General features: G+C 46.6%; 57 protein-coding genes, 2 tRNA genes and 1 riboswitch (1 of these 60 only partly in view). Of the genes, 32 read left to right on the forward strand and 27 right to left on the reverse strand.

The window, feature by feature from the left end; genetic code table 11:
• Window positions 1-1,236: the 5' portion of an NFACT family protein gene (locus VNK96_07535; GenBank protein HWP31557.1), read on the reverse strand. It extends 330 nt beyond the left edge of the window; the window shows 1,236 of its 1,566 coding nt (coding positions 1-1,236); its start codon is at window positions 1,234-1,236; the stop codon falls past the left edge of the window.
• Between the two features lie 42 nt (window positions 1,237-1,278).
• Between VNK96_07535 and ilvE the strand changes: the two genes are divergently transcribed.
• Entirely contained in the window at window positions 1,279-2,151 is an 873-nt protein-coding gene (gene ilvE / locus VNK96_07540; GenBank protein ID HWP31558.1) for a branched-chain-amino-acid transaminase, read from the forward strand.
• A 220-nt stretch (window positions 2,152-2,371) separates the two neighbouring features.
• Here the strand turns inward: ilvE and VNK96_07545 are convergent, their stop codons facing one another.
• From VNK96_07545 to guaA, 6 genes are all read right to left on the reverse strand, one after another.
• Window positions 2,372-2,701 (reverse strand): hypothetical protein, encoded by a 330-nt coding sequence (locus VNK96_07545; protein HWP31559.1) that lies wholly within the window; start codon window positions 2,699-2,701, stop codon window positions 2,372-2,374.
• Window positions 2,691-3,104, reverse strand: coding sequence for a response regulator (locus VNK96_07550; GenBank protein ID HWP31560.1), 414 nt, complete (start codon window positions 3,102-3,104; stop codon window positions 2,691-2,693). The genes VNK96_07545 and VNK96_07550 overlap by 11 nt, the downstream gene beginning before the upstream one ends.
• An 82-nt stretch (window positions 3,105-3,186) precedes the next feature.
• A complete protein-coding gene (locus VNK96_07555; GenBank protein ID HWP31561.1) occupies window positions 3,187-3,690 on the reverse strand; it encodes a bifunctional nuclease family protein in 504 nt (167 codons plus the stop codon).
• Between the two features lie 55 nt (window positions 3,691-3,745).
• A complete protein-coding gene (gene rho / locus VNK96_07560; protein ID HWP31562.1) occupies window positions 3,746-5,146 on the reverse strand; it encodes a transcription termination factor Rho in 1,401 nt (466 codons plus the stop codon).
• Between the two features lie 172 nt (window positions 5,147-5,318).
• Window positions 5,319-5,873, reverse strand: a complete 555-nt coding sequence (hpt, locus tag VNK96_07565; protein HWP31563.1) for a hypoxanthine phosphoribosyltransferase — start codon at window positions 5,871-5,873, stop codon at window positions 5,319-5,321.
• The gene (gene guaA, locus VNK96_07570) at window positions 5,873-7,420 is read right to left on the reverse strand and encodes a glutamine-hydrolyzing GMP synthase (protein ID HWP31564.1); all 1,548 of its coding nucleotides are present in this window, start codon (window positions 7,418-7,420) and stop codon (window positions 5,873-5,875) included. Before guaA ends, hpt begins: the two co-directional genes overlap by 1 nt.
• Before the next feature lie 31 nt (window positions 7,421-7,451).
• Here guaA and VNK96_07575 point away from each other — a divergent pair, with 31 nt between their 5' ends.
• The 3 genes from VNK96_07575 to VNK96_07585 are packed head-to-tail and all read left to right on the forward strand — an operon-like array spanning window position 7,452 to window position 10,417.
• Complete coding sequence (locus tag VNK96_07575; GenBank protein HWP31565.1) at window positions 7,452-8,093, forward strand: hypothetical protein; 642 nt, start codon at window positions 7,452-7,454, stop codon at window positions 8,091-8,093.
• A 19-nt stretch (window positions 8,094-8,112) separates the two neighbouring features.
• A complete protein-coding gene (locus tag VNK96_07580) occupies window positions 8,113-8,526 on the forward strand; it encodes a hypothetical protein (protein HWP31566.1) in 414 nt (137 codons plus the stop codon).
• Window positions 8,527-8,539: 13 nt separating this feature from the next.
• Window positions 8,540-10,417 (forward strand): hypothetical protein, encoded by a 1,878-nt coding sequence (locus VNK96_07585; protein ID HWP31567.1) that lies wholly within the window; start codon window positions 8,540-8,542, stop codon window positions 10,415-10,417.
• Here VNK96_07585 and VNK96_07590 read toward each other — a convergent pair.
• From VNK96_07590 to VNK96_07600, 3 genes are read right to left on the reverse strand one after another with little or no spacing between them, the layout of a single operon-like run.
• The gene (locus tag VNK96_07590) at window positions 10,414-11,178 is read right to left on the reverse strand and encodes a WecB/TagA/CpsF family glycosyltransferase (GenBank protein HWP31568.1); all 765 of its coding nucleotides are present in this window, start codon (window positions 11,176-11,178) and stop codon (window positions 10,414-10,416) included. The genes VNK96_07585 and VNK96_07590 overlap by 4 nt on opposite strands.
• A 12-nt stretch (window positions 11,179-11,190) precedes the next feature.
• On the reverse strand, window positions 11,191-13,593 hold the full coding sequence (gene lon, locus VNK96_07595; protein ID HWP31569.1) for an endopeptidase La: 2,403 nt from the start codon (window positions 13,591-13,593) through the stop codon (window positions 11,191-11,193).
• Window positions 13,594-13,607: 14 nt separating this feature from the next.
• On the reverse strand, window positions 13,608-14,033 hold the full coding sequence (locus tag VNK96_07600) for an Hsp20/alpha crystallin family protein (GenBank protein ID HWP31570.1): 426 nt from the start codon (window positions 14,031-14,033) through the stop codon (window positions 13,608-13,610).
• A 65-nt stretch (window positions 14,034-14,098) separates the two neighbouring features.
• On the opposite strand from VNK96_07600, the gene secG reads away from it, so the two are divergent.
• The 7 genes from secG to VNK96_07635 all read left to right on the forward strand — a co-directional run bounded on the left by secG (window position 14,099) and on the right by VNK96_07635 (window position 21,081).
• Window positions 14,099-14,338 carry a preprotein translocase subunit SecG gene (secG, locus tag VNK96_07605; GenBank protein HWP31571.1) on the forward strand — a complete coding sequence of 80 codons (240 nt, stop codon included), beginning with the start codon at window positions 14,099-14,101 and terminating at the stop codon, window positions 14,336-14,338.
• A 6-nt stretch (window positions 14,339-14,344) separates the two neighbouring features.
• Entirely contained in the window at window positions 14,345-15,592 is a 1,248-nt protein-coding gene (locus VNK96_07610; GenBank protein ID HWP31572.1) for a hypothetical protein, read from the forward strand.
• 40 nt (window positions 15,593-15,632) lie between these two features.
• Window positions 15,633-16,319 carry a phosphate signaling complex protein PhoU gene (gene phoU, locus VNK96_07615; GenBank protein HWP31573.1) on the forward strand — a complete coding sequence of 229 codons (687 nt, stop codon included), beginning with the start codon at window positions 15,633-15,635 and terminating at the stop codon, window positions 16,317-16,319.
• Complete coding sequence (locus VNK96_07620; GenBank protein ID HWP31574.1) at window positions 16,316-17,002, forward strand: YggS family pyridoxal phosphate-dependent enzyme; 687 nt, start codon at window positions 16,316-16,318, stop codon at window positions 17,000-17,002. The genes phoU and VNK96_07620 overlap by 4 nt, the downstream gene beginning before the upstream one ends.
• A 35-nt stretch (window positions 17,003-17,037) precedes the next feature.
• A complete protein-coding gene (locus tag VNK96_07625; GenBank protein HWP31575.1) occupies window positions 17,038-17,454 on the forward strand; it encodes a cell division protein SepF in 417 nt (138 codons plus the stop codon).
• A 167-nt stretch (window positions 17,455-17,621) separates the two neighbouring features.
• Window positions 17,622-18,764: a PQQ-dependent sugar dehydrogenase gene (locus VNK96_07630; GenBank protein HWP31576.1), complete on the forward strand. Its 1,143-nt coding sequence runs from the start codon at window positions 17,622-17,624 to the stop codon at window positions 18,762-18,764.
• 127 nt (window positions 18,765-18,891) lie between these two features.
• Window positions 18,892-21,081 (forward strand): hypothetical protein, encoded by a 2,190-nt coding sequence (locus VNK96_07635; GenBank protein HWP31577.1) that lies wholly within the window; start codon window positions 18,892-18,894, stop codon window positions 21,079-21,081.
• Between the two features lie 9 nt (window positions 21,082-21,090).
• Here the strand turns inward: VNK96_07635 and VNK96_07640 are convergent, their stop codons facing one another.
• A complete protein-coding gene (locus tag VNK96_07640) occupies window positions 21,091-22,359 on the reverse strand; it encodes a GspE/PulE family protein (GenBank protein HWP31578.1) in 1,269 nt (422 codons plus the stop codon).
• A gap of 20 nt (window positions 22,360-22,379) precedes the next feature.
• Between VNK96_07640 and VNK96_07645 the strand changes: the two genes are divergently transcribed.
• The gene (locus tag VNK96_07645; GenBank protein ID HWP31579.1) at window positions 22,380-23,315 is read left to right on the forward strand and encodes an RluA family pseudouridine synthase; all 936 of its coding nucleotides are present in this window, start codon (window positions 22,380-22,382) and stop codon (window positions 23,313-23,315) included.
• A 55-nt stretch (window positions 23,316-23,370) separates the two neighbouring features.
• On the opposite strand, the gene VNK96_07650 is transcribed toward VNK96_07645, so the two are convergent.
• On the reverse strand, window positions 23,371-24,018 hold the full coding sequence (locus tag VNK96_07650; protein ID HWP31580.1) for a hypothetical protein: 648 nt from the start codon (window positions 24,016-24,018) through the stop codon (window positions 23,371-23,373).
• A 110-nt stretch (window positions 24,019-24,128) separates the two neighbouring features.
• Between VNK96_07650 and VNK96_07655 the strand changes: the two genes are divergently transcribed.
• From VNK96_07655 to VNK96_07675, 5 genes are read left to right on the forward strand one after another with little or no spacing between them, the layout of a single operon-like run.
• The gene (locus VNK96_07655) at window positions 24,129-24,917 is read left to right on the forward strand and encodes an ABC-2 family transporter protein (protein HWP31581.1); all 789 of its coding nucleotides are present in this window, start codon (window positions 24,129-24,131) and stop codon (window positions 24,915-24,917) included.
• Between the two features lie 24 nt (window positions 24,918-24,941).
• A complete protein-coding gene (locus VNK96_07660) occupies window positions 24,942-27,743 on the forward strand; it encodes a UPF0182 family protein (protein ID HWP31582.1) in 2,802 nt (933 codons plus the stop codon).
• 18 nt (window positions 27,744-27,761) lie between these two features.
• On the forward strand, window positions 27,762-28,307 hold the full coding sequence (locus VNK96_07665; GenBank protein HWP31583.1) for a DUF2993 domain-containing protein: 546 nt from the start codon (window positions 27,762-27,764) through the stop codon (window positions 28,305-28,307).
• Window positions 28,308-28,324: 17 nt separating this feature from the next.
• Window positions 28,325-29,161 (forward strand): MqnA/MqnD/SBP family protein, encoded by an 837-nt coding sequence (locus VNK96_07670; GenBank protein HWP31584.1) that lies wholly within the window; start codon window positions 28,325-28,327, stop codon window positions 29,159-29,161.
• Window positions 29,162-29,171: 10 nt separating this feature from the next.
• Window positions 29,172-30,287 carry a hypothetical protein gene (locus tag VNK96_07675; GenBank protein ID HWP31585.1) on the forward strand — a complete coding sequence of 372 codons (1,116 nt, stop codon included), beginning with the start codon at window positions 29,172-29,174 and terminating at the stop codon, window positions 30,285-30,287.
• Window positions 30,288-30,337: 50 nt separating this feature from the next.
• On the opposite strand, the gene folB is transcribed toward VNK96_07675, so the two are convergent.
• The 3 genes from folB to VNK96_07690 are packed head-to-tail and all read right to left on the reverse strand — an operon-like array spanning window position 30,338 to window position 32,600.
• The gene (gene folB / locus VNK96_07680) at window positions 30,338-30,709 is read right to left on the reverse strand and encodes a dihydroneopterin aldolase (GenBank protein ID HWP31586.1); all 372 of its coding nucleotides are present in this window, start codon (window positions 30,707-30,709) and stop codon (window positions 30,338-30,340) included.
• Complete coding sequence (locus VNK96_07685) at window positions 30,710-31,822, reverse strand: glycosyltransferase family 9 protein (protein ID HWP31587.1); 1,113 nt, start codon at window positions 31,820-31,822, stop codon at window positions 30,710-30,712.
• Window positions 31,803-32,600 carry a hypothetical protein gene (locus tag VNK96_07690; protein HWP31588.1) on the reverse strand — a complete coding sequence of 266 codons (798 nt, stop codon included), beginning with the start codon at window positions 32,598-32,600 and terminating at the stop codon, window positions 31,803-31,805. The genes VNK96_07685 and VNK96_07690 overlap by 20 nt, the downstream gene beginning before the upstream one ends.
• Window positions 32,601-32,942: 342 nt before the next feature.
• Here VNK96_07690 and smc point away from each other — a divergent pair, with 342 nt between their 5' ends.
• Window positions 32,943-36,473, forward strand: coding sequence for a chromosome segregation protein SMC (gene smc, locus VNK96_07695; protein HWP31589.1), 3,531 nt, complete (start codon window positions 32,943-32,945; stop codon window positions 36,471-36,473).
• Between the two features lie 12 nt (window positions 36,474-36,485).
• Here the strand turns inward: smc and nth are convergent, their stop codons facing one another.
• A complete protein-coding gene (gene nth, locus VNK96_07700; GenBank protein ID HWP31590.1) occupies window positions 36,486-37,148 on the reverse strand; it encodes an endonuclease III in 663 nt (220 codons plus the stop codon).
• A gap of 60 nt (window positions 37,149-37,208) precedes the next feature.
• Between nth and VNK96_07705 the strand changes: the two genes are divergently transcribed.
• Window positions 37,209-37,655 (forward strand): protease complex subunit PrcB family protein, encoded by a 447-nt coding sequence (locus VNK96_07705; GenBank protein HWP31591.1) that lies wholly within the window; start codon window positions 37,209-37,211, stop codon window positions 37,653-37,655.
• A gap of 48 nt (window positions 37,656-37,703) precedes the next feature.
• Here VNK96_07705 and VNK96_07710 read toward each other — a convergent pair whose 3' ends face one another.
• The 7 genes from VNK96_07710 to VNK96_07740 form a co-directional block, all read right to left on the reverse strand.
• Window positions 37,704-38,132, reverse strand: a complete 429-nt coding sequence (locus tag VNK96_07710; protein ID HWP31592.1) for a metalloregulator ArsR/SmtB family transcription factor — start codon at window positions 38,130-38,132, stop codon at window positions 37,704-37,706.
• A gap of 9 nt (window positions 38,133-38,141) precedes the next feature.
• The gene (locus VNK96_07715; protein ID HWP31593.1) at window positions 38,142-39,635 is read right to left on the reverse strand and encodes an asparagine synthase-related protein; all 1,494 of its coding nucleotides are present in this window, start codon (window positions 39,633-39,635) and stop codon (window positions 38,142-38,144) included.
• On the reverse strand, window positions 39,635-40,285 hold the full coding sequence (locus VNK96_07720) for a 50S ribosomal protein L25 (protein ID HWP31594.1): 651 nt from the start codon (window positions 40,283-40,285) through the stop codon (window positions 39,635-39,637). The genes VNK96_07715 and VNK96_07720 overlap by 1 nt, the downstream gene beginning before the upstream one ends.
• Before the next feature lie 151 nt (window positions 40,286-40,436).
• On the reverse strand, window positions 40,437-41,249 hold the full coding sequence (gene folP / locus VNK96_07725; GenBank protein HWP31595.1) for a dihydropteroate synthase: 813 nt from the start codon (window positions 41,247-41,249) through the stop codon (window positions 40,437-40,439).
• A gap of 192 nt (window positions 41,250-41,441) precedes the next feature.
• Window positions 41,442-42,476, reverse strand: a complete 1,035-nt coding sequence (locus VNK96_07730) for a DUF4097 family beta strand repeat-containing protein (GenBank protein ID HWP31596.1) — start codon at window positions 42,474-42,476, stop codon at window positions 41,442-41,444.
• Window positions 42,473-42,886 (reverse strand): DUF2089 family protein, encoded by a 414-nt coding sequence (locus tag VNK96_07735; GenBank protein HWP31597.1) that lies wholly within the window; start codon window positions 42,884-42,886, stop codon window positions 42,473-42,475. Before VNK96_07735 ends, VNK96_07730 begins: the two co-directional genes overlap by 4 nt.
• A gap of 95 nt (window positions 42,887-42,981) precedes the next feature.
• Entirely contained in the window at window positions 42,982-43,587 is a 606-nt protein-coding gene (locus VNK96_07740) for a flavin prenyltransferase UbiX (GenBank protein HWP31598.1), read from the reverse strand.
• 27 nt (window positions 43,588-43,614) lie between these two features.
• On the opposite strand from VNK96_07740, the gene VNK96_07745 reads away from it, so the two are divergent.
• Window positions 43,615-43,701, forward strand: a tRNA-Leu gene (locus VNK96_07745).
• A gap of 49 nt (window positions 43,702-43,750) precedes the next feature.
• Window positions 43,751-44,971: a cation:proton antiporter gene (locus tag VNK96_07750; protein ID HWP31599.1), complete on the forward strand. Its 1,221-nt coding sequence runs from the start codon at window positions 43,751-43,753 to the stop codon at window positions 44,969-44,971.
• Between the two features lie 43 nt (window positions 44,972-45,014).
• On the opposite strand, the gene surE is transcribed toward VNK96_07750, so the two are convergent.
• Window positions 45,015-45,803, reverse strand: coding sequence for a 5'/3'-nucleotidase SurE (surE, locus tag VNK96_07755; GenBank protein ID HWP31600.1), 789 nt, complete (start codon window positions 45,801-45,803; stop codon window positions 45,015-45,017).
• A 270-nt stretch (window positions 45,804-46,073) separates the two neighbouring features.
• Here surE and fliM point away from each other — a divergent pair, with 270 nt between their 5' ends.
• Genes fliM through VNK96_07795 form a run of 8 tightly spaced genes read left to right on the forward strand, consistent with a single transcriptional unit; the run spans window position 46,074 to window position 52,306 of the window.
• Window positions 46,074-47,087, forward strand: coding sequence for a flagellar motor switch protein FliM (gene fliM, locus VNK96_07760; GenBank protein ID HWP31601.1), 1,014 nt, complete (start codon window positions 46,074-46,076; stop codon window positions 47,085-47,087).
• Window positions 47,088-47,089: 2 nt separating this feature from the next.
• Window positions 47,090-47,860 (forward strand): flagellar motor switch protein FliN, encoded by a 771-nt coding sequence (gene fliN / locus VNK96_07765; GenBank protein ID HWP31602.1) that lies wholly within the window; start codon window positions 47,090-47,092, stop codon window positions 47,858-47,860.
• Window positions 47,857-48,303 (forward strand): flagellar biosynthetic protein FliO, encoded by a 447-nt coding sequence (locus VNK96_07770; GenBank protein ID HWP31603.1) that lies wholly within the window; start codon window positions 47,857-47,859, stop codon window positions 48,301-48,303. Before fliN ends, VNK96_07770 begins: the two co-directional genes overlap by 4 nt.
• A gap of 11 nt (window positions 48,304-48,314) precedes the next feature.
• Window positions 48,315-49,076 (forward strand): flagellar type III secretion system pore protein FliP, encoded by a 762-nt coding sequence (gene fliP / locus VNK96_07775; protein ID HWP31604.1) that lies wholly within the window; start codon window positions 48,315-48,317, stop codon window positions 49,074-49,076.
• Window positions 49,073-49,342: a flagellar biosynthesis protein FliQ gene (gene fliQ / locus VNK96_07780; GenBank protein HWP31605.1), complete on the forward strand. Its 270-nt coding sequence runs from the start codon at window positions 49,073-49,075 to the stop codon at window positions 49,340-49,342. The genes fliP and fliQ overlap by 4 nt, the downstream gene beginning before the upstream one ends.
• Window positions 49,339-50,088 (forward strand): flagellar biosynthetic protein FliR, encoded by a 750-nt coding sequence (locus VNK96_07785; GenBank protein ID HWP31606.1) that lies wholly within the window; start codon window positions 49,339-49,341, stop codon window positions 50,086-50,088. Before fliQ ends, VNK96_07785 begins: the two co-directional genes overlap by 4 nt.
• Before the next feature lie 16 nt (window positions 50,089-50,104).
• Window positions 50,105-51,163: a flagellar biosynthesis protein FlhB gene (gene flhB / locus VNK96_07790; GenBank protein HWP31607.1), complete on the forward strand. Its 1,059-nt coding sequence runs from the start codon at window positions 50,105-50,107 to the stop codon at window positions 51,161-51,163.
• 6 nt (window positions 51,164-51,169) lie between these two features.
• Window positions 51,170-52,306 (forward strand): glycosyltransferase family 4 protein, encoded by a 1,137-nt coding sequence (locus tag VNK96_07795; protein HWP31608.1) that lies wholly within the window; start codon window positions 51,170-51,172, stop codon window positions 52,304-52,306.
• A gap of 74 nt (window positions 52,307-52,380) precedes the next feature.
• Here the strand turns inward: VNK96_07795 and VNK96_07800 are convergent, their stop codons facing one another.
• The 3 genes from VNK96_07800 to VNK96_07810 all read right to left on the reverse strand — a co-directional run bounded on the left by VNK96_07800 (window position 52,381) and on the right by VNK96_07810 (window position 55,224).
• On the reverse strand, window positions 52,381-53,850 hold the full coding sequence (locus tag VNK96_07800) for a VCBS repeat-containing protein (GenBank protein ID HWP31609.1): 1,470 nt from the start codon (window positions 53,848-53,850) through the stop codon (window positions 52,381-52,383).
• A 255-nt stretch (window positions 53,851-54,105) separates the two neighbouring features.
• Complete coding sequence (locus VNK96_07805; GenBank protein HWP31610.1) at window positions 54,106-54,906, reverse strand: prepilin-type N-terminal cleavage/methylation domain-containing protein; 801 nt, start codon at window positions 54,904-54,906, stop codon at window positions 54,106-54,108.
• Window positions 54,907-54,973: 67 nt separating this feature from the next.
• Window positions 54,974-55,078: riboswitch (TPP riboswitch) on the reverse strand.
• Window positions 55,079-55,149: 71 nt separating this feature from the next.
• A tRNA-Ile gene (locus VNK96_07810) sits at window positions 55,150-55,224 on the reverse strand.
• A gap of 76 nt (window positions 55,225-55,300) precedes the next feature.
• Here VNK96_07810 and VNK96_07815 point away from each other — a divergent pair.
• The 3 genes from VNK96_07815 to VNK96_07825 all read left to right on the forward strand — a co-directional run bounded on the left by VNK96_07815 (window position 55,301) and on the right by VNK96_07825 (window position 57,618).
• Window positions 55,301-55,900, forward strand: coding sequence for a sigma-70 family RNA polymerase sigma factor (locus tag VNK96_07815; protein HWP31611.1), 600 nt, complete (start codon window positions 55,301-55,303; stop codon window positions 55,898-55,900).
• 80 nt (window positions 55,901-55,980) lie between these two features.
• The gene (locus VNK96_07820; GenBank protein ID HWP31612.1) at window positions 55,981-56,751 is read left to right on the forward strand and encodes a hypothetical protein; all 771 of its coding nucleotides are present in this window, start codon (window positions 55,981-55,983) and stop codon (window positions 56,749-56,751) included.
• 63 nt (window positions 56,752-56,814) lie between these two features.
• A complete protein-coding gene (locus tag VNK96_07825) occupies window positions 56,815-57,618 on the forward strand; it encodes a prepilin-type N-terminal cleavage/methylation domain-containing protein (protein ID HWP31613.1) in 804 nt (267 codons plus the stop codon).
• Window positions 57,619-57,671 lie beyond the last annotated feature (53 nt).

Below are 57,671 nucleotides of genomic sequence, written 5' to 3' on the forward strand. Positions count from 1 at the left end.
CCCCCCAGGTGCTTCAATTTTGCGAATTTTGTGTCCCTCGAATGGCTTTTCTTCAGCCCTTTTCGCTGGCGTGGGTTCACGAAGCCAACCGTTCGTTTTCGCAGTGTTTTCTATGGAATCCAAAATCTTGGTGTCTCCTGTCATTTGTAAGTTTTCGAGTTCCGAAAGAAGTTTCGAAATCTTCGAAAGCTCCGATTGTTTTATTTCACGAAGGCGCAAAATGGATTGGCGATTCTTTTTGGCTTTCTTCGCTTTTTTGAATAAGTTTTCGGCGTTTTCTATTGGAGACACTTTCGGGTCCAAAGAAATTTCTATAGGATTGCCTTCGAAATCTTCCAGCGTAACACTTTCAACACCGGGGGGGATACGATGCGAATGAGCGAGAAGGATTTCTCCTTGCCGTTGCCAATCTTCGAATTTCGAAGAGGACTCCAATTCTGCTTCGATTTCTTTTAGTGCCTCGCACCGTTTTTTCAATGCTTTCTCGAGCTGAGATTTTAACGTCCGAACTCTTTCCTCGTAACGAATCTTGGGTTCTTCACTCCGAGCAAAATTTTCGAGTGCCAAACTCAAAGAAGACATCGGAATCGCTTTTTCCTTTTCGAGTTGAACAGGGGCGAACGGATATGCACCTCGTCCTTGGATGAGAACCGGAGGACCTTCTCGGAATTTGCGCAGCACCTCGTCTTTTCCAGATAGTTCTATTTCACGAAGCAAAAAGGGCGACAAACCTTTTCCGGTGCGAAATGCTTCTTCTATGTCGCTCTTTATAGGTGGAGCGAGAACGAATGCCCCCCCACGTGTTCTTTTTCTTGTTTTGCGAAACAATTCTGCAATTTTGCCTTCCGGAGAGACTAAAAGAATGTTGGAATGAGTACCAAAAAATTCGCAGATGACACTCCAAACACCACTCGCTTTTCCGATCTCGATAATCAAAATACGGTCGAAGCCATGTTGGCGAATCGATAGGATTTTGCCTCCTTCTATGCGCTGGCGAAAAGAAGGGAAGAAAGATGAAGCGCTCTCTTCTGTCTTTGGACGACAAGAAAGCACGTGGCACCGGAATAAGCGAGGATGACAAGTAAAGATAAGATGTGCGTCATACCCTTCGCGAACTATCCTGAACACGAAGCCATTTTTGCCGAACGGAAATATCCGGCGAAGGATCCCTCCGACCGCAGGTTGCATTTCCGCTGCGATTTTCGCTAAACAAAGGCTATCGAAGGGAATTTCCATCTAGGATTTATCTACCTCGGGAAGTAAAGGTAAGATTTTAGTATGCCCGAACTCGTATGGCTCAACGGTGAAATCCAAAACCTCGATGAAGCGGTCGTATCGGCAAGAGACCATGCTTATCTTTATGGAGATGGGCTTTTCGAGGGAATACGAATCTACAATCGCAAAGTCTTCAAATTAGACGAGCACTTGGACAGGCTTTTCTTCGGAATTCGTTATCTGGATTTCGAAATGGAGATGGGAAAAGAGGAACTGAAGCAAACGGTGCTCGATGTTTGCAAAAAAGCAGGGCAGAATAACGGATATATCAGACTCAACGTAACGCGAGGCACCGGTCTCGGTCTCGATCCTAAAAACATCAACCGCCGCGTAAACGTGATGATCATGATTTCGAAATTGTCCCTTTACCCCCCTGAGGCTTATGAAACGGGACTCACCGCAGTCGTATGTGCGACTCGTGTTATTCCACCTGATTGCTTAGAACCAAGATTAAAAACGATTGGAAGGTACGTTGCGAACATCTATGCGAAACTCGAAGCGAACCGTCAGGGTGCTGGCGAGGGCTTGATGCTGAACACGCAAGGCTATCTTGCGGAAGCAACAGGAGATAATCTCTTTATCGTGCAAAACGGAATTTTGCGGACACCGCATATCAACAGCGGAATCTTAGGTGGAATAACACGAAAAACCGTTATGGATATCGCAAAGCGAGAAGGCATTGAGGTGCGAGAGGAGTTTCTAACGATTTACGACCTTTTCGAAGCAGACGAAGTTTTCCTTACCGGCACCGCTGCAGAAGTGATTCCGTTAGTGCGAGTGGACAGTAGGAAAATCGGTTGCGGTACACCAGGTCAAACCACGCTTCAAATCATTAAGTGGTTTCGTGAAGAGACAAACTCTGGAACTCCGTTTTAATTTCTCGCTTGGTCGTGCGTAATCAGTTCTTGAAGTAACAACTCGTGGTTTTCTCGTTTACCATGGGGGACTTTTCTCGGTACTTAAATAGAACCAAATTCAAAGACTCTTTCATATTCATAACTCAACATAATACTGATTATCAGACACTATAACTTCGTGTTCAGTGCACACAGTTAAGGGGGTGGGGCGTTAGGAGAAGGATAAAGGAATCTCTTCCCTAAAGAGCCGTTGTCTGGTGAAGAAGGTTATCGAGCTCTTGCGTCTTTACACGGCAAAATTCGACTGCGTCTTCGATACGAAGGTCCAAATCCTGCTTTTTTCTTTGAAGCACTCGAAGGTAGTAAGCCGCAGCAGCACCGAAGCCTAAAACGGCAGCGGTGAGGGCGAAGACCATCTTCCAATTCGTTCCGGATTTTTCCATTGGTGAAGAATATCGGCGATGTTCATAAAATTCTTCATCTTTTCCGTGTGAAGACTCTTCCCCGTCAGCGCCGTTCTTAGCCGGATAGACAGGGTAATCGGCAGACTTTTCTAATTCAGATTTCATACCGTTTTTGACCTTCTTCCTTCGGTGCGCTTAGGATTCGCTTGATAAAGGTAACCAATTCCATCGGGTTGAAGGGCTTCGTGAGATAAACGTCAGCACCGAAGTGGTATCCCTCGAAGACGTCCTTGTCTTGGGCTTTAGCGGTAAGCATGATGACAGGGATGTTTTGAAGTTCTGGATCGCGTCTAAGGACTTTGAGCACCTCGAAACCGTCCATGTACGGCATCATCACGTCAAGGACGACAATGTCGGGTTTCTCGGACTGGATTTTTTCGAGTCCTTCTTTCCCATCGTAGGCGGGTATGACCTGCCAACCCTGTCTTTCCAGGTTGACCTGAATAAGCCTTACGATGCTTCTTTCGTCATCGCATACGAGAATTTTTGTTGTGTTGTTAGTAGGCATATTGCTTTTCTATTTTACTGGTTTTAGGGGGGTTTTTACTATTTTGCGGAGAGGGACTTTTCCTGCACCTCTTTCCAATCTCTTATTCCTCTTCCTGATTGAAGGATTCTAAAATCGAATCCAGCACGTAAATCGGAGTACCCGTGCGGAGGGCAAGAGCGATGGCGTCGCTGGGGCGGCAGTCTATCTCGATTTCTTCCCCGTTTTTTTGGATATAAAGTTTCGCGTAGTAGGTTGAGTTCCACAAATCGTCTATCACAACCCTTTCGAGGCCTCCGTCCAACCGGTCGAGGATGTGCTTCATAAGGTCATGAGTCAATGGGCGAGCGACGGTTCTGCCTTCGAGCGCTAACTGAATTGCCATCGCTTCGAAAGGTCCTATAGAAATCGGGAGAATTCGGTTCGAACTGTCCATCAGTTGAACGAACCGATGCATCATTCCCGCCTCTTCCGTGCCATAGACACCTTCCACATGAACACGTATAGGCGTGCCGCTACCGCCGCCTCTATTGAGTTCTTTCGGGAAGAATGGAGGTGGTTCTTCTAAATATTCGAAATCGTCTTTTTCGAATTCTTCTTCGGGCATAGTTCTGCCTCTTTCTCTTTATTTTACGATAATCTGTGCTGCTTTTACTACGGTATCACATTCCACGCATCTTTTGTACGATGCTACTCAGGAATTCTGAGTTCGAAGATGTGCGTTTGAGAAGTTTAATTAGCGATTCCGTAGCCTCTACATTATCTTGTTGATTCGCCAAAAGCCTATGCAACTGATAAATGCTTTCCAGTTCTTCCGGATTGAACAGTTTTTCTTCAGCACGTGTAGAACTGCGTTTGACATCGATCGCTGGCCAAATTCGACGTTCTGCTAAATCTCTGTCCAAAACGAGTTCCATATTGCCTGTACCTTTGAATTCCTCGAAGATGGCGTCATCCATCTTACTTCCCGTGTCAATAAGCGCCGTTGCAATGATGGTCAGACTACCGCCTTCTTCGATATTTCGCGCCGAACCGAAAAATCTTCGTGGGCGATACATAGCAGCAGGGTCTAAACCTCCACTCAATGTACGACCACTCGGAGTTACAGTGAGGTTGCTCGCTCGCGACATACGCGTGATGCTATCGAGAAGAACAATTACATCCTTTTTCACTTCAACCAACCTTCGAGCCTGTTGAAGGCAGAGTTCAGACACACGCATGTGATTCTCAGGAGGTTCATCGAAGGTGCTGCTGATTACTTGACCTTTCACCCATCTTCGCATGTCTGTGACTTCCTCAGGGCGTTCGTCCACGAGAAGCACCATGATATAAATTTCGGGGTGATTGATCTCAACGCTTTTCGCTATCGTTTTTAGAAGAGTCGTCTTCCCTGCTTTAGGCGGAGAAACGATTAGACCCCTTTGCCCCTTACCAATGGGACAAATCAAATCGATGATACGCGCTGCAATGTTATTCGGGTCCGTTTCCAAACGGATTCTTTTGTCAGGAAAGATCGGGGTCAGTTTGTCGAAGTCAGGCCGTGTTCGAATTACTTCGGAATCAATCGCATAACCGTTTATAGATTCGACTCGTAAAAGCCCGTAGTATTTTTCCCCTTCCTTCGGGGGGCGCACTTGTCCGAATATGACGTCACCCATACGAAGCATGAAGCGCCTGATTTGAGACTGGCTGACGTAGACATCCTCTGGACTAGGGGAGTAATTTTTTTGGCGAAGGAACCCCCAACCATCGGGCATGATCTCAAGAACCCCCGTCCGATATTCAGCACCTTTTTCTTTATTCGCCTCTTTCATTAGGGCTTCGACTATCTCAGAACGCGCCATGCCATTTACGGGGATGTTGTATTTGCGAGCCTCCGCGAGGAGTTCTTTATCCTCTAAGGCATCGTAGTAAGCGTAATCTTTTTCAGGAAGAAGCTCGAGATCGGCTTGCGAGAGAGTCGGCTCTCGAAAAGTCTCCTGGCGTCGAGTGCGCTTGCGGCGACGAGAACTATTAGTTTTTTCGGATGAGTCTGCAACTGTTCCTGGTTTACGAAAATGCATAAAAACCTCTAATGGTGCGGAAATGATTTGAAAGAGTCTGCCTTCTTTGGGGGACTACTCAAGTATATCACGGGGCTAACCCTTGTCAAGCCCTGTTCTAAATATGAGACAGTTTCTATTATAGCATAAGTTCTAGAATTTTTCATGTTTTATAGTGCGTTTCTGTGGGTTTCTATTCTTTTGGTGCTTTTATTGACGGCTCTATAGACGCTATATATGGGAGCCCTCGGAACTTCTCATCTATATCCATTCCATACCCGACGACGAAACGACTCGGTATTTTAAATCCTACAAAATCTATCGGGACATCTGCTCGATAAGAATCCACTTTTAACAACAACGTTACAACTCGAAGACTAAAAGGCGACCTTGCGAGAAGGGTGCGATAAATATACGACAAAGTGAGTCCGGTATCCACGACATCTTCCACCAGCAGAACGTTGCGCTGAAAAATGTCTTCGCGAAGGTCCAAACGAATTTCTACCGCACCTGATGAACTGTCTCCTGAATAACTGCTTACAGCCATAAAATCCAGCATATAATCCGACGGAAGACAGCGAAGTAAATCGGATAGAAAAACGAAAGAGCCTTTTAGAACACCTACAAGAAGGGGTTTGTCTTCTTTATAAAACGATTCGATTTCCCCTGCAAGTTCCTCAACTCGCTGATGAATTTCCTCTTTCGAAAGGATTTGTGTCAACGAAAATTCTTGCTTGGAGGAGAACATTACTCCCATTCTATCGTCGCAGGAGGTTTGCTTGTAAGGTCGTATAAGACCCTATTCACGCCTTGAACTTCGTTTACGATCCGAGTGGCAATGTGTTCCAACAAAGGAAACGGAATATCAACAGCCCGCGCCGTCATTGCATCTTCGCTTTCCACCGCGCGCAAAACGATTGGGTGCTGATATGTGCGCTCATCACCCATTACTCCTACGCTTTTTACATCGAGAAGGCCTGCGAAGGATTGCCAAACGCGAGGTGAAATTCCAGCGCGCTTAAGTTCTTCTCGGAATATCCAATCTGCTTCTTGCACTATTTTCACTTTTTCAGGTGTGACTTCTCCTAAAATGCGCACGGCTAATCCTGGACCTGGGAAGGGTTCTCTGTCGATAATTTTTTCCGGCAACCCCAACTCTTTTCCTACCCTTCGCACTTCGTCTTTGAAAAGCCAGCGCAGTGGCTCGATTAGTTTCATGCGCATCCAAGAGGGCAACCCACCTACGTTATGATGCGTCTTTATTCTCGCCGCTGTCGGTGACCCACTTTCGATAACATCCGGATAAAGTGTGCCTTGCGCCAAAAACTCGCAATCTTCCCACTTTTGAGCATGCGCCTCGAAAACCTTTATAAATTGCTCTCCTACGATTTTTCTTTTCTCTTCGGGGTCTTTAATGCCTTTTAATGCCTTGAAAAACGAATCGGATGCATCTATGGTTATAAGTTCCGCGTCGATGTACTCTCTAAAGGTTTCGACGACTTCGCTGGCTTCATTTTTACGCAACAGACCGTGGTCAACAAAAACACAAATGAGTTGTTTATGAACAGCACGCGCTACAAGTGCCGCCGTAACTGCCGAATCCACGCCACCAGATACAGCACAAAGCACTTTGCTCTTCCCCACCGTTCGCCGTATGTCTTCGATGGTTTCCTCGATGAAGTTTTTTGGAGTCCAATCTCCTGCGAGTTTTGCCTGCTCGAATAAGAAGCTCGAGAGCACTTGATTTCCAAAAGTAGTGTGAGAAACTTCCGGGTGAAATTGAACCCCGAATATCTTCTGCTCAACGTTCTCCATCACGGCTACGGGACAGGTTTCCGTTTTTGCTGTGACTACGAAGCCAGGAGGGGGCTTTATCACCGTGTCTCCGTGACTCATCCAAACCATTCCCTCTTCCTCGATTAGCGCTGAAGGATGCGTGAGACAAAGAACATGCTTGCCGTACTCTCTTTTTTCAGCACGAACCACTTCCCCACCGAGGAGTTTCCCGAGGAGTTGATGTCCATAGCAAATCCCCAGAATGGGTTTTCCGAGTCGAAGCAAATGCTCAGGCAGGGTCGGTGCATCGGGTTCTGTTACGCTTTTCGGACCCCCGCTCAAAATCACCGCATCTGCAGCAGACCATTTCGATTCGAGGTCAGGAGAATTCCAGGGGACGATTTCCGTGAATACCTTTTGTTCGCGGACTTTACGCGCAATAAGTTGTGTATATTGGCCCCCGAAATCTACCACCAGTACGGTTTGATGCTTATCGTGAGCCATATAATAGTTTTGCATATTTTCTTTTGTGGATGTAATATAAACCTGGATGCCCTTCCGTTTAAACGCCATCGGGTTTCAGGATACATCAGACGAGGAAGCGCTGTTGTCTGTACTCAACACAGTAATAGAAAGTGCAATTCGCACAGACCCATCGAAAATAGTTTATAAACCATTCGAAGAATGCATGCTTACAATTTCTCTTGGAACGAATGGACAACCGAAGCATATAGATATCTCTCTCGGGGAAACACCTCAGACCTGTTTACCGTACAAATTCGAAAATCACGGCATTGAAACCTTCGTGTCTGCATTTACCTGCATTGATGGCAAGCCCATTACTCCGATCTGGTTTTGGACGCCTACGGAAACTATCGACCCCGACTTAGTAGTCGGAAAAGTCGTTTTCGGCGAAATCAAGGGTTTTGCAGAAACATTCGAAAAGGTAGAAACGGATATAGATGACATGTGGATTCGCGCACCCGAATCCGGAAACTGTGTCGAGTTTCAGGGGGTCGCACTAGCGGTAAACGAGCATTCGAACTTCATTACGAAGAGCATCGTTACACTTTGCCGAATCAATCTCCCCGGAATCGTAATTCCAGTGTGCATGCAAGGACGAACGAACATCGAGCCAGGAATGATAATTCGAGGCGTTGGGGTTTTCTATGGGAATCTTCACCCTGCTTGATTGGGCATAATTCGTTGATATGAAAACCTTTCCTTTCTTGACTTTACTCTTGCTCGGTCTATTCGGCTGTGCGAGCGATAAAGACGTGAATACTTCTTCTTCGCAAGATAATAATGTCTTAGCGAAAGAGGCAGCACCCAATGAGGAAAATATTGCAGTTCTCGAAAAAAGTTATGAATCGGCGAAGAAAGAATGGAACGCTTCACCGAATGATAAAGAAAAACAGAAAAAATACGTCGAGGCAACCGTCGCCTATGCGAATAAAGTGATGTATGGCCCTGGACTTCCAAAAGAAAAATATCCTAAGGCTCTTCGGCTTTACGAAGAGGCTTTGAAAATAGATCCTTCTCATCGCGAAGCAAAAGCCAATCGGGATATGATTCTAAGCATCTATCGCCAGATGGGACGAAAACCTCCAGAACCCAAATCATGAAATCTGCAGAATCATGAAATCACCTATTCACGAATCTACAGAAACACCGAAGGAACTATCCGGAGACGGTCCATTCGCAAAGAGCGCTCGTTGGCAAGATAAATACCCATTATGGTTTTGGGGATTCGTATTGTTCGTGGTTTTTGTAAGTTGCGTTCCCTATCTATACGGGGCATGGAAAACGATAGAAGGAGAAACCTATCTCGGTTTGCACATGAACCTGGACGACCAAATGGTTTATGCCGCTTGGACGAAACAAGCATCCGAAGGCAAATTTTTCTTCGAGAACCTTTTTACGACGGATCCTCAACTCGGAAAAAACGTCAATCTTTATTTTTTCGTCATAGGCCAACTCGCGCGATGGATATGGATTCCAGCCGCAATGCACATCGGAAGGATTGTTTTTACGGTTTTGTTCCTTCTCCAGTTGTTTTCCTTTACTAAACGAGTTACCGGAAGTCCTCTTGCTCAAAAAGTGCTCGTTGTATTCGCCGTTTTCGGTGCTGGTTTAGGTTGGCTATTTTGGAAAAGATACGGTCAAGAAAGTCCCATTGACGTTTGGCAGCCGGAAGCATTCACTTTTCCGAGTCTGATGACGAACACACTTTTTCCTGTTTCCTTATGGTTGATGTTCGTTGTATGGAATTCGATTTTAGGTGCGAAAGATTCTTGGAAGCCCGTGTTGCCGGGTGCATTGGCAGCGTTCGTTCTTACGAATATTCACACTTACGACACATTGAACATCGCCATCGTAGGTTTCGGGCTATTGCTTTCTACGATTTCAGCGAAAACTTTTTCTAAAGATTGGCTCATTCGCGCATTTGTGATTGCGCTCGCTGCAGTTCCCCCTGTTTTATGGTTCGTATATCTACGTGCAAACGATCCTGTATTCGCTGCACGCGCCGAAACTCCGACGTTTTCCCCCCCTATACCGTTAGTCCTGCTCGGTATAGGGCTTCTGATCCCGCTGGCATGGCTTGGAGCAGTTTTTTGCACCAAACGCACTTCCCCGCTAACCCCTTCGAGTCTTATTCTTTCTTTGTTCGTATATGTAGCGCTTCTCTTTGCGTTGCAAATCCTTCATAAAACATGGGGGGCGAGCTTAGATGCTCGATGGATAGGAGTTTGGATTCTTCTCGCCTTAGCATTCGCTCTGTATGGTGCGTCATTTCGCATTACGAATCCGGCACAGGCATTGCTCTTAGTTTGGTCGCTTTTAGGAATCGTTCTTCTATACTATCCGGGTCTTTTCCAACGTAAGTTGGCGATGGGCTTGAGCATTCCCTTTGCTATGCTCGCTGGACTTTTAGTTTCTCAAGGGTTAGAAAAAATTCATCGTTTCGATTTTCGGCGTTTATGCACGCTCGCAGCCATTGTCTTGCTCGGCGCAACAAACTTACGATGGATTCAGCGAGAAATAGAGATGGCAAGGGACAACATCAGCATTACAACAGTGCATCCCATTTATCTGGATTCGGAACTTACGGAAATCATCGAGACTTTGGAAAAAAATAGAAAAGCAAACGACGTTCTTTTGAGCATTCCAGGTTATTCACGCCAGGTAGCCGAAGACGAATGGGAATTGCTTTTGCCCGATTTGAATCCTATTGCAACGGGATTAACGGGAATACGAACCTATGCAGGGCATTGGAGCGAAACTCCGAATTATCTCGAAAAAAGGACAGAACTCGTAAACATGCTTTATTCGCAGGGTGCGACGATGGAATCGGCAAATAGAATCTTAGAGAAAACAAAAGCGACTTACGTCATTTTTCCTTTAGGAGAGAAAGCAGAAGTGATATCCAGTCCTTTTCCGGAAGATGTACTGGGAAGCGAATGGAAGTTAGTCGCTGGGGGGGCGAGTTATGGTCTTTATCATTTAGAACGTTAATGTTCTTTTCGTGAAGTCAGCACGCTCCATGCGAAACGTGGGAGCGTCAGCACCTTTCTCCATTTTCTGGGGTTCATCATCAATCGCCAAAGCCATTCCAAATGCATTTTTTGCACCGGGTAAGGCGCACGCTTTATGACACCACTCAAAACATCGAAAGAACCACCGACGCCGATACTTACAGGAACTGCCATTTCGTAAAGATGCTTGACGATGAATTTCTCTTGCCGAGGTATGCCCATCGCTACGAAAAGAACATCAGGTCGAGCGATGCGTATCTTTTCTACTATCGAAAGTTCTTCTGCTTCGGAGAAATATCCGTGATGCGTGCCGACGATGTGAATTCCAGGGAATCGTTTTCTCATTTTTTCTGCTGCTTTGTCTGCAATTCCGGGGGCAGCGCCAAGAAAGAAAAGACGATATCCCTTGCTTTCGCTCAGCGCGCACAACTCCACAACCAAATCCACCCCAGCAACTCTTTCTGCTAAAGGCGAACCGAGTTTTCGGGAAGCCCAAATAATTCCGTAACTATCGGGAGTCACGAGGTCTGCTTTAAGGAGGATGTCTCGCCATCGAGGGTCTTTTTGCGCCAAAACGATTCCACTTGCATCTGCCGTGATCACAATTCGCGGGATTCGTTTTTCGATAAACTTTTCGATGCGATTCAATGCCTCACGCATCGTAACGGGGTCTACTCCTATTCCTAATATTTCAACCCTATCAGGGTAAAGCATTGCCCCGCTTGCCATGACTGTGCTCATGATGCTACAGGCTTATTTTTTCTTTGCATTTTGTTTCGGAAAAGCGTAACGCAACACTTGTTCCGCATTACTTACATAATGGATTAGCAATTTCTTTCGAACGTTTTCGGGAACTTCTTCGCGAGCGTCTTTTTCGTTACGCTCGGGTAAAGCAATCTCTGTAATTCCTGCGCGATTGGCTGCAAGCACCTTTTCTTTTATTCCTCCCACCGGAAGCACTTGCCCTGTGAGCGTGAGTTCTCCCGTCATCGCAAAACGCGATTTCACGGGGCGATTCATAAATAAACTCGCAAGCGATGTTAAAAGTGCAATGCCGGCACTCGGACCGTCTTTCGGAATAGCGCCAGCAGGAACGTGAATGTGAATATCCGATTTCAGAAATTGTTCCGGGTTGATATCCCATTTCGGAGCGTTCGTTCTTAGGTAGCTCAGCGCAGTTCGAGCGGATTCTTTCATAACGTCGCCGAGTTGTCCGGTGAGGGTCAATTCCCCTTTTCCGGGCATAGCCGCACTTTCGATGAAGACGATATCCCCCCCGACAGGAGTCCAGACCAATCCTACTGCTACACCTGGGCGAAGTTCTCTTTCGCTAATTTCATCACGCAAATAGCGAGGCGCGCCGAGGCATTGCTCGATGAATTTTTGAGTAACGGTTATCGGCTCTTTTCTTCCCTCCGCGAACATTCTCGTAGCCTTTCTGCAAATCGCAGCGATTTCTCGCTCCAAGTTGCGTACTCCCGCCTCTCTCGTGTAGAAACGAATCAAGTAATGTATCGAGGATTTAGGCCATTTCATGAGTTTATTATCGAGACCATGTTCGGAAAGTTGTTTGATAATTAAATGTCTCCGTGCAATTTCCACTTTCTCTTCTTCCGTGTAGCCGCTCAGTTCGATAACTTCCATGCGGTCTCTCAAAGCGGGGGGGATCGGGTCTAAAACGTTCGCGGTCGTGATGAAGAAGACCTTACTCAAATCGAAGGGAGCATCTATGTAATGGTCTCGAAAACTATGGTTCTGTTCTGGATCTAAGACCTCCAATAAAGCAGAACTCGGGTCACCGCGAAAATCCACGCCGAGTTTGTCAACCTCGTCGAGCATGAAAACGGGATTGTTGCTTCCTGCGCGTCGAATAGCTTGAATAATCTGCCCGGGCATTGCGCCCACATAGGTGCGGCGATGTCCACGAATTTCCGCTTCATCGCGTACCCCCCCCAATGCTAAACGCACGAAGTTTCTTCCCATCGCTCTGGCGATAGACTTTCCTAAAGAAGTTTTGCCCGTGCCAGGAGGTCCTACGAAACAAAGAATAGGTTGGCGAACGACTCCTTCCTTTTTGAATTTCCTAACCGCCAAATATTCGATAATTCGCTCTTTAATTTTTTCTAAACCGTAATGGTCTTGGTCGAGAATCTTTTTTACACGGTCTAATTCTAAATTGTCTTCGGTCTGTATAGACCAAGGAAGAGACACCATCCATTCTATGTAGGTTCTCGCAACGGTGTATTCCGGAGCGCCAGGGGACATCCTGCGTAATCTTTCGTATTCCCGATTGACCTCTTTGAGCGCTTCTTCCGGCATACCGGCTTCTTCTATTCTCTGCCGAAGTTCGAGCAAATCTTGCTCTCGTTCATCGGTATCTCCGAGTTCTCGTTGAATCGCTTTGAGTTGTTCTCGCAAGTAATATTCGCGCTGTGATTTCGTAAGTTCGCTCGTTACCTCGCTTTGCACTTTAGAAGTGAGTTCCAAAATGCGTACTTCCCTGCCAAGAAGTTCGACGACGAGTCGCATCCTGTCTCGAATGTCAATCGTTTCGAGAACGTGCTGCTTATCTTCGAGCGCGAAAGGCATGTGCGCGCAAACGAGATCGGCTAAAACACCGGGTTCCGTAACAGCCTGAGTTAACGTTTTCAGTTCATCAGGCAATTGGGGTGCTAATGAAACCGCTTTATCGAAAAGTTGGACAATCGTTCTCCTGAGTGCTTCGATTTCTTCCTGCTGATTTTCTGGGATCGGAGGTTCTTCGATGATTTCCACTTTCGCCCGGAGATAGGGTTCTTCATGAATCGCGCTCGTAATCCTGTAACGTACGATTCCTTGAACGATGAGACGCGTCGAATCGGGAGTCTTCGCTAATGTTCTTATAATTACTGCGCATCCATAAGAATAAACATCATCGAAACCAGGAGTATCTATTGCTGGATCTTTTTGCGCAACGACACCTATGATTCTATTGTTTGCGCTTACGGTTTCATCGATAAGGCGAACACTTGCAGGTCTACCCACAGACAGTGGGGCGATAAGCATCGGATAAATAACAGAATCGCGAAGAGGAAGTATATTGAGTTCTTCCGGGATTTCCGGCCGTTTTTGCTCTTCCTCTTCAGCGTCTTTGACGAGTAAATCTATATTAGGCATCTATGTTCAATAGGTCATTTTTCGGAAAGAGTTTCAGGATAAAGGGAAAAGTATTCTCTTTTCCTCGGTACGTATATGATAAGAATTCCGTTTTCTAAGTGGGCTTTTATGTTTTCTCTTTGGATATTCCCCACTGGTAAAACGACAACTCCTTCGAACTCTCCATATTGCAATTCGAGCTGGTGACAACGTATACAAGGTTTGGGATGTCTGGGCAAGCGAACACCACGAATCACCAAGGAGTTCCCATCAAGGAAAATCTGGATGTTCGAAGGGAGGACACCGGCTAATTCCACATGGATTTCTAAGCCGTTTTCGGTTTCGTAAACATCCATATTCGGGCGCCAAGCCTGGCGGCGATAAAAGCCTCTTTTCCAAAGGTCTTCTTTCAGGCGTATGACCCCTGCGGATAGTTCAATAACCCATTCTTCGCTCGTCACGTTGTTCCCTAACAGAATTATATCCGAGTTGCGGGGTTCGGGATTAGAGTAAAATGAGTTTACCTATGTTCATTAGCCACGCCTTGCTCGTGATTCTGTTTATCGTGGCTTTCTTGTTCATTATCATCACCACGGTGTTCGGAGCTAAGTCCGATGCCATGTCCGGCGCTGCTGGTTCGATTCGCACGACTTTCAAGGGAAAGCCAGGATTCGATGACTACATGTCCAGAATCACGCTGTATTTAGGCATTGCTTTTATGGGACTCTGTTTGCTTGTCAATATTCTAAACGCTCGATTCGGATAATTCTTTGTGACGCGCCGCAGCATCCGCTGGATTGTATTTTCTTTACTTTCTCTATTGGTGGTCGGTTCCGCTATTTACAGTTGGATTTCGAACACTTCACTTTTGCAGAATCTCCGTAGCGATGACCCGAAAGTTTATTCATCTGCATTCGGAATCCTTTATGGACGGGCGGATAGCCCTCGTATATTTCTCGAACTTCCGGTTGATGAAAGAATTAAGATCGCGCATAAACTCGCTTCATGGGAAGATTCTCGTTCCTCCGAACTCATCATCAAACTTCTCGAAGACCCCGAACCGAGAGTAAGGTCGGAACTTACAACGTCACTTTCAGAAAGCGCAAAACGTTTTCCGAAGGTTTTTTTAGAACGCTTAAATATCGGAAACACTACGCAAAAGGCTGGCATTATCGAGGCATCCTTTCGCGCTGGCGAGACGGGAATGCGGATTGCAGAGCAAGGGTTTATAAAACCAGAATTACGAACTGCTGCCGAAGAAATATTTTTGCGCTTCGGGGCGAAATCTTATCCTTCACTTTCAAAACTCCTTATGTCGGAAGACTTTTCAATCGCCATCGAGGCATCCGCTGTGCTTTCGAGAATCAGCAAACAAAACACACCAAAGCGAGAAAAGGAAAATCGGGAGATTAGCGAACGCTTATTGCAACTTTACAATCGTACGAAGGACCGTTTGCAGAAAAATCGTTTGATAATGGCAATGTCGGCTTTCCCCTCAATGGAAATGAAAGAAATCTTTTTGGAAAAATCCCGAAACGTTTTCCTTCCCTCTACATTGCGGGCATCGTGCATAAGGGCATTGGCACAATTGGAAGAATGGCAAGAGGTATCTCGATTTTTGGCCGATTACGATGAAGAGGTTTTCGACGCAACTGCAGAATCTTTAGCACGATTGAGTGATAAGGGGATTGCCTATGTTTTGAAATCGAAAACATCCCCTTCTCGCATCGCGAAAGCCTTAGCCAAAAACGAAAGCAAATTAGCAGAGGCACTTTTATTGAACAAGGCAGCGAAAAACGATTTATTTGCTGCAAAAGCACTTTCTGAAAGAAAGAAGATCAGCGAAAGCACTTTGCTCGAATTGCTTCGCCTGATTCGTGCTGCGTCTCTTCATGAAAAAACACGAATATATATCGCTCGTGCGATTTCAAAATCGGAGCAAGGCAAAAAGGAATTGGATGCTTTAATCCATGACCCGATAGCGGGTTATTCCGCGTACTTCGTGCTTAACACTCGTTAAACAAACTTATCATTTTTCCGTGGTAATATTTCGATAGATTATGCCGCAGCGCCAAGCATTTCGAGAGGATTTGCGCTCCTTACAGCAGGATGTCATTGACATGGCGTCTTTGGCTGAACGCGCTTTAGCGCAAGGGACAGAATGTTTGGCGAAATTAGACATCGAATTGGCGCGTAAAGTCATCCGTGAAGACGATGAAATTGACAGGCGCGATGTAGATATCGAACAACATTGTCTCAGGATCATCGCATTGCAACATCCCGCTGCTAAAGATTTGCGCATCGTAGGGGCTTGTATGAAATTAACCACCGACATCGAAAGGATCGGAGACTTAGCAGTGGATTTAGCAAAAATCGCTATCGAATTGCGAAAACTCAATGGAAATCCGAATGTCATCGATTTGTATCGAATCGCTAGCCTTGCGAGAAAGATGCTTTTAGAAAGTGTCGAGGCTTTTGTAAAAAGGGATTTAGATACGGTGGATTTAGTCGTTCGCTCCGATGACGAAATGGATGCACTTTATCGAGAATATCGAGAACAACTTCATGAAATTATGCAAAAGCAGCCCGAGAAAGTCATCGAAGCGAGTTGGTTACTGCTCGCAATTCATCATTTGGAACGAGTAGGAGATCATTCCGTGAACATTGCAGAAAGAGTGTTCTTTATGGAAACCGGGCGTTTGGCTCCTTTCGCAACAAGAGCGATTCCACCAGTTGCCGAATCGTGAAAAATCAGCAAACGATGATAGCGGAAAATGTTCGCAAAATAAAAGAACGTATCGAAAAAATTTGCAGTTCTTGCGGGCGAAACGCTGACGAAATAACCCTCATTGCAGCAACGAAAGGAAGAACCGTGCAAGAAATTCAAATCGCTTACGATGCTGGAATCCGAGACTTCGGTGAAAACTACTATCAAGAGGCGATGCGAAAGCGAGAGAATGCCCCACCCGATATCGCCTGGCATTTTATAGGACGCATTCAATCGAATAAAGCGAAAAAAATCGGAAGTTCTTTTTCCATGATTCACACCATAGATAGGTTAGATATAGCACGGTTAGTTGCGCGGGGGGCGTTCGAAGCCGGCCGAGAGGTGGGGGTTTTTATCGAAGTGAATATCGCAGAAGAGCCACAAAAAGGGGGGATTTTTCCAAAAGAGGTTGCATTTTTCGCAAAAAGGCTGTATTCTCTATCTGGGATTCGCCTAAAAGGGCTCATGACAATGGGACCAGCGAATCTTTCTGCCGAAGGGATTCGTCCTTTCTTCAAACTCATGCGAGAACTTCTGGAGGGTTTGGAACTCCCTGGGGTGAATTGCCTAAGCATGGGAATGTCAGATACTTACGAAGTGGCAATCCAGGAAGGAGCTACTCACGTAAGGATTGGGACGGCTCTATTTGGAAAGCAATCATAAACTAAAATCTGAAAATAAAAGGATGGAGGGTACTCATGGAAGAGTATTACGAGGCTCCTAAGCCTGGCTTTTTCACGCGACTGCTCGACCGTTTCCGTCATACAGAGGATGACGACGAGCCGAGCGAAGACGTACAAAACCCCAAATCATCGCTGAATATGCGTTTGGTTCCACTGCCGAGATACCACATCACCGTCCGTCGTCAAGTAGTCACTTTTGCGGATGCGATTTCTGCGGCAGATGGGTTCAAGCGCGGTGAACAGCAGATCATTAATCTCTGTTCTTGTGATGCGGCTTTGCGGGAAAAAATCAAAGACTTTCTCATCGGGGTCAATTACGCTCAAGACGGAACATGGGTAGAACTGGGTGAGCATGTTTTCTTATTGGCGCCAAGCTGTGCCTTTGTAGAGACTGCTCCTCCGAGCCCAAGGATGTCTGCGGCTCAGAACTGACCTCCACATTCACGCTCCATTACTGACGCGGGTATAGGTCAATCGGCAATCTCTCCAGCAGAGCCATCGCAGCCAAGCCAAAAACCTCTAAGCCATTGACCCACCCCGCATTAATTTCCTACGTCGGGTAGTTTGTTGATGTTATGTTTGTATCGCTTCAACGTGGGATGTTTCTTCTCGTGTTTTGCCTCATCTTTGCCTGCAACGAACAATCACAAATATCGTATCCACCAATACGCGAATCGAATAGCTATGAGTCGAAAAATGGCGAAGAAAGACAAATTCGATATCGAGTAGAAACCGTTGCAGAAAATTTAGAAGTGCCTTGGTCGATCGCCTTTAGTTCGAATAACCGGATCATTTTCACGGAACGCCCCGGAAGAGTGCGCGTCATCGTCAATGGAAAATTACGGAAAGAACCGCTTTTGACTCTTCCCGATGTTACGCCTATCAGCGAAATGGGTCTTATGGGATTAACGCTACACCCGAACTATGATAAGAATCACTTCGTTTATCTCGCCTATGGATATGGTAGAAGCGCTGTACGTGTCGTAAGATATCGAGACGATGGAGAGAAACTCGTCGAGCCTAAAGTCATTATCGAAAACATCCCCGCGGCGGCGAATCATGCAGGATGCCGCATCAAATTCGGACCAGACGGGAAACTTTACATTACGACAGGAGACGCAACGCAACGCGATTTAGCGCAGAGATTAGATTCTTTGGCGGGGAAAACATTACGAATCAACGACGACGGTTCCATTCCTAACGATAATCCTTTTGTCGGTCAACCTGGAGCCAGACCAGAAATTTGGTCTTACGGTCATCGTAATTCTCAAGGCTTGGATTGGCAGCCCGGAACGAACCTCATGTTCCAGACAGAACACGGACCTTCAGGATTCGACGGTCCAGGAGGGGGGGACGAAGTCAACATCGTTGAAAAAGGAAAGAATTACGGATGGCCATTGGTTTCCCACAATCGCACCCGTGAAGGAACTGTGCCTCCTCTCCTCGTATATACACCTGCTCAAGCACCAGCAGGAGCAATGTTTTATCGAGGAAATGTGTTTCCCGAATATCGAGGAAACTTCTTTTTCGGGTGTTTGCGTGGGCAAGGAATAATGCGCATAGTCCTCGAAGGACGGAAAGTAGTGAGCCAGTATAAGATGCTTGAAAATTACGGACGGATTCGAGATGTCGCCGAAGGTCCTGATGGGTTTATCTATTTCTGCACATCTAACCGAGACGGACGTGGAAGCCCTGCACCGAACGATGACCGAATTTTACGGATCGTTCCCGATAAACAATAGATGAGTCTAAGCTCGAAAAAAGCGAAAAACACAAAGTTTCCACGCCTCGAACTTCGAGAATACTATAAAACGTCTACAAGGCGGTCACTTTGGGAGTGGCTAGGTTCATAAAAAAGAGGGTAACGCGATGGCACATCGTCTTGTATTTTTTTCCGGCTTGGTTTGTTTCTTTCTCCTCGCATGGGCTTCTCTCCCCGCCCAGAACGCTCCGAACGAGGCCCTGCAAGGTCGCTTGCAGAGTTTCGTTTACGACTACTTCGAAACGAGAGAATATCTCATCGAGCACATTCTTATAACCGAATCGAATCAACGCTTTCGACTCCATTTCAAGCCTGGGGTAACTGTCCCGAAAGCGGGCTCTGCGATATCCGTTAGGGGAAAAGTCGTCGACGAGGATGTGTTTGTCGAGTGGGTTTCCGTATTCGCACAGCCACGCGACAACCCTACGACAGGCGAACAGAAAATATGCGTTTTGCTCATCAATTTTCAAAACAATAAAACGGAAAATGTCACGAAAGAACAAGTATCGCAAATGTTCTTCGCCCCGAACAATTCGATAGACCATTATTGGCGAGAGGCATCGTATGGCAAAACTTGGGCGACAGGTGATGTTTTCGGATGGTACACCCTCCCTATCAACGAAACCTGCGATCCAGGCTTATGGAGACAACTTGCGATCGAGATGGCAGACCCTGACGTCAACTATTTGGAATACAACAGACTTTTCATTTTAGTGCCGGGTGGCGGCGGATGCGGTTGGGGGGGACTCGGTACGCTCGGAACGGAAGTTTTCCAAACCGATGATGGATGGTGGGAAACGACAACTTCTTGGTGTCGTTCCGAATATTACACGGACCCGTGGTATGCAATTGCTGTTTCCTGTCACGAGGGGGGGCACAATTTCGGCTTAATGCACGCAAATTCAATTGACTACGGAGACGAAGTGCTCGGTCAATTCGATTGCGGAGCCTGCGGCGGAAGCATGGCAGAATACGGAGACCGTTTCGACGTTTTAGGAGCATGGGACAACGGTCACTACAACGCTCAACACAAAGTGGCTCTCGGATGGTTCGAGCCAGGCAACGTAGTCGAAGTTAAAGGAAGTGGTTTATACGCAATCGACGCTTACGCCACTGCATCGAACAATCCCAAAGTTTTAAAAGTTCTTCGCGGAATCGGTTCTACCTCTACGGAATGGATTTGGTTGGAATGGCGCGCTCCCGTCGGATTCGACGCCACATTGACCTATTACAGTGGATATAACTTCAACGGAGTTCTCGGTCACTTCGAGTGGGGATGGGGGAATAGTGCAACTTATCTGCTCGACTTCACTCCGACGGATGGGGATTTCCATAATGCCGCACTCGTTGCGGGTCAAACATGGACGGATTACTACACAGGTTTGGTCATCAAACCGCTCGGAGTGCAAGGGGAAACCTTCTGGGTTCAAATCGGTGGAGAGCCACTCACGAAAATTTCCGTAACACCTTCCGTTATCGTAGGCGGTACGAAGGCAACGGGAGAAGTGAGTCTCAACAGTAAAGCCCCCCCAGGAGGAGTAGCGGTGACACTCTCCACGGACCGTCCCGATTTGGTTACGATTCCGAGCAATGTAACGATTGCCGGTGGGGAGAAAAGCGTTAAATTCGACGTCCTCACTCAATACGTTACGGATTCGGTAAAAGTCAAAATCACATCATCGTTATTCAGTACGGATTCTTCTGCTCTCATCGAATTAGTCCCTGTAAGCGTAAAGAAAGTGAGAGTAGACCCGAACAGTATAACAGGCGGTTGGGAAGCAACGGGCGTTGTCGAGTTGAATGGTCCTGCCCCCCCAGGAGGTCTGACCGTTTCCTTGCAATCGCAGTATCCCTCTATTGCGCAAGTACCTTCGAACGTTCAAGTACCCGAAGGAAAAGACTTCGTGAGTTTTCCTATCACCACATCAGCAGTCGGAGCGACTACCTCTGTAAAAATAACTGCTACGAAGAACAACGACAAGGCAACGACGAAGTTCGAAGTTACCTCGGCTGAGATCTCTAAACTCGAACTCGTTCCGAGCCATGTAACGAGTGGTGCGACCAGCAAAGGAATTGTAACTTTGACAGGTCCTGCTCCTAAAGGCGGAGTTGAAGTCAAACTGAAAAGTGGCAACACGAAGTTAGCGAAAGTTCCTTCTACACTGATCGTGCCTGAAGGGCAGACTACTGCGAGCTTCGACATTCAAGTGGGAAGCACTTCGAGTACGAAAGGTGTTGCGATATTTGCAACGCGCTTCAATACGAAGAGCGCGGTGCTAATTATCTCTCCGAAGTAGCGTTTTCGCTTACGCTTCGAGGCTTGCGCTGTATACGGCGCGTATAACTTCTTCGGGCGTCGTAAGTCCGGCGAGAATCTTATCGCGCCCGTCTTCTAACATCGTTCGCATGCCTTGACGGCGCGCTGCTGCAGCTATTTCGCCATGTTGAGAGCCTCTTGCAATCGCCGCTCGCATATCCGGTGTGCCTAATATAATTTCGAATACACCGGTTCTGCCTTTGTATCCTGATCCTCGGCATTCGGAGCATCCCTTCCCTCTAAAAAACTTTCCTTGAAAAGGAGTGCCTGGGTCTATCTTCAGTGCTAACAGTTCATCTTCGGTCGGTTGAAATTCTTCTCGGCATGCCATACAATTCAAACGAACAAGACGCTGTCCCATGATAGCGACAGTCACCGCTGCTACCAAATACGCTTCTGCTCCCATATCGAGCATTCTGCCGATTGTTTCCACAGCATTATTCGTGTGAATCGTCGTAAGAACTAAGTGTCCTGTCAGAGCCGCTTGAATTCCAATGCTTAGCGATTCTGGATCGCGCATTTCCCCCACCATCATTACGTCGGGGTCTTGCCGCAAGAAAGAACGCATTACACGCGGAAAAGTCAACTTTTCGGTTACCTGAACTTGAGTGATGCTATCACTGAATTCGTACTCGATCGGGTCTTCTACAGTGACGATGTTGCGTTTCGTGCGGTCTAATTTATGCAAACTCGCATAAAGCGTCGAAGTTTTTCCGCTTCCCGTCGGTCCAGTAACCATAATCATTCCATAAGGAGTCTTTAGCGCTTTGAGCCATTTTTCTTTGACGTCCTCGCTCATTCCGAGTTGGTCTAAGTCCACCCTCATCGCAGCAGGGTCGAGCAAACGCATAACGACTTTTTCGCCGTTTAAGGCAGGCACTGCTGAACAGCGAGCGCTGAGTCTTCTTCCCATATACTCCATATCAATGCGTCCGTCTTGCGGCTCCCGCTTTTCATCGATGTGCATTCCCGCAGCGAGTTTGATTCTCGCGATGACATTCGCCGCCGTTTCGGGGGGGAGTTGACCATTGTCTGTAAGTTCTCCGTCTAAACGGAAACGTATTTTCAATTGGTCGCGTTCGGGTTGGAGATGAATGTCGCTCGCTCCCATCTCGAGAGCGTTCATAAAAATGTTATCTACGATTTGGACAGCGATGGACATTTCTTCGCCGCCCATCTCGCGCATCTTCCCTTGTTCGCGTAAAATGAGGCGGAAGCGCTTCATCGCTCCCCAGTTGGTTTGTCCTAAATTCTTCAAACGATTCGCTCCTTATGAATATGAGTTTACACAAAAACTTACACAAAGATGAAACACTCTATTTTAGCGCAGATAGAGAGGAGAGGCTCGACCGCTTTCTTGCGAGGGTACTTCCCGAACACAGCCGAACGAAATTAACCAAGCATATCGAGCAGGGTGGTGTCCTCGTGGACGGCAAGAAAAGGAAGCCTTCTTTCCTTCTGCAGCCTGGAATGACGGCGCAAGTGTCGCCCCTTCCTAAGCCGTCTCCCCATCGTTTGGAGCCTATTCCAATGCCTATCGATGTGCTTTATGAAGACGAATATCTCCTCGTCGTTAATAAACCTGCCGGTATTTCGGTGCATCCTTCTCCGACCTCGAAGGAACCGACTCTCGTACAAGGGTTGCTCGCTCGCATCCAATCTCTGAGTTCGTTGGGGGGGTCATTTCGTCCTGGAATCGTCCACCGTTTGGATAAGGATACGAGCGGTTTGTTATTAGTTGCAAAAAACGATTTCATTCATCGCGCTTTGCAGGAAGCCATCCAGCAAAAACGTATTCAGCGAATCTATCGCGTGTGGGTTCGCGGCTCCCCCCCAAATAAATCTTTTACGCTTCGTTCGTATTTAGGAAGGCATCCCAAACACAGACAAAAACGAGCCGTCGTATCTGAACATGCCCCCGACGCTCGATTAGCCATCACGCATTGTAAGGTGCTGCAAACCATTGATTCCATTTCCGAACTCGAATGCACTTTAGAAACTGGCAGAACGCATCAAATACGCGTGCAGTTAGCATCTGCGGGCTTTCCCGTTTTGGGAGATCCTATTTATGGCGTTTCTTATCCAGGTCTCGATAGAATGGCGCTACATGCATGGAAATTGATTTTCATCCACCCTGTTACCAAAAAGCGAATAGAAATTGAATCTCCGCTTCCCGATTATCCTTTTTTGCACAAAGAAAAAAATCACGCCTGATTTCTCAGGCGCGATTTTTATGGAATCTCGTTTCGCTTCTCTGTGCTGAAACGGACTAAGCAGCAGCTACGAACGCTGTCGCAACTTCGCTCCAAGGTCCGGGTTTCCCCTTCGAATTCAAGTAAGCGCAACGATACTGAATCGTCGATTTGCTGGCATTGCCTACGACATGCCAGAACGGCCATTGATTCGTCACAGCGAGATATTGCCAATCCCCACCACCGATGCGGAACTGAAGGAGGACAGGAGGTGTGGTCGTGCCTTTTCTCGATTTAGAACCACCCGAAGAACCGACCCAAATCTGCACCTTGCCCTTCTTGCTCCAATCTACTTTCATCGTTGGAGCAGTTTTCGGAACTTTGTAACCGAACTTGCCATTGCCGAATGTAGAGAATCCGAAAGCGGATTTATACGTTGGCGTCATTTTCTTACTCTTATAGAGTTTAGAAAAGTAAGGACCGAGCAAAGATTCGACATACTTTCGCTGGGATTTCTTGAAAGTAGTTGCGGAATTGTATGCTTCCCAGGCTTTTGTCCACGCCCAGTAGGCATTGCTCCAGTTGTAGTATGCGCTGTTGATTTTGGCTACATCGGATTTCGAGAACCCGAAGGTTTTATAGTAGTTTTGGAAAGCCGTCCGAAATTGATTGAACCAGGCATCGAAAGAGCCGTCTTCGGACGGGAAGTACTTCTTCGAAGACATTGAGACCTCCAATGGAGTTAGTTTTTTCAGGAATTGCTCCCTTAGGTGTGAATTATCGGCGTCGTTGAAGCGGTTTTTGAGGGTTGGGGGTTGGTGGTAGAGTATTAGAAGTGTCACGTTATTTGAGGGTGTATAGGGAATTTATTCGTTCGAGTTTTCGCCGGGAGATGGAGTTCCGAATCAACTTCATCGGGAAATTAGCTCAGAACGTGATTTGGATGGGGTTTTTCGTTTTGATGATTCTTGTTATCTATTCGAACGTGGAATCCGTTGCGGGCTGGACAAGAGGGGATGCTTATGTTCTCGCCGCAACGAGTTTTCTTTTGCTATCGGTAGTGAATATGCTCTTCACTTTTAACTTGCTGGAGATACCTCAAAAGGTTCGTCAGGGGACACTGGATTTCGATTTGGTAAAGCCATTAGATACGCAATTTCTGGTGAGTGTGAGGAAGTTCAATTTCGATGAGATTGGAACGCTTTTTGCTGGAATCGGGATGGCGATTTTAGGTGTGTCGCTAAGTGGTCATCATCCGAGCGGAATGGAAATCATTGAATACATCTTTTTGCTATTATGCGCGATGAGTATTTTTTATTCTTTCGATTTGACACTTATGACGCTTGCGGTTTGGTTAGTACGTGTAGAAAATCTTTGGGCGCTCTCTGACCAAATTCTCGGATTGACACGCGTTCCCATAGATGTTTACGCGCCTCCATGGAGGCGTTTGCTCACTTTCTATATCCCGCTTGCATTCCTTGCGAGCGTTCCTGCGAAAGCGCTTATAGGAGAAGGAAACATCACATTAGTGTTATGGGGGGTCGTTTGGGCACTCGGTTCGCTCATTGCGAGCAGATTCTTTTTCCTTTTTGCGATGAAGCGCTATCATAGCGCGAGTTCTTAACGTGTATTATGAAGGGAGCGTCGGATGTACGAAATAGAACCCATAGAAATTGACCCACGCACGAAAGCGCGTTTGATGCGATGGCTCATTGCGTTCGTAATTCTGCTGTTTATCCTTATATTCGGTTCGTCGTTTTTCCGTTTATGGGCAAATTATTTGTGGTATGCGTACGATGCAAAAGCACCTATCGTTTTCACGACTTACTATAAAACGAGGCTCGTATTATTTCTCATAGGTTTCCTCATTGCGACTCCTCTATTGCTATGGAACGCTAAATATGCACTTTCTGCGTTATCGAGTGTATCCGTTGTCCCTGTTACGATCGCCGATGTCATCGTAAACAACATCCTTCGATGGGTGCGCAGAAACGGCATTATGGTCGCTAAAGTCGTATCGCCGATTGTCGGTCTGATATTCGGTCTTGCCCTCTCTACGAGATGGGAAGAACTTTTGCAATACCTCAACGCGGTTTCTTTCGAGCGCGCGGACCCTGTGTTCAGTTTGGATTTCTCTTTCTATGTTTTTCGTCTTCCCTTTTTACAAGCGATAACCGGATGGTTATTCGGTTTGTGGTTTATCTGCGCAGCAATTGCCTTCGGAATTTTGTTAGGGTTAGGTGCGATCACAGTTTTCACGCAAAGACCCGCTTTGACGCATCGAGGACGCATTCATCTATCGATATTGATTGGCTTCGGCTTATTGCTTATCGCTTTCATGCTTTGGCTTCATCGTTACGACGAACTCACTCGAGTAGAAGAGCGATTCGTCGGACCTGGATATAGCGAAATTCAAGCGATTCGAATGCAAACGGTTACATGCTTTTTGTTATTGTTAGGCGCTGCAGTTTCGTTTTTGAACGGATGGCGATGGAGGGCTTTTCTTCCTACTATAGGAGCTGGTGGGGCGGTTTTGCTCTTTTACTTGCTCTTCGTGGTCATCTACCCCTCGATTGTTCAAACTTTTTGGGTGCGCCCGAACGAACTCGAATATCAAAAACCCTATATCGCTCGAGCACTACAAGCGACGCGTTGGGCGTATCTATTGGACCAAATCGAGGTGAGAAACCTCGCGGTGGAAGCAGAACCGACAAAAGAAGAAATCGAACAGTCGAAAAGCACACTCGAGAATATGCGTTTATGGGATCCGTATATTCTTTTGCGCAATTTAGAGGTGCAACAATCCCTAAGAGACTATTACACGTTTTATGACGTGGATGTAGACCGTTACATCATCGGAGGTAAGCAGCGAATGCTTATGCTCGCGGCACGTGATCTCTCGGTCGAAAAATTAGACCCCACCCGAAGAACTTGGCAAAATATACGACTACAATACACACACGGAAACGGTGTCGTGGCTGTTCCGGTGAATGAAGTCTCATTGAACGGTATGCCGATATTTTATCTAAAAGACATCCCCCCCCGTGGACTTCCTGAACTCGAAATTAAACAACCCAGAATCTACTATAACGATGCGAGAGACTCATCCGGAGAATCCATTGACCGCTTTGTCTACGCGCGTTCCCGAATCCCCGAATTCGAATACAGTCCAGAAGGCGAAGGGAAATATCGCTGGACTGGGGACGGCGGCGTTCCTCTGGATTCTTGGTGGAGAAAGTTCCTTTTTTCCATAGCACTGGGAGATAGAGACCTTCTCTTCAGTAGCGACATCACTCCGGAAACTCGCTTACTTTGGAGAAGAAATGTTCGTGTGCGTGCAAAACATATTCTTCCCTTTTTGGAATGGGATTACGATCCTTATATCGCAATAGTAAATGGTGAACTTTGGTGGATTCTGGATGGCTATACACACACGGATGCAATTCCGTATAGTCAGTTGACGATTGCTCGCAATAGCCAATTCAATTACATTCGGAATAGTGTCAAATTCACAGTCAATGCCTACTCAGGCGATTGGAATGCGTATGTTGTCGAACCGAATGACCCTATAGTGCGCGCCTATCAAAAAATCTATCCCGGAGTCATGAAACCTTTAGAAGAGGCTCCGGAAGGTTTACGAAAAAATTTCCGTTATCCGGAAGACCTTTTCACGATTCAATCGATGCAACTCCAGAGATATCACGTTACGGATGCACGTACTTTCTATTTAGGTGAAGACGTCTGGGAAATTCCAATGCAAACAGGCGCAGAAGACCAAGGTACGCGCATGCCTGCATATTACGTGCAAATGCGTATTCCCGACGAGCCGAAAGACGGGTTTCTGCTCATCCTTCCGTTCACGCCCATAGGCAGACCCAACATGAGCGGCTGGCTCGCTGCGCACTGTGACCAAGAAACTTACGGAAAACTCGTGCTCTATCGTTATCCGCGCGAACGCAACATCTACGGTCCCGAACAACAGGAAGCGAAATTCGAACAGTTCGCACCCCTCAGCAAAGAAATCACTCTTCTCTCTCAAAAAGGAAGCAGAGTAGTTTCGGGAAATCTCTTAGTCGTGCCCATCGGGAAAAGCGTAATGTATATAAAAACTCTCTTTTTGGAATCCGATCGTCCCGGCATTCGCGCACTTCCTGAATTGAAGATTGTCGTTTTAGCATACAGTGACCGCATCGTTTTTTCAGATACCTATCCGAAGGCATTAGCATTGCTAACCGGCGAAGAAACTCGTATCACAACACGAACAGAAAAAGAGGAAATCTCCCCCCCTGCTACCGCTACTAAGGACAGAGCGCAACTTGCGCGCGAAGCGCTCGCTCTCATCAGAGAAAGCGAAGCGGCTCTAAGAGAAGGGGATTGGGCAAAATACGGAGAAGCAATCAATAAATTGAAGAACCTACTGAAGAAAGAAGCGGGAGAACCGGGAAGTTAGTTTTTTTACGATCAAATCATGAAGGAATCTGCAGTAAAAGCCACGGAATTATGCATTTCTACTAAAGGAATCGTTTTGCCTAACGGTCTCCGCATCGCAGAAGCGCGTGTAAGCATGCCGCAATTGACTCTTCGCGTATCGCCTTTTCTTCTTCCCGAAGGAACGAACCTGGACATAGAATTGGTTGCGGAGAGCATGGATTTGCAAGAACATCTCAATGCAAAATCGCCAGCAGGGATTTCCGATATTCGAGTCCGTGCGGAACGAGGTTCTATCATCATCACGGGAATTTATCGTCTTTTAGTTCCGATCCCGGTTGGCGCTGAGGGTGTCTTGGAATTCGAAAACGGCAAACTGAATTTCGTTCTCAAAAGAGCGGAGGTCGCAGGTGTCAAGGCGCCAGAAAATCTCGTGCGTGAGCAAATCGAAAAAATTAATCCTATCGTAGATTTGACTGGGTATCCTGTTCAGGCAGAAATTAAAAGCATAGAAATCGGTAATGGAAAGATTCGGATCAATGCAAATTTATCTCTCACCGCCCCCGTGCCTCGAAAGGAACCATAAGTGAAACTCAAACAAAGATGAAACTCAAACAAAAAATACGCATAGGTCATAGTCCTGATAGTGATGACGCGTTTATGTTTTGGGGTTTAGCATCCGGAGTCGTCTCTTCCCCATTAGAATTCGAGCATGTTTTGCTGGATATTCAAACCCTGAATGAATTAGCGAAGGAAGGAGTTTTGGAAACGACGGCGATTTCGGTTCATGCCTATGCATACGTGTCCGATAAATACGCAATCTTAAGACACGGAGGCTCCTTCGGAGAAGGCTATGGTCCGATCATCGTTGCGAACGTACCCATAGGTTTGGATGAGCTAAAGCATAAAGTCATAGCAGTTCCGGGAACATTAACCAGCGCATTTTTACAACTTTCGTTGCTCATTCCTAATCCTCGATACGAAGTAGTTCCTTTCGATCGTATTCTTCCTGCAGTAAAGCAAAAAGAATACGAAGCAGGCTTGCTAATTCATGAAGGACAAATTACATGGCAGCAACATGGCTTACATCTCGTCGCGGATTTTGGCAAATGGTGGAAAGAACAAACTGGTCTTCCTTTGCCTCTCGGCGTGAATGTCGTGCGTAAAGATTTAGGCGCAGAGACGATTCGTGAAATCAATCGTGCATTGCGAGAAAGCATCCGTGCAGCCTTCGAAAATCGCGAAGAAGCATTGCGCTACGCCCTTCGATTCGGAAGAGGAATAGACAAAGAAACTGCAGACCATTTCGTAAAAATGTATGTAAACGAACGTACTTTAGATATGGGAGAAGACGGAATACAGGCAATACGTCTTCTTTTAGAAAAAGGCGTCGTAGCGGGCTTAATTCCACCCGTCGAATTCGACATAGTAGATTTATGAGGAGGTTCGTATGGTAACTGCATTGAGTTACGTTCTTCTTTTTAATAGCATCGCAAGCCTCGCAAACACCGATACACCGTACACACTCGAATTTTCACCGGATGGAACGAAAATTCTCACGAATTCCTACCCACCGCAAGCGATGAAAGAATTAGAAATCTTCGACATCACGACGAATTCTACGATTACTAACCCATTGCTTTCAGGATTCCGAGCGAAATGGTTCCCCGATGGAAAGAAAGTGCTCTTCGATAACGGAACGGGGGCAATCGTAATTGACATCGAGAGAAACGAAATAATATTAACGAAAAACTTCATGAAAAGCCCTTATGTATGGAGGGGGGAAATGGGCTTTGTCGCACTGCAAAAAGAGCGAGACGAAGAAATGAAAATCGTATGGATAGCTTATCCACGTGGGCTCGTGGAAACCTCCGTTGAACCGCCTTATGGAAACATTTCTTATTTCGTCTATTTACCTGCCACCGACGGAGTGGCTTTTCTCGACGGAATGAAGAACAGAAAAAACGTTTATATCGCCGCATTCAATACCGTTCGACAAGTAACGACAACCGACGATGTGATTTCTCTGGCTTCTATCGAAGGCGGAAAGAAGCTCGTGTGGGCAAGACAAAGCAAAAACATGCGCTATATCCTTACGACGCTTTGGAAGTATGACGTTCGTATTCTTGCAGTTGAACGCTTGCCTTTTCCGGAAAGAATTCCCTTGATTAATCCGAACACGAGGCAAGCGCCTTCTGCTCTCGAGCAAATATCCGTATCTCCGGATGGCTCTCGCGTGGCAATCGTCGCACGTTTTACATCAGCGCCTGAACCGCCGAAGCAGCCGAGGGTTAGAAAGAAAGCGACACCACAAAAAGCAGTGCAAAAATCCTGGGTTGCGCTTTATACAATGAACATCAACGGAACGAACGCACGACTGATTCGAAAAATCGAACCCGCAAAAGCCTGGGAAGGATTTCTCATGACATGGTCTCCCGATTCTTCTCGCATCGCCGTCATCGAAAGACTAACGAATCTCACCTCGCTGTTTTTATACAACGCAGATGGTTCGGGAAAAATAAAACTCAAAGATTGGCAAAAACCGAAGACTCCCTTGATTCGGTAGCAAATTCAATCACCTTTATAAAAGTTTCTTCGCTTATAAAGTTGCTTTACTTAGATTGGGACACCTCGTTCCCTTTCTATCTCCACTCCGGCACATTCAGTTGTATGCCTCGGAATCGGGTTCGTTTTGCTCACCCTGATTCGTGCATGTTTTAATTGCGGAAACGCATCGAAAAGGTCGTCGCACACGATTTGCGCTAATCGCTCCAAAAGATGCACCTGCGTAGAAGTCGCAGCCTTTTCGATAACATCGGATGCCTTGACATAATCGATCGTCTCGGATAGCTCATCGGTTCGTGTAACTTCCGACATATCGAAATATAATTGAACATCGAAGCGAAAAGTCCTTCCTTGCGCTCTTTCCTTTTCGGTAACGCCATGATATGCGAATATCTGCAAGCCTTCGATAAAAACGGAATCCATCTACAAGAGTTCTCCTGCTATATGCTTTGTTTCGTATCTTTTTTGCATCTGAGTAAAAGATGATAACACTTCTTCTACCTCGATGTTCTCCACATCCCCTTCTTCGGGCGTGAGAACCGTCAGATTCGGATTGGGGGGAGCCCATAAAGGGGCAATCTCTTTGCGATAAAGTCCTATCGTAGGCTTATCATGAGCCGCCGCAAAATGGAGAATACCGTTGTCGAGAGTGATTACAAATTCGCATCTTTTCAGCGCATAAACTACTTGCGGCAAAGAAAACTTTCCTCGCAAATCCTCCACGAGACTTTGTTCGACTAAAACATCCTCGTCCTTTGCACTGTGATAGAATTGTCGCTGACTCTTCGGGGGGGCGCCCAATAGTCCAATGGTGTAGCCTTCCCTTCGCAAATCTCGCAACAAATTCGCCCATTTATCGTATCGCCACAATTTGTTCTTCAAAGACGCCCCTGTAGAAATCAAGATATCTGGAACGTCGAAAGAGATTTCTTCACACGGGAACCAATATCTCGGTATCCCCCCCCTCCATGGAGCATTCGGGATTCCTTCCATATACGCCAACTTCATAAAGATTTCGGCAATGAAGCCGGTTTCCAAAAAAGGATAGCGCATAGGCAAATCGGGCGATGCCCATTTTCGGTCCCTCCAAAGGTCACCTCTTTCGTCATCAGGAAAATCCCATTCCGATCGCGAATCTGGTGCGAGACACGGACCACAAACATATGCCCCCTCTCCTATCAACGCAGTGAACGTTCGGTGAAGAGGCGCATCCTCGATATTAATGACCAAATCGTATCCATTTATATCTTGGCGACGTTGTATAGCCTGCTGAGCGGTTTCTGAAAAAGACTTTCCGAGAAGCGAAATCCGCCAATCGAACAAGGTTCCTATGGATGCGGTTTCGAGTTCCTTAGTCCTTTCCCCCCCGTAATAATCTATTATGCTATCGGGATAATAATATCGTAACGCCTGCAAAAGTGGCGTGCAAATTGCGAAATTGCCTAACGCATCATTCGCAAGCACGGCTATCTTTGCGGAAGAATTCAGCGCTTGTCCTTCGTATCGTAACATAAAATTATTCTGCTGTATTTTCATCGAAAGGTTCTACTCGAACGAAAAATATTACCTTCGCATGGCGCTTTTGCCCTGTGGGAGTTTCGATATCTCCTTCGAATCTCATCGTTACCGCCGCTTCTACGAGTTGACCATTCTCCGTATCGAAGAAATAAGAACCTGTAGAACCGAAGCGCTTCGCTGAATCTTGAACCAACAAATCTATTCTCCATGTCTTTTTTCCATTTGCTTCTTGAATCCCTTTATAAGTATATTTCTCCGTAACCCGCATCAGTCCTAATAAAGGCACTTCTCGATTCGTTACGGACTTCCATGTGCTTCCTGGAATTACTCGTTTTTTCGGAAACGGAATGAACCCAATTCCATGAATTCCACGAACTACGTTAGTCGTTTCGCTAAAAACTCTTGCGTATTCATCTATTTTTACGGTCGAGTTTTCTGCCTGCCAATATCCAGGTTCTCCAGAATCGGTTTGTACTTTCACGGGTTCTGAGGAAATTTCGAGTTCTGCAATTCCGTCCTTGACGGCGTGAGTTGTTGATGTGTAAACAACTTCCAACAGCGATGTCGCTTTAGGCTTTTCACCTTTTCGCAACTGTTTCTTATCGAGGAGCACTTCTATTTTGCCTTTTATCTTCCGTGTTACTTTCTCACCGGGTTGAAACACGACTCTTAGCGGAACACCATTCGGATAATCCCTTTCGGGTTCTATTACCGTCGCTTCGGGTCGAGCAGGTGCCGTTTGCGGAGAGACACTCGAGCCTCGAACAGCCGATGATGAATCCTCCCGATTCAGCACGGCCTTGCTAACATTTTCCGAGGAACAGCAAACACTTAAAAGCACGACACTACAGGTGAAACACGAAAATCGCTTCCAATTTCGAACATTCGACATGGGTTGCGTCTAAGATACCCCTGACCTGCTGCTGACCCCTAATGATGAATAAATTTAGCCGCGGAAGTTGTCTTTATCCCGAGTAGCTCTTGCATGCTAACAAGTTCTGGTATACTTCATTCCCTTCCAAATAAGGAGGAAAGGCGAAAGCATGGATGCTGGAAACGCCGTCGAAGCTCGCTACTTCAGCTCGGTCGAGAGCGTCTTATTTTTATCCGGTGGTCTAACCCGAAGGATTCTTACACCTTGAAACTCACGAACATACGACTTTACGGGTTTAAATCGTTTGCGGAACGCACGGAAATTAACGTCAATGGCGATTTGGTAGCAGTCGTCGGTCCGAATGGCTGTGGGAAAAGCAACATCGTAGACGCGATTCTATGGGCTCTCGGAGAGCCCAATCCAAGGCACATTCGGGCAGGAACCTCGACAGATGTAATCTTCAGCGGTTCCGCAAACAGGAAGCCCCTTGGCTACGCCGAGGTCGTGCTCACTTTCGATAACGAAAACGGAGTTTTGCCGTTACCCACTTCTGAAGTTACAGTAGGTCGCCGCATAGACCGCAAAGGAGAAAGTCTTTACACCATAAACGGGCAACCTTGCAGGCTGAAAGACATTCACGAACTCTTAGCGGACACAGGTCTCGGGCGGTTCGGCTATGCCATTGTCAGCCAAAGCGATATCGATGCCGCTCTCAGCGCAGAGCCTGAGGAACGAAGGGTTTGGATTGACGAGGCTGCAGGGGTGCAGCGTTATCGGGCGAGGAAGCAAGAAGCACTCAAAAGGCTCGATAGCGCCCTTCAGCACCTTCGAAGAGTCGAGGATGTCCTCGTGGAATTAGAACCGCAATGTGAGCCATTGAGAAAGCAGGCTGAAGTCGCAAAGATCTACAAAGAAAAACTCGCTACCCTGAGAGAACTCGAATCAGGGATTCTCGTTCTCGAAGCGGCGCGTTACGAGGAACAAATCGCAGAGCGTGAGCGAGAAATTTCACAAAGACGCACTTCCGCCGACTCGATGCGAAAAGAAGCGGAGGAACTCGAAAAACGCTCCGAAATCCTCGAAAAAGAACTCGAAGAAATCGAAACTTCGTTAGAAAGCCTTCAAAGCGCACTCAACGAATCGATAACGAAAGTAGAAAAAGCAGAAACGCGAAAAATTCTTATCGAACAAAAAATAGCCAGCCTCGAGGAATTAAGTTCGGATTCTTCTTATGAAACGGAACAAATTCGCCTCGAACGAGCGAAAAACGAATTAGAGGCTTCCCGTCGAGACGTCGTGAACGCAGAGCAATCGGTCGCACTTTTATTGCAGGTCATACGCAATTCTTCTGCAGAGGCAGAGGAAATCAAACAAAAACTCGACGAGGCTGAAGCGCGCCTACAGGAAGCACGAAAACGCGAAATCGAGAGAATCGAAAGCGCGACGATGCGAGAGGCGGCTCGCAAAAAACACGAACACTTGCAAGAAGAATTGCGCAAAACAGAAGAAAAAATACGAAACGTATCGCAAAACTTAGAAGATTCACAAGCCAAATACGAAAAGGACATACTTCGCTTAAAGGAATTTCAAAGCGAATACGATTCCATAGAAAACGAGTTGTCTGCCTTAAAAGAAAAACTTCTCGAGTTGGATTCGGCAATCAGAGGGAAAACAACCGAAAAGCATTCACTCGAATCACGAGCCGCTGCTTTGAAAGCGGCGATAGAAGGCAACGAATGTTTCCCCTTAGGTGCACGTGCTATTTTAGAAGCCGTCGAACAAGGCGCGCTTCCGAACGACTTCATTCCGCTCGGTTCGATTATCGAGGTTCCCTCGCGCTTTGCACAAGCAATCGAAGCCGCTTTAGGTTATTCGTCGGGAGATTTAATTACTTCCAACACGGAAACCGCACTTCGTGGAATCGCGTTTTTGCGAGAAAAAGAGTTGGGTCGAGCGACCTTTCTTCCGCGGGACAGAATGCAATCCCCCCCTGGAAGCATTGACGTTCCTCGTGAAAACACATTAGGGATTGCATCGGAATTGGTCTCTTGCGCTCCTGAATACAAAAAAATAATAGAATCCTATTTAGGCTCGACAGTCATCGTCGAGAACATCGAAATAGGACGCGAAATCTCGAAGCGAAACGGAAAGCTCAAAATTGCGACGCTGCATGGCGAAGTGTTAGTAAACGGAGTGATTTGTGGCGGTAAGCGCAAGGGATACACAGCGGAACCCATTACACAAACAACTAAACTAAAAGAACTCGAAACCAGTATTTCCAATTTAGACTCCGAATTAGAAACATTACGTAAAAGGTTCGATGTTTTGCAAAACGAAGAAAAAACTCGTTTGCAAAAAACGAACGAACTACGGGCGAAACGTTCGGAAATGGAAAAACTTCTTGCGGAAGATATCCGCAATGTAGTCTCCGCCCGTGAAGAACTCGCTACTGCAGAACGCATCAAATCTCAACTGCTCCAAGAATTCGAATCATATCGCCAAGAACGCTCTTCTGTAGAATCGAACGACTCAGACTTGAGCGACGTCGAAGAACTCGAAAAGGAGCGCAACGAGTTACTTGCCCTCCATGCTTCGAAATCTGCGGATGCTGAACAGGCGCGACGCGCTTTGGAGGATGCCCGAGAAAGACAGGCTTCTGCGAGAGAACGACTGCGACACGCGGAAGAAGAATACGAAGACGCTCTAAAAATCATAGAGCATCGAAAACAACGGCATTCGAATCTTGAAATCGAAAGAGAAAAACTCACCAACGCCTTGAAGGAAGCAATCCAAGAATTCGAATTGCAAGCCAAAGAGAAAGAAAAAATATCGGAGCAACTGCAAACCTATAGAACGAAACGCATTGCATTACAAAACGAAATCCATCATAACTACAACGAAGCAAAACAAATGCGAGAGACTGCACGCTCGCTCGAAACGACCGCCTACCAAGACGACGTTCAGCGTGCGCGCTTAGAAACTAAACTCGCAGGGGTATTGACGAAACTCCTCGAAGAATACGGAATTACAGAGGAAGAAGCGCGAAAGCAAGCTCCACTAGTCAACATTCCCAAAGAAGCACAGAAAATCGTCGCAGAACTTCGCCGTGAACTTCGCGCCTTAGGGGATGTGAATCTCGGAGCAATCGAAGCCTACGAACAACTAAGTCAACGATACGAAACCCTAAGAACTCAAAGAGAAGATATTCTCAAATCGAAAGAAGAACTCGACAAAAGCATCTTCGAATTGGACCGCATAACGAGGGGGGCATTTCTCGACGCATTCAATAAGGTGAATGAGTCGTTTTCCAAGATGTTTCGCAGGCTCTTCGGAGGCGGGAATGCCACGCTTAAACTTACGAACCCCGATAGGCTTCTCGACACAGGGATCGAACTCGAAGTAGAAGTTCCTGGCAAAAAAATGCAGCGCTTAGAACTGCTTTCCGGGGGGGAACGAGCACTCGCTGCTTGTGCTTTCCTTTTCGCGCTATTCGACGTAAAGCCGAGCCCGGTTTGTATTCTCGATGAATTGGATGCCCCGATGGACGGGAGAAATGTGGAGCGTTATGTCGAACTTCTTTTAGAATTCTCCCAACGCTCTCAATATATCGTCATTACCCATAATCCTACAACCATCGAAGCATCGCCGATTTGGTTCGGAGTTACGATGCAAGAACCCGGCGTCTCGACGATCATCCCCTACGTAGCGAAACCTGCAGAATTTGCCGCAACTCAACAAACTTCTCCCACTTCTGCACCCCAAAGAACCCAACCTTCTTTAGTGCCAGGAAACTAAGATTCAATTAGATCATTTCTCTCGATAATAGGCGCAAAGACGGGTTAATGGGCATAAGTAACAAAGAGGGGTGCGTGCTCGACATATCTTTCGTCCATGCTGAATCAAAGCAAGATGAAATCTATAACACAAGTCTTCGGGAACGACTTTCATAAGTACATCATGCGCTTTTGCCGCTCCGATTCTTTTATCGTAAAATCCCAATCTCCACCCTACACGAAAGACATGCGTGTCAACGGGGATAATTCCTCTTCCGAAAGCGAACATTAACACGATTGCCGCAGTCTTCGGTCCGACACCTGGTAGCGAAATAAGCCACTGTCTCGCTTCTTCCGTCGGCATTTTACGAAGAATGTCAAGAGAATATGAGCCAGTTCGTTTATGAATTTCTTTTAATGCCCCTAAGATATGTTTCGCTTTTTGATTAGGCAAACCCACTCTTCGAATCTCACGTGCTAATTCCTTCTGTGTGAGTTTTGCAATCTCTTCCCAATTCGGATATTTTTCTCGCAATCCTTCGAACGTGGGAAACGCTACCGCGTCGGTCGAATGCTGAGAAAGGATACAGCAAACCAGTTCGTCCAAAGGCTCGTAACGTTGTTGATATGTGGGCTTTCCATAAAGGGCTTCGAGTTTTTCTACTATCCTCTCGATCGCCTTTGCCCTGTTTCGCACCGAAAAAATCTACCCTAAAACCAGAAACGAACCAGTCTCGATATTCGTAAGAATAAAACGATGCTTACACTCGCAATTTTTCTCGTCTCTTTATCTGCCATGATGGGGCAAGTGGAAAAAATCCCCTTCAGCGTCTACATGTCCGGTGAATACTGCGCTATCGAAAAACCGAGCACACGAATTATCACTACGCAAGACGCATTCGAAAAGTACTGGCATGAACTTTACCGAAATCATGAACCGATTCCAGAAGTCCCGAAGAATATAAATTGGTCCAAAGAAATGCTTATTGCTATTCATCTCGGAACGAGGCGTTCGGGTGGATATGCTGTCAAAGTCGTATCCGTATTACGAAAATCTCGCGATGAGATAATCGTCTACTACGCAGAGAAGAAACCGAGAAAGGACGAAATCGTAACGATGGCGCTCACACAGCCATTCACCGTCATCAAAACTCCGATTCTTTCCGGAAAGATAAAATTCGAGTTAGTAAAATCGAAGAAATAAAAGAAATGCTTCTTGTAGGAACGCCGTAAGGCGCGATATATATAAAGCCTATCTCGGGTTTTCTGCGAGAATATCTTCTTGGTGTGTTTCCCACATCTCTTCGATAATTTCGAGAATCTTTGCCAATCGAGGTTCACGCAAACTGTATTTTCTCGAAGAGCCTTCGGGTTCTTTTATCACAGCCCCGACCCGTAAAAGAACAGCCAAGTGTTGGGAGGCATTCGATTGCGAAATTCCCAATTCTGATGAAATCCTTCCGACGGTCATAGAGCCGTTTCGAAGTGCTTGAATGATTCTCAAACGTGTGGGATGCCCTAAAGCCGTCATCAACGAGGCGGCGAAATGTTGCATCGCACCGTTGCTCGTCTCCAGCAAATCGAGATAGAGCGGGAAATCACGGAGAGCTGCGCTCAACGTTTCGGATGCGAGTCCTTCCTCGATGTTAGGATTCTTGCGTGTTTCTTTCTGACGATCCACTGACTAATCCTACATTACAGTTCTTCCGACTAACGGAACATATTCCAGAGGGAATTTCGAATTCCATATTTGGAAGTAAAGAAGTTCGTCTTTCGTTCGAACATTCGGATAACCTTCTTTCTCCCTTGCATTATGGTTTTTCAAGTCTTCATCCGTAAAGACGGTTTCAGCATAGTTTTTTAGCACTTCCTGAATGCACGTAAACATTGTATCGTCAGAATCTGGGCGGTCAACCACCCAAGCAGGAAGTTGCGTGCTGAATGCCCTCCGCAAGCACCATTTCGAGCGTCCATCTTCACTCACTTTCATATTAGAAGGCAATCGGGAGACAGTATGCGCCAAACGACGGTCCGTAAACGGAGTACGTCCTTCTAATCCGAACGCATCCGTCATGCGATTCCAACGTTGGAGGTGCGTCCTATGAAGATTTTGCGTTATCGCATGGATTTCTGCTGATAATTTCTCGGTAAACATCGGACGCAGATATGGATATCCACCGAACAGTTCGTTCGCTGCATCTCCGCTAATGATAACCTGCACACTCTCGGATGCCTTTTTCAATGCGAAATAGTCTCCGACTGCATGACGTACGAGTGGAGCATCGAAAGATTCTAATGTGTGAATGATCGTAGAAAGGTTTTCTAAAATTTCCTGTTCCGTAACCTCTACATGAGTGTGGTCTGCACCTAACCAAGCGGCGACCTTTCGTGCCGTATGCCCGTCCTGACTCCCTGCCAAACCTACCGAGAAAGTTTTAATGCGCCGATTTTTTTGCGCTGCGATTGCTGCGATGATGCAACTTTCCACGCTTCCGGTTAAATAAATCCCGACTTCGGAATCTGCTTTCAAGGCTTTGTGAACTGCGTCTAAGACGAGCGCACCGACTAAGTCCGCTACTTCTTGCGGATTAATTGAAGTGTTTACAGGATGGGGGATTTGAAAATATCTTCGAGCACCTACACGACTATCCAAATAACATCCCGGCAAGAGTTCGGCGATCCTTTTCGATTCCGGCAGAAAGGCTTTCATTTGAGTCGCAAATATCCAGCCATCCCCTTGTCGGGTGAAGTAAAGCGGCTCAACCCCCAAAGGGTCTCGCGCTGCATAAAAACCATCCTTGTCTTTTATGACAAAGGCAAAGGAGCCTTCGAGATAGTGTACGCATTTCCGCTGTCTGAGTTTGTACAAAGACAAAATCAACGAACTATCTCTGTTGTCTTTTGGTTTCGGTTTGACGTGTTGCCGAAGACGCTGGGCATTCGTTAAATGGCCATTGTAAAAAATGTTCAATACACCCTCAGGAGAACTTGCCACTTCTACTCGCTCCACTCCGTTTTTCGAGGGAAGGGCGTAGAAAACCGCGCCGTTGGAAACGAACACGTTGGGTTCTAAAGCGGAGTCATCGAGGCTCAGCGATTGAGCCATTTTGCTCACCACTGATGAATCTTCGATATTAATTCCACATACCCATCCATTCATAAGATGACCTCTATAATTCGTCATTACTCCTCAGTCTCTTCCTTTTCCGCTTCATGTTTCGTTACCAATTCAGGCTCAGTGACTTCCGTTTCGATTTCAGGTGCTGCAACTTCACCGCGTACATGCGCTACGGAAAACAAAACCGTGTTAGGATGACGCGCTTCGACACCCTCCGGCAAAATCAAATCTCCCGCTGTGACGACATCACCTAATTGCAAATCGGAAATATCAACATAGACAACATCTGGCAGAGAAGCCAACCCTCCTGTTAATTCAACTGTCTCCGTGTTCTTAATCAATTGAGCGTATTTTTCCTTGACTGGCAGAGGCTCACCGACGGGAACGACAGGCACATTCGCATGAATTTTTCCTTTCCCGCTGATTTCCGAAAAACTCACATGAAGAACTTTCTTCGAAATCGGTTCCCACTGAATTTCTTTCAAGATAACGAGCCGCTCACCCTTATTTCCACTCGTCTTCAATTGCACGACACCGCCAACGCCGGATTTATGAACGGCGTTTTGGAGTTCCTTGAAATCCACGAGAACATGCTCGGCTTTTCCTTGAGGGGTGCTGATTACAGCCGGGACTTTTCCCTTTTCTCGAAGCATCGAAAGCTGTCCCCTCGTGGTCTTCTCTTCATGTGGAATGACGTTGAGTGTTTGGTACTTCATGCTACTTGCCTCTTTTTTTAGTATATTCGAATATTCTAAATATTTCAAGTATCAGAACGAAAAGAGGTGGGCGGTCACTCTGCTCTTTAGCGCGTGGGAAAGCGCATCCTGAATTCCCTTCAGAAGAAAGCTACCCAGTGAAGTCCTTCTTTCACGCTTGCTTCTGAATCGCCTCCCAAACCCGAAGTGCCTGGACAGTTTCTCTAACGTCGTGAACACGGAGAATTTTCACCCCTCGGGAAGCACACCACAGGCCAGCCGCAATCGAGCCGGGTACTCGTTCTCGAGGCTCCGGTTCCTCCGCAATTTTGCCGATGAAAGACTTCCGCGAGACCCCTACTAAAACGGGATAGCCCACTTCGACAAAGTTGCTGATGTTTCTCAAAATCTCGAGGTTATGCTCCAATGTTTTCCCGAACCCGATTCCAGGGTCGAGCCATATTTTCGAATGATGCACTCCCATACTTTCGAGGGTTTTGGCTTGAGTTTCTAAAAATGTGATTACATCGCCGACGACATCTCGGTAAACCGGATTCGTCTGCATCGTCCGTGGCTCTCCCAACATATGCATCACGATGCATATACAACCTGATTGTGCAGCGAGTTCTGCCATTTCCGAATCTCGAAATCCACGCACGTCATTTATAGCAACCGCTCCTAATTCGATTGCCTTTCTTGCAACATCGGGTTTAGTCGTATCACAGGAAAACGGAATGCCCTTTTTGGAGAGCGCTTCGAATATCGGAGTCAATCTACGCAATTCTTCTTCTAAAGGCACTGGTTCTGAGCCAGGTCTCGTAGATTCCCCCCCAACATCTATAAAGTCCGCTCCTTGCTCCACCATCTCGCAAGCGCGATGGATTGCATGCTGAGGAGCGAGGAACTGACCACCATCAGAAAAACTATCCGGCGTTACATTCAAAACACCCATCACGCAGGTGCGATTTTTTGGCAATTCGAACACGTTAGAGATTATGAACGCAAATCTCGCATCATACCGACGCCCTGAAGTGCGCTAAAACTTTTTATGATTTGATGATATTCAGACTAATATCTCCGTTCACGGTGTTTACAAAGAGTGTTCCCTCTCCTGCACCGAACCGGCCAGTTAACCTTTCCCTCGTCTTTTTTTCATCCGATATCTCTGCCTCGCTTCTTACAGTGCCTGCAACAGAAGAGAGCAGCACCTGCAATTATTTCCAGAGACGAGGTCGAGCAAAATGTCACCCGAAACTGTGCGCAGGCTCACAGACCCTGTTATCGGTTTCGAAAATTGGACATCTATATCGCCATTCACCGTTTCGAGAACGATGTTTTCCCCTGCAATCCCCTTTGCTTCGATGTCACCGTTTGCAGCGTTGACTTTGATGTTTCCTGAAACCGAATTCAATTCCACATCGCCAGAAGATGGGTTATCGATTTCGATATTGCCCGTCGTGTTCGATACTTCGACATCCCCACCGAGTGTTCCGATAACCACTTCACCCTCTGCACCTTGAACTTCTATATCTCCCGACCTTGCAGATATACGAACTTCTGCTCCAGTATCTTTTACTTCGACATCTCCATGGTCTAATTTGATATTGAGTTTCACTCCTTTAGGAATGTGAATTTCTAGTTCTTCGAATATTGTCAACGGGCTTTGCTTCAAAGTTATGGAATCCGCACTTTCTTCTAAAACCGGAGTCCATTTCGCTGCGCGTTCTTTGACGTCTTCCCTACTTTCGCCACGAATCGTCGCTTTCGCGTGAATACGCGCTTCGGAATATCCACCGACTATTTTCACATCGCAATGTGTGCATTCCAAATACAGTGTTTTTCCGGGTCGTATTTCGAATGGCAAATCCACAGAGGTGGTTTCGTGGTCTCGCATGAAAAAAAGAAATTCACCTTTTCCGAGCCCTTCCACGCTCGCGCGAAGTGTTTCCATTCCTTTCTGAGTAGCCATACGAACTTGCTCTGCAACTTCACGCCAATTAACACTTTCCATCGTTTCCTTCGTCATTCGCTCCAAGTAATCAATAAAACGTCGGAAAGGTTCGTCGGAAAATGCGCGTTTTTCATGTTCTATCTCGGTTTGTTCCGGCTCCGAATCGAAAGCCACGAATGCGCTAAGCAATTCGTAGGCATCCTCCGGCGTGAGTTTTCCTTCCTTGACCATGCGCAAGATTCTCAGAACTTGCTCTTTCACTTCGAAGCCTCCCTCATCGCTTTTTTCGCTTCTTCGGGTGTGATTTCTCCCGTTTCTAATTTCTCCAGAATTTCTTTTTGTTTTTCCAAAATCACGCGGCGTTGATCGGATGCTGCGAATTCCACGCTCGGATGCAAATCGAGCGCTTTGAGCAATGCATCCAATCTACTGCGCGCAGTCGGATAACTCATGCCCAGTTCCTTCTCGACACAACTGAGAATTCCGCGACACCGCAAAAACGTCAGCAAAAAACGAGTCTGTTCCGCATCCAATTTTTGGAACGGCAAAAGACGAAAACGTCCACGCACCGTTAGACCTGCCTTTTCATTCGTGAACTCGGTGATAATCCACTCTCCGAGTTTCCACAAAGCCTCGGGCAGACCGTCATGGAGTTTCGATTCGTCTGGCATGTAAAAAATTTTACGATGTAGGAAGGAAACTCGTTGCAAAAGTTTAGGAAGAAGTCCTGTTTTTATGAAAAAAGTTTATTTTCGCTTTTCGAAACTCACTCTTCAGCAAACTGCCATTGAGGAGTGAGAACTTGTTTAACGCCTAAATTGCTGAGCACGCGCGAAATCACCGTATCCGCTAAATCCTCCAAAGTTCTCGGATGGTGATACCAAGCCGGCGAGGCAGGCAAAACAATTCCTCCAGCCTCCGTAACACGCAGCATGTTACGAATCATTACGGCGCTAAGAGGCGTTTCTCGGATAACGAGTATGAGTTTCCTTCGTTCCTTGAGACATACATCTGCCGCGCGAGTGATGAGATCGTCACTGACACCGTTCGCGATTCTTCCTAAAGTGCCCATACTGCAAGGGATGACGACCATCCCGTCGTGCTCGAATGAACCGCTTGCGGGCGGAGTGAAATAGTCTTTCAAATCGAGAAAGCGTATCTGAGGAAAATCCTCGCCGAGTAAGGTTTCCGATGATAAGTTATCTCGCGTAACGTTCAAACCCAACTCGGTTCGCGCTACCTCCAGTGCATAGTCGGAGACAGCAACGAAAATTTGTTTAAAGTAGTGAGTCGCTTCTTTGAGGAAACGAACGGCGTAGATTGCCCCGCTTGCACCAGTTATGCCGACAACCAAACGAGATGTGGACATCATACTCAACGGTATCATAGCCTAATGTTAGCCCTGGTGGTGAAATTGGCAAACACGCTAGATTCAGGTTCTAGTGCCCGAAAGGGCTTGGCGGTTCGAGTCCGCCCCAGGGCACCATTTCTAAAAGCCTGTTTTTCCCTCCCCCTCTACTTGGTAAGATGACATCGTGGAGGATGTTTCACGGTTTCTATTCCAGATATTCATCATCTACCTCGCCGCGCAAGTCGGAGGAGAAATCGCACTCCGTCTTAAAATTCCGAGCGTAGTCGGTGAAATTTTCGCAGGCGTTCTCATAGGTCCGAGCGTTTTCAATTGGATTCCTCACACAGACACTCATCCTCCCCTCATCTTCGAAGTTCTTTCTGAAATCGGTGTCATCTTCCTCATGTTCTCCGTGGGCTTAGAAACGCGACTGAGCGCCGTAAAAGAAGTCGGAGGAATTGCATTTCAAGTCGCAGTCTTCGGAGTAATCGTTCCATTTTTGTTCGGTTGGGCATGGGCTGCAGGAATGGCTTTTCCGCTCACTAAGCAAATCTTTATAGCGACAGCATTCGTTGCAACTTCGGTGAGCATAACCGCAAGAGTGCTCAGCGACTTACGCGCAATTAATCGCGTAGAATCTCGAGTTATTCTTTCCGCTGCAGTTATTGACGATATTTTAGCGATGCTTCTTTTGGCTTCGGCTATTGCGATTCAGCCAACGAATGTGCAATCCACCCAAGTGCTTCCGGTGTGGCTGCATTTGACCATCCTCGCTACTCAGGCTATTATTTTCATTCTAATTATCACTGTTTTCTTACCACGCTTGATTCGAAAACACCATCGAGCGATGGAAGTTCCTGCTTCTCCTCATTCACCATTCATTCTTTCGATTACTTTATGTTTAGGATTGGCAGTAGTGGCAAACGAAATCGGGCTCGCCGCCATCATCGGTGCATTCCTTGCGGGGACAGTTCTTTCCGAAATCGGAGAAGAATACAAATTAGAAAACCAACTTCGTCCACTCCTCCTATTTTTAGGACCAATATTTTTTGTCGTTACCGGAATGAAAGTGAATGTCGAAGTATTTCAAAATTTTTCTTTAGTGCTCGCCATCATTTTAGCGACAGCGCTCGCCTTCGTTTCCAAGTTGATAGGATGTGCTTTCGGAGCGAGAAGTTTGGGAACGAGACGCGCGATTACGATTGGAATCGGAATGGCTCCGAGAGGAGAGGTGGGAATTATCATCGCAGCGGCAGGGTTGAGTATGGGTGCGTTCAGTGAATCTGGATATGCGACTATCATTATGATGTCCTTGCTCACTTCGATGATTGCACCGTTCTTTCTTGCAAAGCGATTGCATCCGAAAGGAGAGGTGCAAGAATCCGAACCGGATTTGATTACATAATAACCATCAAGTCTTGTAGCGAAGTTTGGTTAGATATTTTTCCTTATTTTTTACTAATTCCTCTTTGTTTTTTTACTAATTCCTCTTTTAAAGCGACAATCGCCTCGTGATCCGTCCAATCCAATTTTATGGGAGTTATCGAAACGAAACCTTCGTTGACCTCATGAACATCCGTTCCCGGTTCTTTTTCATCCATCACGATAACCCCCCCTTGCCAATAATAAAGTCTTCCCCATGGGTCGACCTTTCGGATGATTTGGTCTTCGTAAATTCTCGTTCCCATCCTCGTTATTCGAGTTCCTCGAATTTCGAGATACGCAATATTCGGAACATTGATATTCAAAAACGTATAGCGAGGGAGTTTTAATCCGATGAGCCACTCTAAATTTTCATCCAACCATTGCTCCGCAGTTTCATAATGAATGGGAGAATCCTCTACGAAAACGGCTATGGAAATCGCATAAGAAGGAACGCCGTTTATCGCCCCTTCCATTGCACCGGCAACTGTCCCTGAATACGTAACATCCCAGCCAAGATTCGGACCATTGTTAATGCCGCTCATCAAAAGGTCACAACCATTAGGAAAAAACTCCCGCAATGCTAAATTTACGCAATCTGTGGGCAAACCGTTAACTTCATAGGCTTCGAAGCCACCGGTAACATCCACTTCTTTCAAGCGCAAAGGGTCTCGAAGTGTCATTCCGTGCCCGCAAGCACTACGCTCATGATCAGGAGCGACTAAAACCACACGACCGAGCCTTTGAACGACATTCGCAAGTTTCAATAACCCTGGGCGATAAATTCCGTCATCGTTGATCAGCAAAATCTCCATTAGAAAACGAGTGTACCGTCCCTTCTGCCTACTCCCCTCTACTTACATATACAAAAGTTTACGAGCATATCGAGAGAGGCTGAGGAGAACTCCGAAATCGCCGATAACCGAACTGATAGCCCGTAAAAGGACAAGTCGGGCTATCGAGAATGCCCTAAGACCCTGAATAAATTCCGTTCTAACAACGACGCTCCCTACACAGAACGTCAAGGAGCGAGAATTGATAACACCCCAAAACAACTGGCTGGTGTTCGGACGAGAAAGCAAACTATGAATGACATGTTGTCGCCGGAAGAAATCGAGGCTCTGCTTTCTTCTCTAACGAGCGAAGAAAGAGCCACAGATGACGCTTCGATCGAGAGGCACATTTCGGGGGGACGTTCTCATTCGCGGCGTTCGGAAAGCTCGGGCGGCCGAGAAGTTCAACTCTACGATTTCCGCCGACCCGATAAACTTTCCAAAGAGCAAGTACGCACGATACAAATGCTCCACGAAAACTTCTCACGTCATGCGAGCGGTGCTTTTGCGGCATTGTTGCGAACACCCATTCATATCGAATTGACATCCATCGAGCAGAAACCTTACGAAGAATATCTAAAAAGCATCAATCATTCCCTTTTTACAATCCTTTCCTTATCTCCTCTAACGGGTCAGGCTATCTTCGAAATAGAATTCGAATTATTATTCAGCATGATCGATAAAATGCTCGGGGGATTCGGGAAAGCAATTAAAAGAACTGCTCTTACCGATATCGAACGACCTCTCGCCACGGAACTCATTCATCGCGTTTTGAATGCTTTGAAAACTGCATGGGAAGCGGTAGCAGTCATTCAACCTAAAATCGAAGTACCAGAAGCGAGTGCGCAATTTCTCAACATCGTTCCTTCGTCGGAAATCGTAATCGTAATGCTTTTCGAACTGAAAGTAGGAAATCAAAAGGGGATGATGAGTCTTTGCATTCCCTATTTGGTTCTAAAACCAATCGCCGTTAAACTTGCAACTCAAAAATGGACTACGCTCGGACAAAAAGAGAACCCGGTAACGAAAGAATATCTTTCTGCACATGTTTGCAAGACTTCCGTTCATTGCTCTGTTCGTTTGGGAACTACAAAACTCAAAATGCGCGATTTCATTCGACTCGAACCGGGTGACGTCTTGATTTTAGACCAAACCGTCGAAGAAGACGCATTTCTTCACATCGGAGACTTTCCCAAATTCACAGGCAGAGCGGTTCGAATCGGTAAGAAATTAGGATTTCAAATCACCGGAAAAATCAAGGAGTAAAAATGTCGAACAAATATCGAGAACTCATCGAGCGCTTCCAAAATCTTCAACCTGAGTTTTGCGATTCTCTTTCCAGTTCGCTATCAGAAATTCTCGACCGTGAGTGTTCTTTGACTTTCACCTCGATTTCTACGACGAACCTGGAAAATGCTTTAAAAGAATTCCCCGGCAAGGTTTCAGTGATTGGATTCGCATTCGAAGAAATCCCAAGTCGACAATGGATGATTCTTCCCACCGATGAATTCATTCATGAAGAAACCATAACCAATGCATTGGCTCGTTGTTTTTCATTGGCTCTCTCATCGGTCGAACGTATTGATAGCCCCCCCTCCGATTTACGGACGGAATTGATATGTTCTCGGTATCTCATCGAAATGGGAGATAATCCGCAAACCCTTCTTTGGCTTTTCGACGGGAGTGTATTGCAAAAAATAATAGGCGAGAGCACTTCGAATGTCGAGGAGCAAGACGCAACACCTGTTTCCGCAAAACAATCACAGAAGGAACGCGATTTCGAGATATTGATGGACATCCCGCTGGACATCAACGTAGAGTTAGGTCGTGTGAAGTTAACCGTTCAAAAGATCATCGAGCTCACCCCGGGAAATATTATCGAATTAGAAAAAACTGCGGGTGAACCGGTAGATGTATACGTGAATGGGCGGCTCGTGGCTAAAGGGGAGGTTGTCGTCGTCGAAGAAAACTTCGGAGTTCGCATAACGGAAATTTTGAGTCCTCATGACCGTATCGGCAAGTTATCGGAGGCTGCGTGAAACCCTTCTTGATTGCCGCAGGTGAAACTCTCGGATTCGATTCTTTGAAAGAAGACCCAATTCCACCTTTCTCTTCCGATGGTATCGGTTTCGGATGGATTTCGCTTTTCAAACTTCTTTTAGCAGTTGCTCTCGTTATTCTCGCGATTCGCTGGTTGCTACCGAAATATATTCATCGTTTTTCGAAGCCACGAACCGGGGGGGAAGACTCTGAACTTCGAGTATTGGAAAGTCTGCCCATTGCTGGGGGGTCTTTGCATTTGGTAAAAGTACGCGAGCAGGTCTTGCTCATCGGAAGTTCTCCGAATACAATATCATTGATCGCGAATCTCTCTGAAATCGAAGAACTCCCTGATTTGAAACACTCTGCCGATGAGGAACCAGCAGAAAATAGCGACCGATTTAAAGAAGTTCTCGCACGGTTACAGCGTCTCGGAGGATGAGAAACTTATTCATGCCTATTCGCTTTTTGCGTCTTCTTTTTCTTGTCCTTTTCCTTTGTCTAATTTCGATCGCATATTCTCAATCTGCCAATCAAGGGCTTGCAGTTCCGTCCGTTCGTTTGGGAATCGAAAACGCATCGAAACCCGAAGAAGTCGCTACGAGCCTCCAAATCCTCGCCCTTCTCACGATTCTCAGCCTCGCGCCAGCCTTGCTCATGATGACGACAGCATTCACGAGAATCGTCGTGGTTTTCAGTTTCCTGCGCACCGCACTCGGCACTCCTACCATCCCCCCCAATCCTGTTTTAATCGGATTGAGTTTGTTTCTGACATTCTACGTTATGTCACCGACACTGGAGCGAATGAACAACGAAGCACTACAGCCTTATCTAAAAAAACAAATCACTTTGGAACAAGCAAAAGACAAAGCATGGAAAGCCGGAAGGGATTTCATGATTCGTCAAACTTATAAAAAAGATTTGTCTTTATTTGCCAATATGAGCAAAAAACAATTTCGCAACATCGAGGATGTGGGATGGCAACAACTCGTGCCGGCATTCGTTCTCAGCGAATTAAAGACTGCGTTTATCATCGGATTTTATATTTTCGTTCCCTTTTTAGTGATTGATTTAGTCGTCGCGAGCATTTTGATGAGCATGGGAATGATGATGCTCCCTCCGGTCGTCGTCTCTCTACCTGCAAAGGTGTTGGTTTTCTTGCTCGCCGATGGGTGGAGTATTCTCGTTCAAGGTGTTTTAGGAGGGTTCCGATGAACCAATCCGAAGTTTTAGAAATCGGACGCCAAGCGATGAACGTCGCTCTTCAACTCAGCTTGCCCGTTCTCAGCCTCACCTTGCTCGCGGGTTTGATTGTCGCAATTTTTCAAGCAGTAACCCAAGTGCAGGAAATGACACTCACGTATGTCCCGAAAATTTTAGCCGTGATTGTCGCTTTGCTCTTATTCGGGTCGTGGATGCTTTCTACCATAGTAAGTTTCACCGCTCAATCCTTCCATTCCATTGAAAGAGTAACAAAATGACATGGGATATTCCCTTGTTCGTTGCTTTTTTAGCGGCGTTTTTACGCACTTCCGCAATGTTCTTGGCAGCCCCACTATTCGGGGGGATCGGAATTCCGATTATGGTTCGCGTGTTTTTTGCGGGCGCAGTGTCGCTGGCTCTTTCGCCACTCATTTACGGAAACGTCACGACTCCTGAGACGCTCTATGATTTATTGTCTCTCGCATTTCGCGAGATTGCTTTCGGGCTTGCGCTCGGTTTCTGCGTAAACTTAGTGCTTTCTGCGGCAGAATCCGCAGGCGCGTTTCTCGATATGCAGATTGGGTTGGGTTTGGCATCTTTGTTAGTTCCTAACACCGAGATCCCTACGAGTATCCTTTCTCGCTTCAAATTCATGTTGGCGTTGGTTTTATTATTCGTAACGAACGGTCATCACATCATGATGAATGCACTCGTTCGAAGTTACACAACGAATAGTGCACTAACTTTAGAATCATCGCTAACTACGCTTTTGAATGGATTGGCTTCTTTTTCGATGTTGACTTTGCAAATTGCCCTGCCTGTGGCAGCGGCGAGTTTTATGGTAGATGTCGCGATGGGAATTATCAGCCGCGCTGTCCCTCAAATCAATATACTAATGGCAGGACTTTCGGCAAAACTACTCGTTGGAATCCTCGCGCTATCTCTCGTTCTTCCTGCACTCGGCTATGGTATTTCTGAAGCGATCGACACTTTCGGAAACTTACTCAATGGACTCCTGAAGTAATTTGTAAAATAGATTTATGGCAGAAACGACGCAAGAAAGAACAGAAAGAGCGACTCCGCGCAAGCGGCAAGAGGCGCGCAAAAAAGGAACCGTCGCGCGTTCCCTGGATTTATCTTCGTCTTTCGCTCTTCTCCTCGCTGCGATTTTGTTGCCTTTTTTCGGTGTCGGTCTCGCTCTCGCTCTCAAAGAAAGCGTGAAAGCCGGACTTGCTTCGCCGAATTCGAATTTCGAAATCGGCACTCTCGCGAATCACGTGTGGGTGATCGTAAAACCTGTTGTCATCGCTTTTATTCCGTTTTTGTTAATTAGCCTTGCTGGGGTGGTGGTGAGTTTCGCGCAGGTCGGCTTTCATTTTTCTTCGGAACCGCTCAATCCGAAATTCGAAAGAATCAACCCCGTCGAAGGATTCAAGCGTTTATTTTCCCGTCGCTCACTTTTCGATTTCTTTAAAACTTTGGGAAAGTTTTTCATCATCGGCTATATCACATGGCACGACATCACGAGCAATTGGAGTGGGCTTTTGAGCCTTACGTACTTGACACCGAATCAAGCGATTCCATGGATTGGTTCGGTCATCGTTAGTCTCCTCCTTAAAATTGCATGTGCATGGCTGATTTTGGGAGTTCTCGATTATTTATTCATCCGCTATCAACTCGAACGAGAATTACGCATGACGAGAGAGGAATTCAAACGCGAAATGCGCGAACAAGAACTTTCTCCCGAATTACGCATCGAAATGCAACGTCGGAGACAACGTTTGGCACGTGCGCGCATGATGGCGAACATCAAACATGCCGATGTTGTTATCACGAACCCCGTCGAATACGCTGTCGCATTGAAATACGACAGCAAACGCTACCCAGCGCCTATCGTTTTAGCGAAAGGTCATCTGCGAATGGCAGAACGCATCCGTGAAGAAGCGAAAAAAAAACGTATTCCCATCGTCGCAAACCCCCCTTTAGCGCGTTCGCTCTACGAACAAGTGGAAATTGGCGAAATGATTCCCACAGCACTTTTCCAAGCAGTCGCCGAAGTGCTCGCATACGTTTTTCGTACGAAAAACAGAAGGCTCTAAGGTAAATTGCGAAACAGTTTGAACAGACTTCGAATCCTTTACGGGTCGCATTGGTATCTTCCCTATTCTTTGGGTCTCGTAAACGAGTTAGCCCATTCGCACGACGTTCTTCTCGTAACTACAAACTATGCCCTCTCTCAACTCGGAAAGGAATGGAAGGAGATGCTGAGCCCTAAACTTTCCTATGAAATCGAAGGGGATACGAGAATGCGGTTTCAACAACCGCCTGGTTATTATTTCCGATGCTATCGCGCGATGACGAGGAGATTGCGCGAATTCAATCCTCACATCATTCATTTTCAAGAAACGCATAACCCCCCATTGATGTTAGTGTTTTTGACGTTTCTTTTTCGCAAAAAACAACCTTTTATCCTCACGATTCACGACCCCGAACCGCACACAGGTGAAAGCATAAAAGGCTATGCACTACGAAAGCCTTTGCTCGACAAAGTTCGCCATCGTGCGAATCGTATTCTCACGCTTTCGGAATTCAACAAACGAGAACTCTTACGCATTTATCCGAAAATGAACCCCGAGCGAATTCATGTCGTTCTTCATGGCGTGATGGATTTTTTTCTGCGATGGAAAAACCCCGAATACGAAGAGCAGAAAGGGAACGTTTTGTTTTTCGGCAGAATGCAGAAATACAAAGGTTTAGATGTGCTTTTAAAAGCGTGGGAGAAGGTGAAGGAAATACCCTATGCGAAATTGGTTTTGGCAGGAACGGGTCCCGAGTCGGATGCTCTCGAAAATCCAATAAAAGGAGAAAAGAGCATCACGATGCTCAATCGCTTTTTAGAGGGTCCGGAAGTCGCACGTTTGATGTGCGAAGCGTCCTGCGTAGTCCTTCCCTACACAGAAGCTACGCAAAGCGGAGTTTTAGCGATTTCCGTCGCATTCGGAAAACCGAATATCGTCACCCGCACGGGGGGGCTTCCCGAAATGGTGGATGACGGTATTAACGCTCTCGTCATCCCTCCGAACGATTCAGATGCTCTCGCCGACGCGTTGATTCGCATGTTAAAAGACGATGGTTTGCGTAGACATTTTTCCGAGGAAACGCGAAAACTCGCAGAAACGAAGTTGTCGTGGAAGACACTAACGCGACAAGTAGAAGAAATGTACTACGAAGCGATTCAATAACTGTAGCAGCGCCGTAAGGCGCGTTTGTAACGAATTATCTTCCCTCTGTGCCGAGTAAATAATTTTTTCTTTTTCTAAGGCTTGACTACCCCGAAAACGCCATCGCGTGTATTCCGTACGTGGTAGGTAGGCCATTCCATTCCCGTTTTCCTCTTGTATGTCCAAGGCAATGTGTAAAGATACACATTCACGACATTCTCAGCAAAAGCGACAACGGCAAGTTCGTATGTACCGTTTCCATCCACGTCTCCAATCGTCGCGCTGTTCATATACGTGAATCCGGTGGGGCGCAGAGGAAAATTAACGATGTCCCCCCCTGCTTCGGTCACCCCGAACAAAAAACCATTTCCGCCAATCGTGACGTTGTGGTCCGCAAAGATTTCGTGCAATCCGTTTCCTTCGATGTCGGCAACCGTAAGTGGACCATCCGAGCCCCCACCATGCGAACTGTAATAAGGAAATCCATTCCGTACTTGTCCGAAACGATCCCAAATCCAAAAGCAACGAGAATTCCCGCTGAAATATCCCGCTTGCCCCCCCGCAATATCCAGAATGCCATTCCTCTCCATATCTGTAACCGTCGGAGGGCAATATGTCCAAGTGTCGGCGAATTTTGGCCACCCGGAAAAAGCGCTTCCGTCATAGCGATAAACATAAAATCCCGGTGCATTACCGTGAGCACCTACGATGATCTCCAATTTTTTATCGCCATCCAAATCCGCAAGTGCAGCGGATTGATAACTGAAATTCGCATTCGGTATTTGCTTCGGCCAACCCGGCATTATCGTTCCGTCTTTTCGGATCAAATACATGGAAACGTAAGAAGTGTAAAACACTTCCTTGTTCCCGTCTCCATCTACATCTCCGACGGCAGCGCTTTGCGCAGGAACGTGATCAATGGTTACGGGCCAATTGCCCCCCCATTCCGTGCCGTCTTTTTCGAAAACATGAATTCTTCCGATGGGATATGCGCGCTCTCCGACGATGATCTCTAATTTACTGTCTTTGTCCAAATCGGCAAGCACAGCACTATATTCGACATTGTTTCCATTCAATGATTTGGGCCAACCGGGCAGAACTTTTCCAGTATTGTCGAAAACGTAAAGTCGTCCGCCGCTCGTCCAGCCACGCGTCGTCTGTACGATTTCGACTTTGCCATCTCTATCCAAATCCCCTACGCTCGCAGCCCACTGCGGAAAACCGATAGTCGTTACAGGAAAATTCCCATAGGGCGTTCCATCGAGTTTCCACGCATACAATTTCCCCAGCGTGCTCGGGACGATGATTTCGAGTTTTTTATCGTTATCTAAGTCGGCGAGAGTCGCTCCTCTGATCGGGGCAAAATTGGGGTCGGAAGGGATGGTTTTTGGCCATCCTGGCATTTGAGGAGGCTCATCGCGATAGGATTCGTCATAAACGATAAACGGAACAGTCTCCACAATCGCACGAGTAGCAACTGGCTCATCGGGCGGGGTGATTGTGATGACACGAGCGACAGGTTCGCATAAAGAAGTCGTAAACAACAAAGCTCCTATTATCAACATTTCCTTTCTCTCCTGATAAAATGACTGAATATATTTATTTTTATTATACAAATTCTCACAGCAAAAAACGTGCAATTTTTCGAAAAGGCAAACAATTAGAAAAGTATAAAAACACACAGTAAGTCGCTCCGTTAAAGCCTTCCTATTGGAAGCGGGAGATCCCAATGATTAAAAAAATCGGTTCCCCTTGCGCAACAAGGAGAACCGGATGGATACGGACATCATTCTCTAAACATGACAATCATCGAATACAGGCTAATCGCAAGCCCAATACCACGTTCCCAATTCATCATGAGGATCGCCTGAGCGATGACCTTCTGGGTCTACGAAAGTATCGTCGAAAAGCGCAGATCCCCCGATGTGTTTCGCGTGACTGTCTGCGAAAATCATCGTTCCTCCAGTCGAATGCCATTTCCGATAAAAGTTCCATGGAGGTGGACAGTCATACCCGTATCGAGCACATGCATCCTGCGTAATCTCGTCGTCGAAAAATGTGAACATTTCGTCGCGCAAGATGCGCGTTTCCGCGGGAAATTGCACGGCTGATTCTAAAACCACTTTCGTGTAATCGAAAAGAACGTTGTTTTGAGAGGATTCATTCTCTACAACCGTGTACATACATTTCGTGAAGCGGTAACTGCTCCCGTATGCATCCCAGTAACTCGTGGAAGTGGGAACATCCTTGTCCGTATATGGTCCACCGGTATCTAACGGACATTTAAAAACAGGATTCAAACCCGCATAGGTCTGCCCCGTTGCCGCATCTACTTTTGAGCTTCCTGACGTATACGGTGTGAGCAAAACTTCCACACCTTTATGTCCAGGCTTTCCTGCGGGGGGCTGACTGTTATATGCGTAAAAAATGGGAAACGTCCCATCGTAATCTTCTAAATACATTGCGACTGCTTTTCCGATTTGATTCCCATTCGATAGACATGCAGTTCTATGCGCGGCTTCCTTTGCGCGCTGAAACACGGGGAAAAGAATCGCGGCGAGAATAGCGATGATGGCGATGACGACTAAAAGTTCGATGAGTGTAAACGCCTTATGTTTCATAAGCAACCTCCATTTTCATGACTGTTAAGCCGAAAGCCGTTCCCATGCGGAACGGCTTTCGAAAAATCTTCCCAGCCATCCGCTTTCCTACGCCGGCACTATCCGGATCAGGTTCGAAGGGTCTCCCGAATGTCGGGACTCTCAGCCTTTTCAGGCTCCCCTAGCGGTAACGGCACTTTTCGGCGTTTAGTTAATACTACTCCTTTTATCGAAATTCTGTAGCAATTTTAAATTGCTAATCTCTGGTGGGCCCGGCTGGATTCGAACCAGCGACCAAGCGGTTATGAGCCGCCCGCTCTGCCACTGAGCTACGGGCCCCCTCGATAAATTAACCATATTCGAGGATACCGAGTTTAATAAATTCGAAAAAAGCCCGCAGGTAACCTGCACATTGTTGTTACGTCCTAAAGAAAGAATGTTATCCGAAGCGTCTCGTAGTTCTAGTCCCATCGAGGATGCCGATGCTATTCTCGTCCGTCGCTTCATCGCGGGGGATTCTCGAGCATTCGATGAAATCTACGACCGCTACAAAGAAAAAGTTTACGTAATTGCAAAAGGAATACTGCTCAATCCGGAAGATGCTTCCGATGCCGTTCAAGAAACCTTTACGCTGATTTACAACAATCTGCCCAAATTCGGGCAGCGTAGTCGACTGAGCACGTGGATTTTCCGAATCGCAGTCAATACCGCAATTCAAATAAGCCGCAGGCTGAAATACCGCAGTCGAATCAGACCGTTGGAGGAGGCAGAGGAACTTACAAAAGAGGTCGAGGAAGAAAAGGACACCTCTAAGGTCTATCGAGCATTAGCAACGCTAAAACCCGACGATAGGGCTGTTCTAACGATGTTTTACTGGGAAAACATGTCTCTGGAAGATATCGGGGAAGCCCTGAAATGCGGTGCGAATGCGGCAAAGACGAGACTCTACCGAGCAAGAGAGCGTTTCAAGGAAAGATATGAGTTACTGGAAAAACAATCTAAGAGCGAGGAATGACCCCTCTACGGTGACTTTCCGACCCCTTCGAGCATCTGATTTTACAAATGGTTTGTGCGTGCGTTGTGAGGATGGATTAAATGAAACACGAACGAAGAATTCCTCCGGAATTAGACGAACTTCTATGGGTCGCGGCAGAAAGTGACAATCCTGAAACCCGAGAGGAATTTGCACGCAGGTATCCCGACCTCCGTGCAACCCTTGCCACACGTCGTGCCATGGTAGAAGCCCTTCGCAGATCAAAGCCCGAGGCTCTAAAAGAACTCAAACTCTCCTTCCAGCGCCCTGTTCAGAAACGACTTTTGCGGACATGGCGACTCATTGCGATTCCCGCCGCATTAGTCCTCCTTTTTGCTTTGGGATTTGCCGCCTACTTCGTTACTAATAACTTGCAATCACCGACGAAAGAACAAAATGAACGAATCTCACAACCCGACATCGGAACCGCGCCACAAGAAAGCGAACCAAAGAAGGGGCTTGAGCCAATTTTGGTGCCTCCTGGGGAGACTTCGAATGCTCCGAAGATGGAATACGAACAGTTACAACCTTCCCTTCCCTCTCCACAACAGCCTTCTCAAACAAAAACAGTCTTGGTCGTATTGCCGAAAGGAGAAACCACGCTGCTCGATCTTTTGACGGATATCTCGAATCAAAGCCATAAACGCTTCGAACTCTTGCCTGGAGTTCAAAACGTGCGCATAAAAGTGCGTCCGGTTTTAGGCGATGGTCAACCTATACCATTGGACGAAGTTTTGGCGATGATCGAGCGTGCTGCACCTGTACGAATTATCGATAATGGTGAGGAGGGTTACTTAGTTTTTCCCGAAGACATGGTAAATTCCGATGGATAAAACGAGCAAGAACGGAACTTGCGATAAGTTACGTCCTGTAACACAAGATATTCGGAAATTCCTATGCGCAAACAAGTGAATAAATTCCATTCGGCTTTCACTCTAATCGAACTTCTCGTCGTCATTGCCATTATCGCGATTCTTGCTGCGATACTTTTTCCCGTTTTCCAACGGGCGAAGGAGTCTGCAAAACGAGCTGCATGTCTTACACAAGCCCAGCAACTCGGCATGGCGGTGAGCATGTACACAGATTCTCATGACGGAAATTATCCGATGGCTGCAAACTTCGGGCTCCCCCCTGAAGATCCCTTAAGAATTTGGACTATGCAAGTCTTCCCTTACGTGAATAACCGTCAAATTTTTATCTGTCCGAGTACAGATGGAAAGTTTGCTGCAGATTGGGCTACGCGCGGAGAGATGACTATCGGTTTCACGCAAGCGACTGCTTACGACGCGAATGGTTGCGATGAGGGCTCTTTCGACCCGGATGTATGCGAAGGCTTCACGACGGTTGCATCTATTATCAAACTCGAAGAGCCGAGCCGGGTCGCGCTTTTCGCTGATACTCCCGGTGGTCCGCTATCGTTAAAGTACCGAGGATATCTTTTTAGCCCTTACAATGGCCTCGATAACCCAAATTATCCCGAATTAGGATTACCTCTTATTTCTGATCGAGACTTGGTTTTAGAACTTCAGAACCTGCCTCCAGGAAAACTAAAGCCCATCTGGGCAAGGCATCAAAGAACAGGCCGTGACGATGGTTTTACGAACGTGATTTTCGGAGATGGGCATGCGAAAGGCTACAGCGCACGCATGATCCTCGCTATGGAAAACGGCGCGAATATCATCTGGCGATTCCGTCTTTAGCCATCGAAGGTAAACTACTCTTCGTTACACGCGATTGGACACCTCGAGCGCAC

It is taken from the genome of Fimbriimonadales bacterium (assembly GCA_035559795.1).
In the GTDB taxonomy this organism is placed as follows: Bacteria; Armatimonadota; Fimbriimonadia; order Fimbriimonadales; family ATM1; genus DATMAR01.

What these genes read in the sequence shown, in the direction of transcription:
- VNK96_07580 (HWP31566.1), top strand. Translation starts at nt 8,113, where the DNA reads ATGAAAACCTTTCCTTTCTTGACTTTACTCTTGCTCGGTCTATTCGGC.
- fliM (HWP31601.1), top strand. Translation starts at nt 46,074, where the DNA reads ATGAATGACATGTTGTCGCCGGAAGAAATCGAGGCTCTGCTTTCTTCT.
- fliQ (HWP31605.1), top strand. Translation starts at nt 49,073, where the DNA reads ATGAACCAATCCGAAGTTTTAGAAATCGGACGCCAAGCGATGAACGTC.
- VNK96_07705 (HWP31591.1), top strand. Translation starts at nt 37,209, where the DNA reads ATGCTTACACTCGCAATTTTTCTCGTCTCTTTATCTGCCATGATGGGG.
- VNK96_07785 (HWP31606.1), top strand. Translation starts at nt 49,339, where the DNA reads ATGACATGGGATATTCCCTTGTTCGTTGCTTTTTTAGCGGCGTTTTTA.
- hpt (HWP31563.1), bottom strand. Translation starts at nt 5,873, where the DNA reads ATGTTCTCCTCCAAGCAAGAATTTTCGTTGACACAAATCCTTTCGAAA.
- VNK96_07805 (HWP31610.1), bottom strand. Translation starts at nt 54,906, where the DNA reads ATGAAACATAAGGCGTTTACACTCATCGAACTTTTAGTCGTCATCGCC.
- VNK96_07555 (HWP31561.1), bottom strand. Translation starts at nt 3,690, where the DNA reads ATGCCCGAAGAAGAATTCGAAAAAGACGATTTCGAATATTTAGAAGAA.
- VNK96_07820 (HWP31612.1), top strand. Translation starts at nt 55,981, where the DNA reads ATGAAACACGAACGAAGAATTCCTCCGGAATTAGACGAACTTCTATGG.
- VNK96_07720 (HWP31594.1), bottom strand. Translation starts at nt 40,285, where the DNA reads ATGAAGTACCAAACACTCAACGTCATTCCACATGAAGAGAAGACCACG.
- VNK96_07585 (HWP31567.1), top strand. Translation starts at nt 8,540, where the DNA reads ATGAAATCACCTATTCACGAATCTACAGAAACACCGAAGGAACTATCC.
- VNK96_07645 (HWP31579.1), top strand. Translation starts at nt 22,380, where the DNA reads ATGAGTTTACACAAAAACTTACACAAAGATGAAACACTCTATTTTAGC.
- lon (HWP31569.1), bottom strand. Translation starts at nt 13,593, where the DNA reads ATGCCTAATATAGATTTACTCGTCAAAGACGCTGAAGAGGAAGAGCAA.
- VNK96_07675 (HWP31585.1), top strand. Translation starts at nt 29,172, where the DNA reads ATGGTAACTGCATTGAGTTACGTTCTTCTTTTTAATAGCATCGCAAGC.
- rho (HWP31562.1), bottom strand. Translation starts at nt 5,146, where the DNA reads ATGCATTTTCGTAAACCAGGAACAGTTGCAGACTCATCCGAAAAAACT.
- secG (HWP31571.1), top strand. Translation starts at nt 14,099, where the DNA reads ATGTTCATTAGCCACGCCTTGCTCGTGATTCTGTTTATCGTGGCTTTC.
- VNK96_07825 (HWP31613.1), top strand. Translation starts at nt 56,815, where the DNA reads ATGCGCAAACAAGTGAATAAATTCCATTCGGCTTTCACTCTAATCGAA.
- VNK96_07635 (HWP31577.1), top strand. Translation starts at nt 18,892, where the DNA reads ATGGCACATCGTCTTGTATTTTTTTCCGGCTTGGTTTGTTTCTTTCTC.
- VNK96_07715 (HWP31593.1), bottom strand. Translation starts at nt 39,635, where the DNA reads ATGACGAATTATAGAGGTCATCTTATGAATGGATGGGTATGTGGAATT.
- fliP (HWP31604.1), top strand. Translation starts at nt 48,315, where the DNA reads ATGCCTATTCGCTTTTTGCGTCTTCTTTTTCTTGTCCTTTTCCTTTGT.
- VNK96_07685 (HWP31587.1), bottom strand. Translation starts at nt 31,822, where the DNA reads ATGAAAATACAGCAGAATAATTTTATGTTACGATACGAAGGACAAGCG.
- VNK96_07665 (HWP31583.1), top strand. Translation starts at nt 27,762, where the DNA reads ATGAAGGAATCTGCAGTAAAAGCCACGGAATTATGCATTTCTACTAAA.
- VNK96_07625 (HWP31575.1), top strand. Translation starts at nt 17,038, where the DNA reads ATGGAAGAGTATTACGAGGCTCCTAAGCCTGGCTTTTTCACGCGACTG.
- ilvE (HWP31558.1), top strand. Translation starts at nt 1,279, where the DNA reads ATGCCCGAACTCGTATGGCTCAACGGTGAAATCCAAAACCTCGATGAA.
- guaA (HWP31564.1), bottom strand. Translation starts at nt 7,420, where the DNA reads ATGCAAAACTATTATATGGCTCACGATAAGCATCAAACCGTACTGGTG.
- VNK96_07735 (HWP31597.1), bottom strand. Translation starts at nt 42,886, where the DNA reads ATGCCAGACGAATCGAAACTCCATGACGGTCTGCCCGAGGCTTTGTGG.
- folB (HWP31586.1), bottom strand. Translation starts at nt 30,709, where the DNA reads ATGGATTCCGTTTTTATCGAAGGCTTGCAGATATTCGCATATCATGGC.
- VNK96_07630 (HWP31576.1), top strand. Translation starts at nt 17,622, where the DNA reads ATGTTTCTTCTCGTGTTTTGCCTCATCTTTGCCTGCAACGAACAATCA.
- VNK96_07590 (HWP31568.1), bottom strand. Translation starts at nt 11,178, where the DNA reads ATGAGCACAGTCATGGCAAGCGGGGCAATGCTTTACCCTGATAGGGTT.
- fliN (HWP31602.1), top strand. Translation starts at nt 47,090, where the DNA reads ATGTCGAACAAATATCGAGAACTCATCGAGCGCTTCCAAAATCTTCAA.
- surE (HWP31600.1), bottom strand. Translation starts at nt 45,803, where the DNA reads ATGGAGATTTTGCTGATCAACGATGACGGAATTTATCGCCCAGGGTTA.
- VNK96_07800 (HWP31609.1), bottom strand. Translation starts at nt 53,850, where the DNA reads ATGTTGATAATAGGAGCTTTGTTGTTTACGACTTCTTTATGCGAACCT.
- phoU (HWP31573.1), top strand. Translation starts at nt 15,633, where the DNA reads ATGCCGCAGCGCCAAGCATTTCGAGAGGATTTGCGCTCCTTACAGCAG.
- VNK96_07545 (HWP31559.1), bottom strand. Translation starts at nt 2,701, where the DNA reads ATGAAATCTGAATTAGAAAAGTCTGCCGATTACCCTGTCTATCCGGCT.
- VNK96_07575 (HWP31565.1), top strand. Translation starts at nt 7,452, where the DNA reads ATGCCCTTCCGTTTAAACGCCATCGGGTTTCAGGATACATCAGACGAG.
- VNK96_07740 (HWP31598.1), bottom strand. Translation starts at nt 43,587, where the DNA reads ATGATGTCCACATCTCGTTTGGTTGTCGGCATAACTGGTGCAAGCGGG.
- VNK96_07660 (HWP31582.1), top strand. Translation starts at nt 24,942, where the DNA reads ATGTACGAAATAGAACCCATAGAAATTGACCCACGCACGAAAGCGCGT.
- VNK96_07650 (HWP31580.1), bottom strand. Translation starts at nt 24,018, where the DNA reads ATGTCTTCGAAGAAGTACTTCCCGTCCGAAGACGGCTCTTTCGATGCC.
- VNK96_07670 (HWP31584.1), top strand. Translation starts at nt 28,325, where the DNA reads ATGAAACTCAAACAAAAAATACGCATAGGTCATAGTCCTGATAGTGAT.
- VNK96_07550 (HWP31560.1), bottom strand. Translation starts at nt 3,104, where the DNA reads ATGCCTACTAACAACACAACAAAAATTCTCGTATGCGATGACGAAAGA.
- flhB (HWP31607.1), top strand. Translation starts at nt 50,105, where the DNA reads ATGGCAGAAACGACGCAAGAAAGAACAGAAAGAGCGACTCCGCGCAAG.